The following is a 54,162-nucleotide window of genomic DNA, read 5'->3' on the forward strand; positions in this document are numbered from 1 at the left end:
CCGAAGAAGATCGTGCGCCAGGAAACGCCCAAGGCCCCGCCGCCGCCGCGCCCGGCCTACGTGCCGCCGCCGGCCGTGACACCGCCGGCCACGTCGGCGCCCGCGATCACCGCCGTGCAGAACACCGAGCCCGTGGCGCCGCCGCCGGCCGCACCACCGGCGCCCCCTGCGCCGCCGGCCCCGCCGAAGGCGACCACCACCGACATCGCGGTGGCCTGCCCGCGGCAGGTCAAGCCCGAGATGCCGCGCAAGGCGATGGACGAAGGCATCGGCGGCGTGGTCAAGGCCGAGGTGCGCATCAAGGGCGGCCATGTGCAGGAGGTGCGCTTCCTCTCGGGGCCGCGCGTGTACCACTCGGCCGTGCGCGCCGCGGTGATGCGCTACGAATGCCAGACCACGGGCGATGCCGAGGTGCTGGCGACGCAGGAGTTCGTCTTCCGCATCGAGTAGGGCACCAGGGCCGCCTTCACCGCTTCAAGGCGGGCGACCCATGGCGAGCGCGCGCATCACGGCGGCCGTGCGCGTCTCCACGCCCAGCTTCACGTAGACATGCTCCAGGTGCTTGTGCACGGTGCGGGGGCTGATCGTCAGCAGGGCGGCGATCTCGGCGTCGGTCTTGCCCTGCGAGAGCCAGTGCATGACATCGCCTTCGCGCGGCGTGAGGCCGGCGGGCTGTGCATCCGGCAACGGCGCCGGCGCACGGCAGGCCAGCCGGTACAGGAAGGCCACCGCCATCGCATGCTCCAGCCCCACGCGTCGGCAGTAGTCGGCCTGCTGGGCGGCGCGGCGCAACTCGCGCCGGCCCGGCGCCTTGGCGATGCGGCGGGTGGTGCGCGTGGGATGCGCGTCGGCGCTGCGATGCCGCACGGGCACATGGCCGGACTCCAGTTTGTCCAGCAGGCGAAGTGCGCTCGCCCAATCGTTGCGCGACAGGTGCGTCATGGCATGCCCTTTCACGGTGCATACGCATTGCTGCGTATGGCGCCCGCACGCATCGAGAGACAGGATGCTCGCAGGCCCTTTGCCTCGAATTCAGTATAGGCAGGCAGCGGGCGCGCCAGTCGCTTGTCGACGAAGGGGATACACATGGCCATCGACGAAACACGGCTTAACGCGTTCATGGGTAACTTCGTCCACGACATCGGGGCCGTGATGCATGCGGCCACCATCGTCGTCGGCGACCAGCTCGGCCTGTACAAGGCGCTGGCCGAAGGCCCCGCCACGGCGGAGCAACTCGCCCGCCGCACCGAGACCGACCCGCGCTACCTGCGCGAATGGCTCTCGGCCCAGGCCGCCAGCGGCTACGTCGAGTACGACCCGAAGGGCGAGCTGTTCTCGCTGACGGAGGAACAGGCTTTCGCGCTGGCCGAGGAAGGCAGCCCGGCCTTCGTGCCCGGCGCGTTCCAGATCGCCGTGGCGCAGTTCAAGATCATTCCCAAGATGGTCCAGGCCATGCGCACGGGCCTGGGCATCGGCTGGCACGAGCACGACGTGGCCCTGTTCCATGGCACCGAGCGCTTCTTCCGGCCCGGCTACGCGGCCAACCTGGTGAGCCAGTGGATTCCGGCGCTCGAAGGCATCGAGCCGCTGCTGAAACGCGGCGCGCGCGTGGCGGACGTGGGCTGCGGGCACGGCGCCTCGACGCTGCTGATGGCGCAGGCCTATCCCGAATCCAGCTTCGTCGGCTTCGACTACCACGCACCGTCGATCGAGCGTGCGCGCGAAACCGCGCGCAAGGCCGGCGTCGACGATGAAAAGCGCCTGCGCTTCGAGGTCGCGAGCGCCAAGGATTTCCCCGGCGAAGACTACGACCTGGTCGCCGTCTTCGACTGCCTGCACGACATGGGCGACCCCGTCGGGGCGGCGGCGCACGTGCGGCGCACCCTCAAGCCGCAGGGCACGTGGATGATCGTCGAGCCCTTTGCCAACGACCGGCTGGAAGACAACATCAACCCGGTGGGGCGCGTGTTCTATTCGGCCTCCAGCTTCATCTGCACGCCGGCCTCGCGTTCGCAGGAAGTGGGCCTGTGCCTGGGGGCGCAGGCCGGCGAAGCGCGCCTGCGCGACGTCGTCTCGCAGGGCGGCTTCTCGCACTTCCGCCGCGCCAGCGAGACGCCTTTCAACCTGATCTTCGAAGCACGTCCGTAAGGACAAAGGAGGCGCCATGTCCCGCCAATACATCGACTGCCGCGAGTACCCGAGCACGATGAACTGCAGTGTCGCGCTCTGCGCCGATTCCGAAGGCGAACTGCTCGATGCCGCCGTCCAGCACGCCGTGGCCGTTCACGGCCACACCGACACGCCCGAACTGCGCAAGCAGCTGGCGAGCATGTTCAAGGCCGGCACGCCGCCGGTGGAGCTCGCGAAGACGCCCGCTTGACTGACTGACGGTCCTGCGCGGCCCCGGCCGCCGCGACGAACCTTGATGCAGATCAAACGCTTGCATCGGCCCGGCATTTAGCCTGCCCCGATGCAAGCTTCCGCCGCGCTCGCGCCGTTTCCGTCCGTTCCATCGTCCACGGAGGCTGACGCCCGCGCCGACGCCTGGCAGCTGCTCGACGACCCCGCCGAGTGGGCCGCGTTCGGCCGCCCGCTGGAGGCCGGCACGGGCCGCTGGGAATCGCAGGTGGCGGTCGAGGGCATGCACTGCGCGGGCTGCGCCTTCACCGTCGAAGCCGCGCTGGCGCAGGTGCCCGGCGTGACCGAGGTGCAGGTGAATGCCGCGAGCCGGCGCGCGCGCATCGTGTGGTCGGCTGGGGCCACGCGGCCTTCGCGCTGGTTCGAGGCCAGCGCCCGTGCGGGCTACCCCTTGCTGCCGGCCGGCAGCCGCAGCGCGCGCGAGACGCGCACGCGCGAGCTGCGCATGGCGCTGTGGCGCTGGCTGGTCGCGGGCTTTTGCATGATGCAGGTGATGATGTACGCCTACCCGGCCTACGTCGCGCGCCCCGGCGACATGACGGCCGATGCGGCGCAGCTGCTGCGCTGGGCCTCGTGGGTGCTCAGCCTGCCCGTGGTGCTGTTCTCGTGCGGGCCCTTCTTTCGCAGCGCCTGGCGCGACCTGCGCATCGGCCGCGTGGGCATGGACCTGCCCGTGACCTTCGGCGTGGTCATCACCTTCGTGGTGAGCACCGCCGCCACCTTCGACCCCACGGGGCCGCTGGGGCACGAGGTCTACTTCGACTCGCTGACGATGTTCGTCTTCTTCCTGCTCACCGGCCGCTGGCTCGAGGCGCGGTTGCGCGACCGCACGGCCGGCGCGCTCGAGGCGCTGATGCACCGGCTGCCCGACAGCGTGGAGCGCCGCGGGCCCGATGGCGAATGGACCCGCGTGGCGGTGCGCCGGCTCGCGGCGGGCGACGTGGTGCGCGTGCGGCCCGGCGAGGCCTTTCCGGCCGACGGCACGGTGATCGACGGCGACACCACCGCCGACGAGGCGCTGCTCACCGGCGAGTCGCGCCCCGTGCCGCGCCCCCGCGGCGACCGCGTGCTCGCAGGCAGCCACAACCTCTCGGCCGTGGTGCAGGTGCGCATCGCCTCGGTGGGCGAGGGCACGCGCTTCGCGCAGATCGTGCGGCTCATGGAAAACGCCGCGCTCGACAAGCCGCGCCTGGCCCGGCTGGCCGACCGCGTGGCGCGGCCCTTTCTCATCGCCGTGCTGGCCTGCGCGCTCGGCGCGGGCGCGCTGTGGTGGACGGTCGATCCCGGCAAGGCGCTGATGGTCGCGGTGGCGGTGCTGATCGTCACCTGCCCGTGCGCGTTGTCGCTGGCCACGCCCGCCGCGATGCTCGCGAGCGCGGGCGCGCTGGCGCGCGGCGGCGTGCTCACGTCGAACCTGCAGGCGCTCGAAGCGCTCGCCGGCGTCGACACCGTGGTGTTCGACAAGACCGGCACGCTCACGGGCGACACGCCGCGCCTGGAGCGCGTGTACTGCCGCCAGGGCCTGCGCCCGGGCGACGCGCTGGAGATCGGCGCGGCGCTCGCGGCGCTGTCGCTGCATCCGGCGGCGCGCGCGCTCGTCAACGCCTGGCAGGCGCAGTTCCGCGCGCCGCCGGCCTGGTCGGCGACGCAGCTGCGCGAGACGGTGGGGCAGGGCGTGGCGGCCTCGCTGCACCGGCGCGATGCCGTGGACGACCACGGCGCGCGCCCCGTGCGCCTAGGCTCGGCGGCCTTCTGCGAGGTGCCGCCGCTGCAGGTCGACGCGGCGCAGATCCACCTGAGCGACGACGAGGGCTGGCTCGCCAGCTTCGTGCTCGCCGAGGAGCTGCGCCCCGACGCCATGCAGGCCGTGACGGCGCTGCAGGCGCAGGGCTTGTCGGTGCGCCTGCTCTCGGGCGACCGCGAGAACGCGGCGCGTGCCATCGGCGCGCAGGCCGGCATCGCGGCGGTGCAGGGCGACTGCGCACCCGAAGACAAGCTCGAGGTGCTGTGGCAATTGCAGGCGGCCGGGCGCGAGGTGGCGATGGTCGGCGACGGCCTGAACGACGGCCCCAGCCTGGCGCGCGCCAACGCCTCCTTCGCCTTCGGCCGGGCCGTGCCGCTGTCGCGCGCGCGGGCCGACTTCGTGGTGCTGGGCGATGCGCTGCAGGCCATTCCCGCGGCCGTGGCGCAGGCGCGCCGCACGCTGCGCGTGGTGCGCCAGAACCTGTTCTGGGCCGCGGCCTACAACGCCGTGTGCGTGCCGCTGGCGGTGGCCGGCTGGCTGCCGCCCTGGCTCGCCGGGCTGGGCATGGCCGCGAGTTCGCTGCTGGTGGTGCTCAACGCGGCGCGGCTCGCTGCGCCCGGCAAGACGGTGGTGGCCTGAGATGGACGTGCTGTTCCTGCTCGTGCCGCTGTCGGTGGTGCTTGTCCTGGCGATCCTCGGAGGCCTTTGGTGGGCCATCGAACGCGGCCAGTTCGAGGACATCGAGGTCGAAGGCGACCGCATCCTGAACAACGACTGACACAGCGATTGATGGCTTGATCTGCATCAAGCCTGCCCGGGCGACGCGGGCAGACACTGCCCGCAAATCACATTCACGGGCACCACGATGCAGCAGACCACGCACCCTCCCGCGGCCATCTACGACGACACCGTCGTGCGGCAGTTCGCACTCATGTCGGTGGTCTGGGGGGTGGTCGGCATGCTGGTCGGCGTGATCATCGCCTCGCAGCTGACCTGGCCCGAACTCAACCTCGGCATTCCCTGGCTCAGCTACGGCCGCCTGCGTCCGCTGCACACCAACGCGGTGATCTTCGCCTTCGGCGGCTGCGCGCTCATGGCCACGAGCTTCCACGTCGTGCAGCGCACCTGCCAGGTGCGGCTGTTCGCGCCGGCACTGGCCTCGTTCGTGTTCTGGGGCTGGCAGCTGGTGATCGTCGCCGCCGCCATCAGCCTGCCGCTGGGCTACACCAGCGGCAAGGAATACGCCGAGCTCGAATGGCCCATCGACATCCTGATCGCCGTGGTCTGGGTGGCCTACGCCATCGTGTTCTTCGGCACCATCGGCCTGCGCAAGGTGCGCCACATCTACGTGGCCAACTGGTTCTACGGCGCCTTCATCATCGCGGTGGCGCTGCTGCACATCGTCAACAGCGCGGCCATTCCGGCCGGCTGGATGAAGAGCTACTCGGCCTACGCCGGCGTGCAGGACGCGATGGTGCAGTGGTGGTACGGCCACAACGCCGTGGGCTTCTTCCTCACGGCCGGCTTCCTCGGGATGATGTACTACTACATCCCCAAGCAGGCGGGGCGCCCGGTGTACTCGTACCGGCTGTCGATCGTGCACTTCTGGGCGCTGATCTTCACCTACATGTGGGCCGGCCCGCACCACCTGCACTACACCGCGCTGCCCGACTGGACGCAGTCGCTGGGCATGGTGTTCTCGCTCATCCTTCTGGCGCCCAGCTGGGGCGGCATGATCAACGGCGTGATGACGCTCTCGGGCGCCTGGCACAAGCTGCGCACCGACCCCATCCTGCGCTTCCTGATCGTCGCGCTGTCGTTCTACGGCATGTCGACCTTCGAGGGCCCGCTGATGTCGATCAAGACCGTCAACGCCCTGAGCCACTACACCGACTGGACCGTGGGCCACGTGCACTCCGGCGCGCTGGGCTGGGTGGGCTTCATCACCATGGGGTCGCTGTACTACCTGATCCCGCGCATGTACGGCCGCCTCGCCATGTACAGCGTGCGCGCCATCGACGTGCACTTCTGGATGGCCACCATCGGCATCGTGCTGTACATCGCCGCGATGTGGATCGCCGGCGTGATGCAGGGCCTCATGTGGCGCGAGATCAATGCCGACGGCACGCTGACCTACACCTTCGTCGAAAGCGTGAAGGCCACCTTCCCCTACTACCTGGTGCGCGTGATCGGCGGCGTGCTCTACCTGGGCGGCATGCTGGTCATGGCCTGGAACGTCTGGATGACCGTGATCACCGGGCGCTCGGTGCGCGCCGAGATCCCGGCCGTTGCCGCCGCCCACGCCTGAAGCTCCCGAGGACGCACGATGAACGCACCTGACAACAAGAACTCCGCGCCCGCCGCCACCGGCTTCACGCACGAGAAGGTCGAGACCAACAACCTGCTGATGATCGTGCTGATCCTGCTGGTGGTGGCCATCGGCGGCCTCGTGGAGATCGTGCCGCTGTTCTTCCAGAAGTCGACCACCGAGGCCGTGGAGGGCGTGAAGCCGCTCACGCCGCTGCAACTGGCCGGCCGTGACGTCTACCTGCGCGAGGGTTGCTACAACTGCCACTCGCAGATGATCCGCCCCTTCCGCTCGGAGACGCTGCGCTACGGCCACTACTCGGTGGCCGGCGAGTTCGTGTACGACCACCCCTTCCAGTGGGGCAGCAAGCGCACCGGCCCCGACCTGCACCGCGTGGGCGGCAAGTACAGCGACGAGTGGCACCGCATCCACCTGAACAACCCGCGCGACCTCGTGCCCGAGTCGAACATGCCGGCCTACCCGTGGCTGGAGAAGGGGCTGGTCGACGCCGGCAGCATCGCCACCCGCATGCGCGCGCTGCGCACGGTGGGCGTGCCCTACACCGACGAAGAGATTGCCAAGGCCGCCGACGAGGTCGCCGGCAAGACCGACATGGACGCCACCGTGGCCTACCTGCAGTCGCTGGGCCTGGCGCTCAAGTAAGAAGAAAGAACAGGCAACGCCCCATGACCGACATCACCACCCTGCGCATCGCCGCCACCATCGCCTGCTTCGTCGTCTTCATCGGCATCGTGGCCTGGGCCTGTTCGCGCCGCAACACGCAGCGCTTCGCCGAAGCGGCCCGGTTGCCGTTCGAGCAGGACTGAAGGGAGCCCCACGATGAGCGATTTCATCAACAACTTCTGGTCCAGCTACGTGGCCGTGGCCTCGCTGCTGAGCATCCTGGGCTGCGTGCTGCTCCTGTGGCTCACGGCGCGCAAGCGCGTGCCCTCCGACGCCGACAACACCACCGGCCATGTGTGGGACGAAGACCTGCGTGAAGCCAACAACCCGCTGCCGCTGTGGTGGGTGGGCCTGTTCGTGCTGACCATCGTCTTCTCGCTCGGCTACCTGGCCGTGTTCCCGGGCCTGGGCAGCTTTCGCGGCACGAACGACTGGAGCTCGCGCGCCGAGTACCAGCAGGACATAGCCAAGGCCACGCAGGCGCTGGAACCGGTGTATGCGCGCTACGCGCCCATGCCCCTGGAAGAGGTCGCGCACGACCCGCAGGCCCGCGCCATCGGCGAGCGCCTGTTCATGAACAACTGCGCGCAGTGCCACGGCTCCGACGCGCGCGGCAGCAAGGGCTTTCCGAACCTCACCGATGCCGACTGGCTGCACGGCGGCACGCCCGACAAGATCGTCGAATCGATCACCAAGGGCCGCATCGGCGTGATGCCGCCGGCCGCCGCGATGGTCGGTACGCCCGACGACGTGAAGAACGTCGCCCACTACGTGCTGAGCCTGTCGGGCGAGCCGCACGACTCGCTGCGCGCGGGCCTGGGCAAGCCCAAGTTCGCCGCCTGCGCGGCCTGCCACGGCATCGGCGGCGTGGGCAACCCGGCGCTGGGCGCCCCGCGCCTGAACGACCGCATCTGGCTGCACGGCTACGGCGAGGCCGCCATCGTGCAGATCATCAACGAGGGCAAGCACAGCGCCATGCCCGCGCAGGAAGGCCGCCTGACCGAGGCGCAGATCAAGCTGCTGGCCTCCTACGTGTGGGGCATGTCCAACCCTGCGACCGGGACCCCATGACGCGAAAGACGGTCATTCCGATCGCGAGCGCGCCGCCCGCCGCCGCACCGGAGGTCGGCCTGTACGAGGCGACGAAGAAGATCTACCCGCGCAGCGTGCAGGGCCTGTTCGCGCGCTGGCGCTGGGCCATGGTCTTTCTCACCCAGCTGGTGTTCTACGGCATGCCCTGGGTGGAATGGGGCGAGCGGCAGATGGTGCTGTTCGACCTGGCCGCGCGGCGCTTCTACATCTTCGGCCTGGTGCTGTACCCGCAGGACCTGATCTACCTGTCGGGCCTGCTGGTGATCAGCGCGCTCTCCCTGTTCCTCTTCACGGCCGTGGCCGGGCGCCTGTGGTGCGGCTACGCCTGCCCGCAGACCGTCTACACCGAGATGTTCCTGTGGGTGGAGCAGCGCATCGAAGGCAACCGCAGCGCGCGCATCCGGCTCGATGCCGGCGCGTTCTCGCTCGAGAAGCTGGTGAAGAAGGCCTTCAAGCACCTCGTCTGGATCGGCATCGCGCTGTGGACGGGCTTCACCTTCGTGGGCTACTTCACGCCCATCCGCGAGCTGGGCATGGCCTTCCTGCAGACGCAGATGGGTTCGTGGGAAGTGTTCTGGGTGTTCTTCTACGGCTTTGCCACGTACGGCAACGCCGGCTTCATGCGCGAGCAGGTGTGCAAGTACATGTGTCCCTACGCGCGCTTCCAGAGCGCGATGTTCGACCGCGACACGCTCATCGTCAGCTACGACCCGCGGCGCGGCGAGCCGCGCGCGCCGCGCCGCAAGAACGTCGACCCGCGCAGCGCCGCCTTGGGCGACTGCATCGACTGCAGCCTGTGCGTGCAGGTCTGCCCCACCGGCATCGACATCCGCCAGGGCCTGCAGTACGAGTGCATCGGCTGCGGCCTGTGCGTGGACGCCTGCGACAGCGTGATGGACAAGATGGGCTACGCGCCGCGCCTCATCCGCTACGACACGCAGAACGGCATGGAGGCCGGCTGGTCGCGCCGCCAGCTGTGGCGCCGTGTGCTGCGCCCGCGCGTGCTGGTCTACACCGCGCTGCTCGCGCTGCTGGTGGCGGGCCTGCTCGCCAGCCTGGTTGTGCGCACGCCGCTGAAGGTCGACGTGGTGCGCGACCGCGCCTCGCTGGCGCGCATCGTCGAGGGCGGGCGGCTGGAGAACGTCTACCGGCTGCAGATCATGAATGCGACCGAGCGCACGCAGCACTACCGCATCGCCGCGCGCGGCATCGACGGGTTGAGCGTGGCCTCGCCCGACGAGGCCATCGAGGTCGAACCCGCGCAGGCGCGCTGGGTGGCGGTGCGGCTGCAGGTGCCTTATGGCGCCGCGCCGGCCGGTTCGCACACGGTGCACTTCGACATCCGGCAGGCGGATGGCGCGGCGCAGGTTTCCGAAAAAGCGGTCTTCCTGGTGCCGCGCTGAAAGGTCTTCCCATGAACGATGCCCTGCCGATGAACGCGCCCGCGACCTCCGGCCCCTGGTGGCGCTACCCACTGGTCTGGCTGGTGATCGCGGGGCCCGCCGCCGTGGTGCTGGCGAGCATCGCGACCGTGTGGCTGGCACTGCGCACGCCCGAGGTGCTGGTGTCGGAGGACTACTACCGCGAAGGCATCGAGATCAACCGCACGCTGGCCGACAAGAAGCGCATGCCGGCGCAGGCCGGGCGCAACCACGCGGCGACGCCCGAGGACGATGTGCCGGTGCCCAAGAGGGCGGCCCCATGAGTGCCATGCGCCGTATCGCCGGCATCCTGTGGCCGTCGTTCCTCGTGGCCTGCGGCATGGAGGTGCTGGTGTTCGCGATGATCGACCCGATCCATTCGTACTGCGGCGCCGACGCGCTGCGCATGTCGCGCCAGGGCATCTACACCGTGTCCTTCTTCGTGTTCTGGCTGATGGCGGCGGCCTCGAGCGCGTGCACCACCCTGCTGGCGCTGCCGTCCGAGAAAGAGACTGCGTCATGAGCCTGCCCCTGGCCTGCGTTCCCGAGACCCCGTCCGTGCTGCCCGTCGAGCTGCTGCGCCGCTTCGACGTGCCCGGCCCGCGCTACACCTCGTACCCCACGGCCGACCGCTTCGTCGAGACCTTCGGCGCCGACGACTACACGCAGGCGCTGCACCTGCGGCGCGATGCGGACACGGCCGGCGAGCCGTTGTCGTTGTACGTGCACATCCCGTTCTGCGAATCGCTGTGCTACTACTGCGCCTGCAACAAGGTCGTGACGAAGCACCGCGAGCGCGGGCGGCAGTACCTCGACTACCTGGCACGCGAAGTGGCGCTGCAGGTCGCGCAGCTCGGGCCCGGTGCGCCGGTCGGCCAGCTGCACCTGGGCGGCGGCACGCCGACCTTTCTCGACGACGAAGAGCTGGGCGAACTGGTGGCCCTGCTGCGCCGCGCGTTCGCCTTCGTGCCGGGCGGCGAGCAGTCGATCGAGATCGATCCGCGCACGGTCGACGCGAAGCGCCTCGCGGCGCTGGCCGCGCTTGGGTTCAACCGCCTGAGCTTCGGCGTGCAGGACTTCGACCCCGCCGTGCAAGAGGCCGTGCACCGCATCCAGCCGGCGGCGCAGGTCTTCGCGCTCATGGATGCGGCGCGCGCGCTGGGTTTCAAATCGATCAACGTCGACCTGATCTACGGCCTGCCGCGCCAGAACGACGCTTCGTTCGAGCGCACGCTCGCGCAGATCCGCGAGCTGCGGCCCGACCGCATCGCGCTGTATGCCTACGCCCACCTGCCGGAGCGCTTCAAGCCGCAGCGGCGCATTGCGGCCGACGAGCTGCCCGACGCGCCCACGCGCGTGCGCATGCTGGGGCGCGCGATTGCGGCGCTCACCGAGGCCGGCTACGTGTACATCGGCATGGACCACTTCGCGCTGCCCGACGACCCGCTGGCCGTGGCCAAACGCGAAGGCCGGCTGCACCGCGACTTCCAGGGCTACAGCACGCAGCCCGACGGCGACCTCGTCGCGCTCGGCGTGTCGGCCATCGGCCGCGTGGGCGCGACCTACAGCCAGAACGCGAAGACGCTGGAGGACTACTACGCGCTGCTCGACCAGGGCCGCCTGCCCGTGGTCAAGGGGCTCGCGCTGTCGGACGACGACCTGCTGCGCCGCGAGGTCATCATGGCGCTGATGTGCCGCGGCCGCGTGGACTTCGACGCCGTCGAGGCCGCGCACGGCATCGCCTTCGCGGACTACTTCGCCCCCGAGCGCGCCGCGCTGGCGCCGATGGCCGAGCAGGGGCTGGTGCGGCTGTCGCCGCGCGCCATCGAGGTCACCGAGGCCGGCTGGTTCCTCGTGCGTGCGGTGGCGATGGTGTTCGACCGCTACTGCGCTGCGACGCGCACGCGCTTTTCGCGCGTGGTTTGATTCGATGGACTCACCCGCACTCGCCGGCGCCGCGCTGCTGATGGGCCTCGCCGGCGGGCCGCACTGTGTGGCGATGTGCGGTGCGGTGTCGTCCGCGGTGATCCGCATCGTGCCGGTGGGCGGGCCCGCGCAGGCGGTGCATCCCGTCGCACCGGTCGCCTTCCATCTCGGCCGCATGGCGAGCTACGCCGCCGCCGGCGCCATCGCCGCTGCGAGCCTGCACGGCCTGGGCGCAGCGAGCGCGCAGGTCGCGGCCTGGCGGCCGCTGTGGGTGATGCTGCATGTGTTCGTGCTCGCCTGGGGCGTGGTGCTCGCCGTCGCGGGCCGCCAGCCGCTGTGGGCGCAGCGCGCCGGGCGCGCGCTCGAAGCGCGCCTGCGGCCCATGGCCGGCGGCTCGCTGCTGGGCGTGCTCGCCACCGGCACGCTGTGGGTCGCGATGCCCTGCGGCCTGCTCTATTCGGCGCTCATGCTGGCCGCGCTGGGCAATGGTCCGCTCCAAGGTGCATCGACGATGGCGCTGTTCGCGCTCGGCAGCAGCGTGTCGCTGCTCGCCGCGCCGTGGCTGTGGCAGCGCTTGCGCGGGTGGGGCGACAGCGGCACGCGCCAGGCCTGGGGCGCGCGGCTGGCGGGGGTGTTGCTGGCAGCGGTGGCGTTGCAGGCGCTGTGGATGGACCTGAGCCACCGCATCGCCGACTGGTGCGGCTGAGGCGCTAATTCCTCAGGCGATGCTCTCGATCAGCAACGCCTGCAGCACGAACCGCCGGTTGTCCGCCGCCGCCGTGCGCTCGCCGAGCAGGTCCGCGAGCGCGGCCGTGGGGTGGCTGTCGGCCGCCGCACCGTCGTGCACCGGAATGCCCGCGTGCTGGCCGATCTGGCGCACCAGCGCGGCATCGATGCCCTCGCAGGCGACGGCGTCGTAGAGCCGCCCGAGCATGCGCGCCGTGTGCTGCAGCTCCTGCACCGGCGTGTCGGTCGAGAGGCTGGAGCGCATGGTCGCGACCTGCGCGCCCAGTTCCTCGGCGGCCTGGCGCAGCAGGGCGAGCGCGGCGCTGTCGCCGGTCTCGCTGAGCAGGCCGAGGTTCTTGCCGCGCAGCAGCCGCGGCGGCGCGGCGCCGTCGAGCGCGGCGCGCTGGAGCAGCCGGGCGCGGCCCAGCAGGCTGGCCTCTCTCTGGGGCGACAGCGCGGCGGTGGAAGGGTGCATGGCAAGGTTCGACATGTGTCTCGCGGAGGCTAGCCGTCGATGCCGCGCCGGCCTTGACCCACATCAAGGACCGCCCCGCTGTTACACGCCGGACACAGAGCATTCACCCGACGTTACGCACCGATGCGGGCCGTTGTCACTGCGGGGCCTCGCGCTTCCTAGCATCGAGACATCGCCTGATCGCAGGCAACGCCACACAAGACAGACAGAACGCCGAGGAATCCCCATGCTCACGAGTGCCCGCCCCAACCCCATCCTCCCGCTTCGGCCGCTGCCGGCAGCGGTGCACAAGGAAGACGCGGGCCGCCGCACGGCCGAGCGCCTGCGCCTGCTGGCCGAGCAGCTGCAACCGCAGCGCCGCATGGTGCACACGGGCGACGTGATCTACCAGGCCGGCGAACGCTTCGGCAACCTCTACATCCTGAACTCGGGCTTCTTCAAGATTGTGAATCTCTCGGCCGACGGCCGCGAGCAGGTGGTGGGCCTGAAGTTCCGCGGCGACTGGCTGGGCTTCGACGGCATCGCGGGCCAGCGCTACGTGTGCGACGCCGTGGCCATGGACACCGGCGAGGTCTGGGTCGTGCCCTACGAATCGCTGCTGGCCGCCTGCGCCACGCACCCCGCGCTGCTGCAGATGCTGCATGCCGCGATGAGCCGCGAGATCGCGCACGACCGCGATTCGCTGATGTCGGTGTGCACCTTGCCGGCCGACGCGCGCGTGGCCGACTTCCTGCGCTACTGGGCCGAGTCGCTGGCCGACCGCGGCATGCGCACCGACGAGATCACGCTGCGCATGACGCGCGCCGAGATCGGCAACTACCTGGGCATGACGCTCGAAAGCGTGAGCCGCGCACTCTCGCGGCTGGCGCGCGACAAGGTCATCGGCTTTGCCACCAAGGGCCGGCGCGAGGTGCAGATTCCTGACGTGGGCGCGCTCTCGGCCTTCGTGCAGCGCTGCCTGGCGCCGGCGCCCGCGATGCTTCAGTAAGAAGCGACGTCGTTCACTCGCGCGCAGCCAACAGCGCCCGCGCCATCGCGCGCGCGAGTTCGCTGCGCGAGTAGGGCTTACGCAGCAGCTCCCAGCCCGGCGGCGCTTCGCGGTCGGCGTCGAGCAGCTCGGCCGAGAACCCCGACATCAGCAGCACCGCCAGCCGCGGTTGGCGTTGCACCGCCTCGGCGGCCAGCCGCGTGCCGCGCATGCCGGGGCCGAGCGCGATGTCGCTCAGCAGCAGGTCGAAGGGCGTGGCCTCCGCAGCCATCGCGGGCAAGGCTTGCTCCGCATTGGCGGCGGTCGCGACCTCGCAGCCCAGCGTGGTCAGGAAGGTGTGGACCACCTGGCGCACCTCGGCGTCGTCTTCGACCAGCATCACGCGCAGGCCCGGGGCCAGCGTGGCTTCGGCTTCAACTTCTATCGGGTCTTCATCGGCAGGTGCTGCAGCGCTCGCCACCTCGGCCTCGACCTGCGGCAGGTAGAGCGTGACGGTGGTGCCGGCGTTGAGCTTGCTGTCGATGGCGATGGCGCCGCGCGACTGCTTCACGAAGCCGTACACCGTGCTCAGGCCCAGGCCGGTGCCGCGCCCGGCTTCCTTGGTGGTGAAGAAGGGCTCGAAGAGGTGCTCCATGACCGCGTCGGTCATGCCGGTGCCGCTGTCGGCGATGGAGAGCGCGACAAAACGGCGGCCAGCGTCGGCATCGCTCAGTTCCTGGCGCACGGTGGCGGGCAGGGCGTCGCAGGCCTCGGCGCGAAAGTGCAGGCGCCCGCCCTCGGGCATGGCGTCGCGCGCGTTGATGGCGATGTTCAGCAGCGCCGATTCGAGCTGGCCCGGGTCGGCGCGCACGGCGGGGCAGGGGTCGTCGGCGTCGATCTCGATCTGGATGCGCTGGTCGAGCGTGCGGCGCAGCATGTCGGTGAGCGAGTGCAGCATCTGCCGCACGTCGACCGCGTCGGGCTGCAGCATCTGGCGCCGCGAGAAGGCCAGCAGCTTGCCCGTGAGTTCGGCGCCGCGCCGGCTGGCGCGCGCGGCGGCGGCCACGAGTTGCTGCGCGTAGCCGTCGGCCGCGAGCTGCGGCAGCTCTTCGAGCACCTGCAGGTTGCCCTGGATGATGGTGAGCAGGTTGTTGAAGTCGTGCGCGATGCCGCCGGTGAGCTGGCCCACGCTCTCCAGGCGCTGGGCGTGGTTCAGCGCCTCTTCGGTCTGCACGCGCTGCAGGCTGGTGGCCAGCAGGCTCGCCACCGATTCGAGAAAGCGGATCTCTTCGTCGCCGAAGCGCCGCGCGGCGGTGGCGCGCACCGACAGCATGCCGGTCACGCGGCCCCGATCGGACAACGGCACGGCCAGCGCGCTGACCAGCCCGGCCTCGAGGTAGGCGGGCGGCACGGTGAAGCGGCGCTCTTCGCGGTAGTCCGTGACCACGACCGGACAGCCTTGCGAGAGCACGTAGCCGGGCTGCGTGTCGGGCCGGTTGGCGATGCGCAGGCCGACGCTCTCGTCGGCGACCAGGCCCACGCCGCTGGCCAGGCGGAACTCGCGCTGGGTGCCGTCGAGCAGCCACACCATGGCCACCTCGACCTGCAGCGCGGTCGCGACGATGTCGGGCACCTGCGCCAGCACCACCTGCAGGTCGCGCGTGTCGACCGCCAGCCGGCCCAGCTGTGCCAGGTGTTCGCTGTAGCGCGCGCGCTGCAGCGCCTGCTTCACGCGCGGGTAGGCGCCGATGTCGCGGATCGCGGCCACCACGAAGGGCAGGCCCTGGTTCTGCAGCGGGCTCAGCGCGATCTCGACCATCACCTCGCTGCCGTCCTTGCGCTTGGCGACGAGCTCCATGTCGGTGCCCATCGGGCGCGGGCGCGGCGCGCGGCCGTAAGCCTCGCGGAATGCGGCGTGGCGCGGGCGGATGCTGTCGGGCACCAGCGCTTCCACGCTCAGGCCCACGAGTTCGTCGGCCGCGTAGCCGAGCATGGCGGCGGCCGAGGGGTTGGCCAGCACGATGCGGCCCGACTGGTCCACCACCAGCAGCGAATCGGGATACGCGGCGAACAGCGAGCGGAACACGCTGCCTTCCTCGACGCCCGAGGGCAGGCCGGGAATCGAGGGTGCGTTGGCGTCAGCCATGGGTGACCGGCGGCACTAGGATGTAGCCCGCGCCGCGCACCGACTTGATGAGCTGCGGATCGTCGGCGTTGGCCTCGATCTTCTTGCGCAGCCGGCCGACCTGCACGTCGATCGTGCGGTCGAAGGGCGCGGCCTCACGCCCGCGCGTCTGCTCGAGCAGGAAGTCGCGCGAGAGCACGCGGCCCGGGTGCCGCGCGAAGGCGCACAGCAGGTCGAACTCGCCGGTGGTCAGCGCCACGGCCTCGCCCTGCGCGTTGCTGAGGCTGCGCGCGGCGGTGTCCAGACGCCAGCCGGCGAAGCGCAGGCGCTCGGGCGGCGTGGGCGCGGCGGCGGCCGCCGACGTGTCGGGCGTCAGGCGCCGCAGCACGGCCTTGACGCGCGCCGCCAGCTCGCGCAGGTCGAAGGGCTTGGTCACGTAGTCGTCGGCGCCCACTTCGAGGCCCACCACCTTGTCCACCGGGTCGCCGCGGCCGGTGACGATCACGAGGCCGCAGCGCCAGTTCTCGCGCATGTGGCGGGCGATGGAAAAACCGTCTTCGCCGGGCAGGCCGAGGTCCAGCAGCACGAGGTCGGCCGGGTCGGCGGCCATGAGCGAGCGCAGCGCCGCGCCGTCGTGGATCTGGGTGACGCGGTAGCCGTGGCCCTGGAGGTAGTTGGCCAGCAGCAGCGTGATGTCGACCTCGTCGTCGAGCACCGCGATGTGGGGGGCAGAAGTCATGCGGGGGCTGGGAGAAAAAACGCCGGCGCCACGGGGAAGGGCGCAGGGAGCCGGGAAGCGTAGCACGCAAGGCGCCGCTCTGGCAGCCGCAGCACCCGCCGTTGATCTGGCGCAAGGCATGCGGGCGGGGCGCTTCCGAGAATCGCGCCCGTTGTCCACAGGGTCCAGAAGGTACGAACGAATGGCATCTTTTCTTTTCTCGGGCGCGCTCGACCTCCCGTGGTGGGGCGTGCTGCTGGCCGCGCTGGCGCTGACGCACGTCACCATCGCCTCGGTCACCATCTTCCTGCACCGCCACCAGGCGCACCGCGCGCTCGACCTGCATCCCATCGCCAGCCACTTCTTCCGCTTCTGGCTCTGGATGACCACGGGCATGGTCACCAAGCAGTGGGCCGCGGTGCACCGCAAGCACCACGCCAAGTGCGACACGCCCGACGACCCGCACAGCCCGCAGGTGGTGGGCCTGAAGCGCGTGCTGTGGGGCGGCGTGCTGCTGTACGTGGCCGAGGCGCGCAACCCCGAGACGCTGAGCCGCTACGGCCACGGTACGCCCGACGACTGGCTCGAGCGCCGGCTGTACACGCGCTACCAGACGCTGGGCATCACCTGCATGGGCCTGATCGACATGGCGCTGTTCGGCGTGCTGCCGGGCGCGCTGGTGTTGCTCGTGCAGATCGCCTGGATTCCGTTCTGGGCCGCCGGCGTGGTCAACGGCATCGGCCACTTCTGGGGCTACCGCAACTGGCCCGCGGCGGACGCGAGCACGAACATCTTTCCCATCGGCCTTTTGATCGGCGGCGAGGAGCTGCACAACAACCACCACGCGTTCCCGACCTCGGCCAAGCTGTCGAACAAGTGGTTCGAGTTCGACATCGGATGGGTCTACATCCGCGCGCTGCAGGCGCTGGGGCTGGCAAAGGTGAAGCACCTGGCGCCGAAACCGCGCCTCACCACGCCGCGCGCCACCGTCGACCTGCTCACGGTGCAGGCGGTGATCCGGCACCACTACGACGTGCTGTCGAACTACTCGCGCTCGCTGAAGCAGGCCTGCACCGAAGAGCTGGCGCGGGTGCATGCGCTCGCACCGAACAAGGCACGCGCGTTGCGCGCCGCGCGGCCCTGGCTCGGCAAGGAAGAGAAGGCCCTCGACGCCACGCGCCATGCACAGCTCACGCAAGCGCTGGTGGCTTCGCAGGCGCTGGAAACGATGTACGCGATGCGGCGCGAGCTGACCGCGCTGTGGAGCCGATCGGGCGCCACGGGCGAACAGCTCGTGAAGCGGCTGCAGGACTGGTGCGAGCGCGCCGAAGCCAGCGGCATCGCGCCGCTGGCGGCCTTTGCGGTGCGGCTGCGTTCCTACGCCTGAGGACGGCCTTCGCGGGTGCCGTCAGGCCGGCCCGACCTGCACCGCCACCTCGAGCGGCACGGCCCGGCGCAGCGCACTGCCCACCGGGGAGTGGGCCTCGGCCCAGTGCACCAGGTCGCGCAACGCCTGCTCCGGCACGCCGTCCGCGGCGATCCGCACCGCGACGTGCATGCGGCTGGGGCCGGCGGGCACGGAGGCCGGCTCGCCGAGCAGGCCGCGGCTGTCCGACTGGCTGCCGACGACCACTTCGAGGGTCGTCAACGCGATGCCGAGCTGCGCCGCCCGCATGGCGATCACGGTCGTTTCGCAACTGGCCAGGGCGGCGCGCATGAACCAGCCGGGCGATGGCGCTTCAGCCTTGCCTCCGATGGCCTTGGGCATGTCGGTCGCGATGGATTCCCCCGTGGGCCCGGTCACGCGAAAGTGCAGGCCCGACACCAGCGTGGCCGTGGCCGGCTTGTCCTGGGTCAGGGCGTCCTGGGGATGCGTCGCGAAATGGCTCGCGAGGGTGTCCATGGACTGCCGGATGTGCTGGGGTGAGCTCATGGCGCTGCTCCTTGAAACGGGGAACGGGCGGGCGGCTCTTGCGCGAAAGAAGCCGCGAGCGGAGCAGGCCATTCTGGGCGCGGTGCCGGGCCCCGTCAAACCGGCGGCGGGCGGGCGGCCTACTGGTTCGCGACCAGCCCGTCCGGCAGGCTGAAGCGCTCGGACTCCACCTTGGCCGCGGCTTCGGGCGCGCGGATCAGCAGCACCGGCACGGGCGCCACCCGCAGGATGTGTTCCGCGCTGCTGCCCATGGCCCAGCGGCTCAGGCCGCGCCGCCCGTGCGTGCCGAGCACGATCAGGTCGGCCTTCGAATCGACGGCTTCGGTCACCACCTGGTCGTGGACCGCGCCGGCCTTGAAGCCGTCGCGCAGCACGACCTCGGCCTCGACGCCCGCGCCCAGCGCCTGGGCGCGCGCCTTCTCGAGCAGCGTCACGGCGTTGGCGCGCAGCGCCCCGAGCCAGTCGCCCGAATGGCCGACGTAGACGTCCATGCCGAGCGCGAACGAGAGCTCGTCCAGGATGTGGACGATGCGCAGGCGGCCACCGGTGAGCTTTGCCAGGCGGATGGCTTCGGCCAGGCCTTCGGCGGAGGTGGAACTGCCGTCGACGGGAACCAGGATGCGTTGGTACATGGTGTGGAACCTCCAGGGTGCGTTGAAGAAAAAGACAGGAGATGCCATGCCAGTCTGTGCCTGGCTGCATGCACGGGCCTTGATCTGGAACAAGCCCGGGCCGCCTTGGGCTTGCGACCCTTGGGGCCTTCGAAAGAAGGAGACCCCGCCATGACCCATGCCGCCGTCCGGATCATTCGCCAGGAGCACGCCGCGCTGGCGGCCATGCTGCGTTCCATCGTGATGCTGCTCGACCAGCACCGCCGCAAGGGCACGATGCCCGACTTCGCGACGCTGCGCGCCATGCTGTTCTACGTGGACGAGTTTCCCGAGAAGCGCCACCACCCGAAAGAGACCGAGCTGCTCTTTCCCCGGCTGCGCGCCTGCACGCCGATCTCGCGCGACCTGATGGACAAGCTCGACAACGACCATGCCTGGGGCGAGCGCAAGATCCGCCACGTCGAGCACGCGCTGCTCGCCTTCGAGATGCTCGGCGAGCCGCGCCGCCTGGCTTTCGAGCAGGCGATGAACGAGTACGTGAGCTTCTACCTGGAGCACATGGCGCACGAGGAACGCGAGATCCTGCCGCTGGCCGAGCGCGTGCTCAGCGCCGACGACTGGCGCGAGCTCGACGCGGCCTTCGGCGAGAACCGCGACCTGTTCTCCAACCACCCCGCGCCCGACGAGGTGTATGCGTCGCTCTTCACGCGCATCGTCAACGCGGTGCCCGCGCCGATCGGGTTGGGGCCGGCGCTGTAACGACGGCTCGCGTCCGGATCGCTTAGGCTCGGCCTGAACTCATTCAGGACCCACGAGACCGCGAGATGGACATCGATCAGATCAAGGGAAGGCTGGACTTCCTTCGCGAGGCCGAGCGCCTCAAGAGCGTGCTGCGCAGCGCGCACACCGCCTCGGGCCGCACCGAGAGCACGGCCGAGCACAGCTGGCGCCTGTGCCTCATGGCCATGGCCTTCGAGGACGAGCTGGCCGACCTGGACCTGCTCAAGGTGCTGAAGATGTGCGTGGTGCACGACCTGGGCGAGGCGATCCATGGCGACATTCCCGCCATCGTGCAAGGCGCGCATCCCGACAAGAGCGCGCAGGAGCGCGAAGACCTGCAGGTGCTCACGCGCACGCTCGACGCGCCGCTGCGCGCGGGCATCCTGGCGCTGTGGGACGAGTACGAAAAGGCCGAGACGCCCGAAGCGCAGGCGGTCAAGGCGCTCGACAAGCTCGAGACCCTGCTGCAGCATAACCAGGGCGCGAACCCGCCGGACTTCGACTACGAATTCAACCTCGGCTACGGCCAGAAGCACACTGGCAGCCGGCCGCTGTTTCGTGCCATGCGGGCGCTGGTGGATGCCGACACGCAGAAGAAGGTGGAGGCTGCGCGACGGGCGGAGTCGGGGCCGGTGGTTCGCCCCGAGCAACCGGGCGACGAGGCCGCGATCCGGCAACTGACGGTGGCGGCGTTTGCCGAGGCACCGCATGCCGACGGCACCGAACACCTCATCGTCGACGCCTTGCGCGCGGCCGGGCAGCTCACGCTGTCGCTCGTGGTCGAGGAAGGCGGCGAGATCGTCGGCCATGTCGCGCTGTCGCCCGTGGCGATCTCGGACGGCACGGCTGGCTGGCATGGCCTGGGCCCGATCTCGGTGGCGCCTGCGCGCCAGGGGCAGGGCATCGGCCGGCTGCTGATGGACGCGGCGCTGGCGGGCCTGCGCGACGCCGGCGCGCAAGGCTGCGTGCTGCTGGGCGACCCGGCCTTCTATGGCCGCTTCGGCTTCGTCGCGCGGCCCGGGCTGGTGTTGCCGGGCGTGCCGCCGGAGTACTTTCAGGCCGTGTCGTTCCACGGCGCGTGGCCGGTTGGCGAGGTGCGGTACCACGCGGCGTTCGGCGTCGGTGCCTGACGCACGGACCGGGGGCGCAAGGCGTTCATAATCGCCCCCGTCATGCCTGCCCGTCACCTGCCTTCGGACACTGCCCATGCGCCGCGCGTGAAGCGCGCGCAGACCTCGGTGTCCGCGCGTTCCGCGACCCCCGAACCACCCCGCCGCCGCATCCATGACGGTGGTGCGTCCCGCAGCCTTGCGGGCTTCACCGCGATGGAAAGCACCGCACCGGCCCGCGCGCCGTCTGCGGCGCGACCGCGCAACTGGCGCACGACCCTGCTGGGTGTGGCGCTTGGGTTGGTCATTGCGATGCTGTTGCTCATGAAGTGGCTGCTCGACTACCAGGTCGATGCCGCGCAGGCGCGCCACGCGCAGGAAGCCCAGGCGCGCACGCAGGCCGCGCGCTGCTTCGGCCGCGATGCCGGGCCGTCGTGCCCGCCGGCCGGTCGCACGGTCGTCGAGACCGTCGAGTCCGCAGCGACGAGATAACCCCGCGCACCGCGTGCGCGGGGCCTCGTTCGTTCAGTTCAGCGCAGCACCAGCACCGGAATGTGCGAGTGCGTCAGCACGTGCAGCGTCTCGCTGCCCAGCAGCAGCCGGGCGAGGCTGCGGCGCCCGTGCGAGGCCATCACGATCAGGTCGCAGTCCTGGTTCTTGGCGGCGTGGATGATGGCTTCGGCCACCTGGTTCGACTTCATGACCACCGCGTCGGCGCGGCGCACGCCCTTGGCCAGGGCGGTGTCGCGCACCGCATCGGCCACGCGCTGGGCCGCCTGCTCGACGTGTTTCTGGTTGGCCTCGAAATCCGTCTGGTTCAGCAGCATCGAGCCTTCGAAGTAGCCATAGGGCTGGATGTGCGCGACGTTGACGCTCACCAGCTCGGCGCCGGTCAGCAACGCGAGATCGATGGCCGCGGCCACCGCCTTGTCCGACAGCGAAGAGCCGTCGGTTGCGACGAGAACACGCTTGTACATGGCAGGCTCCTTGGCCCCCGGCACCGCGGGTGCCCTCACTGCCCAGTCTAGGTCGCGCGGCCCGGTCTTTCAAGGCGCGGCGCAGCGGCCGCGCCGATCGCCGTCAGCTGCTCGTGCTGTGACGCCGGCCCAGTGCGAACACCGAGTTCGGCGCGTCGACCACGAAGGGCTTGCGCACCGGCGAGCCGACGACGGCCGTGGTGCGGCGCGCGGCCGCGCTGGTGGCGGGCTGCACGCCCTTGGCCTTCTGTTCGTCGACCAGGCTCTGCAGCGAGATCGAGCGCAGGAACTCGACGGCGCGCAGGTTCACGGAGGCCCACAGGTCGTCGATCTCGCAGCGGCCCGGTTCGTCGGCCGAGCCGGCGGCGCGCGGGCGGATCTTGCTGGCGCCCAGGTCTTCGATGGTGAGCACGATGTCGGCCACCGTGATCTCCGTGGCTTTGCGGCTGAGCGAGTAGCCGCCGCCGGGGCCGCGGGTGGATTCGACCAGCCCGTTGCGGCGCAGCTTGGCGAACAGCAGTTCCAGGTACGAGAGCGAGACCTGCTGGCGCAGGCTGATCGAGGCCAGCGTGACGGGGCCCGAGCGGCCGTGCAGGGCGATGTCGATCATCGCGGTGACCGCGAAGCGGCCCTTGGTGGTGAGGCGCATGGTGTTTCCTTCCTTGCTTGTCGTTCTGTGTGCGCTTACTCGTCGCGGCCGCCGGCGATGCCCAGCAGGGCCAGCAGCGACTGGAACACGTTGTAGAGGCTCAGGTACACGCCCAGCGTGGCCGAGATGTAGTTGGTTTCCAGGCCATCCTTCACGCGCTTCAGGTCATGCAGGATGAAGGCCGAGAAGATGCCGATGGCGGCGACCGACAGCGTCATCATCAGCGCGCTCGACTGGATGAAGACGTTGGCGATGCCCACCACGAGCAGGCCGATGGCGCCCACGAAGAGCCATTTGCCCATGGCCGAGATGTCGCGCTTGATGACCGTCGAGAGCATGGCCATGCCCAGGAAGATGCCGCCGGTGCCGGCGAAGGCGGTCATGACCAGGCTGGCGCCGTTGGACAGGCCGAGCACGCTGCCGACCAGGCGCGACAGCATCAGGCCCATGAAGAAGGTGAAGGCCAGCAGCACGGGCACGCCGGCGGCGGAGTTCTTGGTCTTCTCGATGGCGTACATGAAGCCGAAGGCGCCGCCGAGGAACACCATGAGGCCGATGCCCGGCGACATGGCGCGCGTGAGGCCGGTGGCCACGCCGAGCCAGGCGCCCAGCACGGTGGGCACCATCGACAGCGCGAGCAGCCAGTAGGTGTTGCGCAGAACGCGGTTGCGTTCTTGGACCGAGGCCAACGGTGCGCCGAAGCTGGAGGGGTAGGCCGATTGGCTGGAGTTCATCAAAAAATCCTGAAAAAGAGAGAGGGCCGGACGGGTCGCATGACACGTGCGGCGGGGCCGTCAGACGGCTGAAAAAGAAGGGGCACGTGCGTCGCGTGAAACAGGCGACGGGCCGGATGGGTGAGCGCAAACGCCCAGACCGGATCGGTCCTCAGGCGTTCGCTCGCCGCCGCGCGGCCTCAGGCGGCGAGGAGGGCGTGGGGCCGGGGTGGCCGCTTGGGCCGGTCGAGCAGCGGCGAGAGCACCGAGGTGGAGCCCAGCCGCGGCGGTTGCGCGGAGAGCACCAGCAGGTTGCGTGCGTGGGGACGCGCATCGACCAGTTCGGCGTGCTCGGAGCCCGCTTCGTCCATGGCGGACGGGTCTTCGGACGATGTCTTGCCGATGTCCTTGTCGCCGCCATCGGCCAGCGAGGCGGCGAGCGTCGCGACGGTCTGGCGTTCGCCGGACGACGACGTCACATGGTGGCCGCCGACCAGCCCGTGCGCGAGCACGGCGAAGCCGTAGCAGGACAGCATGAAAGCGAGGACGGTAGCGGCAAACCAGCGGGACATGTAGGGGTATTTTACCCGCCGCCACGGATCGGCTCCGGCGGGCGCGAATTCATCCGACCACGGCGCACGGGTGTTGCCATCGTCCATCGGGTGGAACGCTGCAGGCAAATTTCGCCGACTACCGGACTTTCGGGTGCGCTTTTACGCTGACGGACATGCATCGGGGGCCATTTTTCCCCGGCATTCAACCTCGCAAAGGAAGCCTCTCATGTCCAAGCCTTACACCCGTCTCGACAAGAACGATGTCGCCGTGCTGCTGGTCGACCACCAGACCGGCCTGCTCTCGCTGGTGCGCGACATCGACCCCGACAAGTTCAAGAACAACGTGCTGGCCCTGGCCGACATCGCCAGCTACTTCAAGCTGCCCACGGTGCTGACCACCAGCTTCGAGAACGGCCCCAACGGCCCGCTGGTGCCCGAGCTGAAGGCCCAGTTTCCCGACGCGCCCTACATCCCGCGCCCCGGCCAGATCAACGCCTGGGACAACGAGGACTTCGTCAAGGCCGTGAAGGCCACGGGCAAGAAGCAACTGCTGATCGCTGGCGTGGTCACCGAGGTCTGCGTGGCCTTCCCGGCGCTGTCGGCGCTGGCCGAGGGCTTCGACGTGTTCGTCGTCACCGATGCGTCGGGCACCTTCAACGACGTGACGCGCCAGGCCGCGTGGGACCGCATGTCGGCCGCCGGCGCGCAGCTCATGTCGTGGTTCGGCGTGGCCTGCGAGCTGCACCGCGACTGGCGCAACGACATCGAGGGCCTGGGGACGCTGTTCTCCAACCACATCCCCGACTACCGCAACCTGATCACCAGCTACACGCAGCTGACCCAAGGAAAGTGAGCACGCCATGACCACACCGAACAACGTTGCCAACTTCAATGGCGCCAAGCCCGTCATCGACCCGGATGACGCCGTGATGCTGCTCATCGACCACCAGAGCGGCCTGTTCCAGACCGTGAAGGACATGCCGATGACCGAGCTGCGCTCCAACGTCACCACGCTGGCCAAGGTCGCGACGCTGGCGAAGATCCCGGTCATCACCACCGCCTCGGTGCCGCAGGGCCCGAACGGCCCGCTGATTCCCGAAGTGCACAAGTACGCGCCGCATGCGCAGTACGTGGCGCGCAAGGGCGAGATCAACGCCTGGGACAACCCCGAGTTCGTGGCCGCCGTGAAGGCGACCGGGCGCGGCACGCTGATCATCGCCGGCACCATCACCAGCGTGTGCATGGCCTTCCCGAGCATCGCGGCGGTGCACGAGGGCTACCGCGTGTTCGCGGTGATCGACGCCTCGGGCACCTACTCGAAGATGGCGCAGGAGATCACGCTGGCGCGCGTGGTGCAGGCCGGCGTGGTGCCGATCGACACCGCGGGCGTGTGCTCCGAAGTGCAGAAGACCTGGCACCGCGACGATGCCGCGCAATGGGCCGAGGCCTACAGCGCCGTGTTCCCGCCCTACCAGCTGCTGATCGAGAGCTACATGAAGGCGCAGGAGGTCGTGACGAACAGCGAGCAGCTGGATTCGCAGCGCGCCTGATCTTCCGGGTGCGACACTGACGAACGCCGCGCCGCACGCCCTTCGCGTGCGGCGCGGCTTTCCTTCTTCTTTCAACGCACGGCAAGGAGCCCCGCATGGACAGTCCCCGCATCCTGATCATTCCCGGCAGCGCCCGCGACGGCTCGCTCAACCGCCGGTTGGCGGCCGTGGCCGCGGCCACCGCGCGCGCGGCGGGCCTGCAGGTGACGGAGATGGACCTGCGCGCGCTGGCGCTGCCCGTGTACGACGGCGACCTCGAGGCCGCCTCGGGCGTGCCGGCCGGCGCGCACGAACTGCGCAGCGCCATCGCGGCGAGCGACGGCGTGCTGATCGTCACGCCCGAATACAACGGTTTTCCGACGCCGCTGGTCATCAACGCCTTCAGCTGGCTCTCGCGCATTCCGCCGGGCGAGGGCCATGCGGGCGGGCTGGCCGCCACGGCCAACAAACCGGCCGCGCTGCTGTCGGCCTCGCCCGGGCCGCTGGGCGCGCTGCGCTCGATGAACTTCCTGCGCCAGTACCTGCAGATGGCCTTCGCCATGCTGGTGGCGCCGCAGCAGTTCGCGCTCGGGCGCGCGAACGAGGCCTTCGAGGCCGACGGCACGCTGAAGGACGCGCGCGCCGCGCAGTCGGTGCAGAAGGTGGTGGCGGCGCTGGCCGCGCTCGCGACCGCGTTGCCCACGCCACGTTGACCTGCCCAGGGCGGCGTTCGTGCTGTCGCGCGAACGACCGTCCCGATCCGCATCGCGACGTATCTTCGACCGCACATTGGAAGAAGGACGAGACGACATGCAATTCGAATTCACGCCCCGGGTGCTCGCGCTGCGCGCCGAGCTGCTCAAGTTCATGGACAAGCACGTCTACCCGAACGAGAAGCGACGCGAGGAAGAGCTGGCCGCCAACGCCCGCGCCGGCCGCCCCTACGCCGAGCTGCCGATGATGGCCGGCCTCAAGGCCAAGGCGCGCGAGCGCGGCCTGTGGAACCTGTTCCTGCCCGAGTCGGAGCACGGCCCGGGCCTGAGCAATGTCGAGTACGCGCCGCTGTGCGAGATCATGGGGCGCCGCTACTGGAGCGCCGAAATCTTCAACTGCTCCGCACCCGACACCGGCAACATGGAAGTGCTGGCGCGCTACGGCACCAAGGCGCAGCAGGAGCGCTGGCTCACGCCGCTGCTCGCCGGCGAGATCCGCTCGTCGTTCGCCATGACCGAGCCCGAGGTGGCCTCCAGCGACGCCACCAACATCCGCTGCAGCATCCGCCGCGAGGGCGACGAGTACGTCATCAACGGGCGCAAGTGGTACATCACCGGCGCCATGAACGAGCGCTGCGAGATCTTCGTGCTGATGGGCAAGACCGACCCCGACAACGCCGACCGCCACAAGCAGCAGTCGATGGTGCTCGTGCCCAAGAACACACCGGGCATCACCATCGTGCGCGACATGCAGCTGCTGGGCATGTACGACCCGCCCTTCGGCCACCCCGAGATCGTGTTCGACAACGTGCGCGTGCCGGTCGAGAACATCCTGCTGGGCGAGGGCCGCGGCTTCGAGATCGCGCAGGGCCGCCTCGGCCCCGGACGCATCCACCACTGCATGCGCGCCATCGGCATGGCCGAGGCCGCGCTGGAGATGATGTGCCAGCGCCTGGTGTCGCGCGTGGCCTTCCACAAGCCACTGTCGGAGCAGGGCGTGTGGCGCGAGCGCATTGCCGAGTCGCGCATGCTCATCGAGCAGTCGCGCTGGATGGTGCTGAATGCGGCCTACCGCATGGACACCGTCGGCAACAAGGTGGCGGCCAAGGAGATCGCCATGATCAAGGTGCTCACGCCGAACAACTGCGTGAAGGTGATCGACTGGGCCATGCAGGCCTTCGGCGCGATGGGCCTGAGCCAGGACACGCTGCTCACGCACTTCTACGCCTACGAGCGCCACCTGCGCGTGGCCGATGGCCCCGACGAGGTGCACCGCAACGCGATCGCGAAGCAGGAGCTGGCGGCGTACCAGTAACGGCAGTGCCGCCGCCACCGTGAGCGTATGGGCGTCAGTCCACGCGCTTCGCGCGCTCCAGCATCGCGTGCAGCAAGACGTTGCAGCCGGCCGTCAGGTGGTCGGGCTGCGCGTCCTCGATCTCGTTGTGGCTGATGCCGTCCTTGCAGGGCACGAAGATCATGCCGGCCGGTGCGAGCCGCGCGGCATAGATCGCGTCGTGGCCCGCGCCCGAGACCACGTCCATGGTCGAATAGCCGAGCCGTTCGGTCGCGCGGCGCACCGCATCCACGCAATCGGGGTGAAACGGGCAGGGCGGAAAGTACGACACGCGCTCGATCGTCACGTCCAACCCGGTCTCGCGTCCCGTGCGTTCGACGAAGGCGAGGATCTCGCCGTGCATGCGGTCGAGCAATTCGCCGCTCACGTTGCGCAGGTCGACCGAGAACTTCACCTCGCCCGGAATCACGTTGCGACTGTTCGGGTGCACCTGCACCATGCCGACCGTGCCGCGCCCGTAGGGCGGGTAGCGCAGCCCGATGGCCACCACCTCCTGCATGATCCGCGTCGCCACCTGCAGCGCGTCGCGACGCAGGTGCATCGGCGTGGGGCCCGCATGCGCCTCCATGCCGGTGACGACGCAGTCGTACCACGAGAGGCCGAGCACCGCCGGCACCACGCCGATGACCTTGTCCGCATCCTCCAGCACCGGCCCCTGCTCGATGTGCGCCTCGAAGTAGGCGCCGATGGGGTGGTCGCCCGGTGTCTGGTCGCCGATGTAGCCGATGCGTTCCAGCTCCTCTTGCACCGTCTTGCCTTCGGTGTCCTTGGCCGCATAGGCGTGTTCCAGGCTGAAGGCGCCGCAGAACACGCCCGAGCCCATCATCACCGGCACGAAGCGCGAGCCTTCCTCGTTGGTCCAGAACGCGACTTCGATGGGCGCCTCGGTGCGAATGCCCTGGTCGTTCAGCGTGCGCACCACTTCCAGTGCCGACAGCACGCCGTAGTTGCCGTCGAACTTGCCGCCGGTGGGCTGCGTGTCGATGTGGCTGCCCGACACGATGGGCGGCAGCGCGGGGTTGCTGCCTTCGCGGCGCATGAAGACGTTGCCGATCTTGTCGACGGTGATGCTCAGGCCGGCTTCCTTGCCCCACGAGACCACGAGGTCGCGGCCTTCTTTGTCGAGGTCGGTCAGCGCCAGGCGCTTGACGCCGCCCTTGGGCGTGGCGCCGATGCGTGCCAGTTCCATCAGCGAGTTCCACAGGCGCTCGCCGTTGATCGTCAGCACCTGCGTGTCCACTGCTGCATTCATGTATGACTCCTTGGGGGTTCAGCGCGCCACGGCCGTGGGCGCGTGCTGCTGCTTGAAGCGTTCGAGAGCGGTGAACATCGGCGCGAAGGGCGGGCGCTTGAGGTAGCGGCCGGTGCCGGGCTCGGCGCGCAGGTCGCCGTCGCGCCAGACCCAGCGGCCGGCGCTCACCGTGTGCCTGGGCACACCCGTCACTTCGCGGCCTTCGAAGATGTTGAAGTCGCTCTTCGAATGCTGCGTCTTCACCGACAGCGTCTTGGTCGCCTTCGGGTCCCAGACCACGATGTCGGCGTCGGCACCGGGCTGGATCACGCCCTTGCGCGGGTACAGGTTGAACAGCTGCGCCGCGTTGGTCGAGGTGACGCGCACGAACTCCGACGGCGTGAGCCGGCCCGCGTTGACGCCGGCATCCCACAGCACGGCCATGCGCTCTTCGACGCCGCCGCAGCCGTTGGGAATCTTCGTGAAGTCGTCGCGGCCGGCCGCCTTCTGCTCGGCGCAGAAGGTGCAATGGTCGGTGGCCGTGGTGTGCAGGTTGCCGCCCTGCAGACCGCGCCACAGCATGGCCTGGTTCTCGCGCGAGCGGAAGGGCGGGCTCATCACGTGGGCGGCAGCGCGCGCGAAGTCGGGGTCGCGGTAGGCGCTCTCGTCGACCACGAGGTGGCCGGCCAGCACTTCGCCATACACGCGCTGGCCGCGTGCGCGGGCGCGGGTGATGGCGTCGAGCGCTTCACCGCACGACACGTGCACCACGTAGATCGGCACGCCCAGCACGTCGGCGATGGCGATGGCGCGGTTGGCCGCCTCGGCCTCGACCATCGGCGGGCGCGACAGCGGATGGCCTTCGGGGCCGCGGATGCCCTGCGCCAGCAGTTGCTGCTGCAGCATCGCGACCAGCTCGCCGTTTTCCGCATGCACCGTCGGCATGGCGCCGAGTTCCAGCGAGCGCTGGAAGCTCTTCACCAGGATTTCGTCGTCGGCCATGATCGCGTTCTTGTAGGCCATGAAGTGCTTGAAGCTGTTCACGCCATGCTCGTGCACCAGCGTGCCCATGTCCTTGTGCACGCTGTCGTTCCACCAGGTCACGGCCACGTGAAAGCTGTAGTCGCCGGCCGATTTCTCGGCCCAGCCGCGCCACATGCGAAAGGCGTCCATCAGCGACTGCTGCGGGTCGGGAATCACGAAGTCGATGATGCTGGTGGTGCCACCGGCCAGGCCCGCCGCCGTGCCGCTGAAGAAGTCGTCGGCCGCCACGGTGCCCATGAAGGGCAGCTGCATGTGGGTGTGCGGGTCGATGCCGCCGGGCATGACGTAGGCGCCGCCGGCGTCGACGACTTCGGCGCCCGCCGGCACCTGCAGGTCGGTGCCGACCTGGAGGATCTTGTCCCCCTGGCAGAGCACGTCGGCACGGTGCTCGGCATCGGCGTTGACCACCGTGCCACCGCGAATGAGAACGGTCATGGCGTGGGTTCCTTTTCTTTCTTGCTTCAGCTGGGGTTCTTGAGGGGTGGGGCCAGGCCCTGAAGCTGCGGCGCGCGCGCCTTCATCAGCCCCATGTAGACCACGGCCGACAGCACCACGCCGACGAACCAGGCGTAGGTGTAGACCGTCTTGAAGAACTCGGGCATCGTCGGCACGACCGACGGAAAGGCCGCGTTCAGAAAGCCCGGGATGTTGGGCAGCACGCCGACGACGAAGGCGATGACGGCCGCCATGTTCCAGCCATTGCCGTAGCTGTACGCGCCGTTCTCGCGGTAGAGCGCATCGACGTCCAGCTCCTTGCGGCGGATGAGGTAGTAGTCGGCAATCAGGATGCCGGCCACCGGCCCCAGCAGCGCCGAGTAGCCGATGAGCCAGGTGAAGATGTAGCCCTGCGTGGTCTCCAACACCTTCCACGGCATCATCACGATGGCGATGCCGGCCGTGATGTAGCCGCCCGTGCGGTACGAGATCTTCTTCGGGTTGAGGGCAGAGAAGTCGTAGGCCGGGCCCACGAGGTTGGCCGCCAGGTTCACGCTCACGGTGTCGATCAGCAGGATGATGAGCGCGAGCAGCACCGCGGCGCCGGTCATGCGGCTGGCCAGGTCCACCGGGTCCCACAGCGCCTTGCCGTAGATGACCACCGTGGCCGAGGTGACCATCACGGCCATCATCGCGAGCAGGCCCATGGGTGCGGGCAGGCCGATCACCTGGCCCACCACCTGGTCGCGCTGCGAGCGCGAGAAGCGCGTGAAGTCGGGGATGTTCAGCGCCAGCGTGGCCCAGAAGCCGACCATGGCCGTGAGCGACGGCCAGAACACGGCCCAGAACATGCCGGCCTTCTTGCCGCCGGCCTCGAACTGCGAAGGCTGGTCGAAGATCGGGCCCAGGCCGCCCGCGCGCTGCACGGCCCAGTAGAGCAGGGCGATGCATACGATGATCTTCAGCGGGGCGGTGTAGGTTTCGAGCCGGCGGATCGACTCGATGCCGTGCACCACGAAGTACAGCTGGATGGCCCAGAAGATCAGGAAGCACACCAGCTGCGCGCCGTTGATGCCGAGCATCGGCAGCTTGTCGCCGCCCAGCGGCTGGCCCATGAGCACGCCGACCAGCGTGTAGATCATCTGGCCGCCGAACCAGGTCTGGATGCCGTACCAGCCGCAGGCCACGATGGCGCGCAGCAAGGCGGGGAGCCGCGCCCCGCGCGTGCCGAACGAGGCGCGCGCCATCACCGCATACGGAATGCCGTACTTCGCGCCCGCGTGGCCGATGAGCAGCATCGGCACCAGCACGATGGCGTTGCCGAGGAATACGGTCAGCACCGCCTGCCCCCACGACATGCCGCCTTCGATGAGGCTGGCCGCCAGCATGTAGGCGGGGATGCACATCACCATGCCCACCCAGAGTGCGGCGAAGTGGTACCAGCGCCACGTTCGCTGCGCCAGCGTGGTGGGCGCCAGGTCCTCGTTCCAGAGGTTTGCGGCGGGTGCGCCGCCGTGCTGTGGGGTCGTCATGTGGGTTTTCTCCTGCACGTGTGTCGTGCGTCTGGCCGTGTGGTCGTTCCCCTCCCGCCGCCGCCCGGTCTGCGCCGGGCTTGGTCATTCATTTGCTCACTCACTCACTCGCTTGTTCGATATCCCGTTCAGGCGGGGCTGCCGGTGCGCATCGGGTTGTTGGGGTGCGTGGTCCAGTTGGCGTAGTGGCCGACCACCGGGTGGCCGGTGCGCGCGTCCGTCTCACCGGCCTTCAGCGTGCGCATCGACAGCGCGCCGGGCACCGGGCAGATCGACACGCACAGGTTGCAGCCGACGCACTCTTCTTCCTTCACTTCGAAGAAGCGCATGCCGTCTTTCGTGGCGCTGATGGCCTGGTGCGAGGTGTCTTCGCACACCACGTGGCAACGGCCGCACTGGATGCACAGGTCCTGGTGAATCACCGCCTTGTCGACGTGGTTCAGGTTCAGCTGCTGCCAGTCGGTGATGCTGCCGACCGCACGGCCGCGCATCTGCTCGAGGTTGGCGTAGCCCTTCTGGTCCATGAAGTTCGACAGGCCGTCGCACAGGTCCTGCACGATCTTGAAGCCGTAGACCATGGCAGCAGTGCACACCTGCACCGAGCCGCTGCCCAGCGCGATGAACTCGGCCGCATCGCGCCAGGTCGAGACGCCGCCGATGCCCGAGATGGGCAGGCCGGCGGTCTGCGGGTCGCGCGCGATCTCGGCCACCATGTGCAGCGCGATCGGCTTGGCGCCGGGGCCGCAGTAGCCGCCGTGCGAGCCCTTGCCGTCGGTGTGCGGGAACATCGCCATCGCGTCCAGGTCGACGCCCATGATCGAGTTGATGGTGTTGATGAGGCTCACCGCATCGGCGCCGCCCTTCTTGGCCGCACGTGCAGCGGGCCGGATGTCGGCCACGTTGGGCGTGAGCTTCACGATCACCGGCAGCTTCGAGTAGTGTTTGCACCACTCGGCCACCATCTGGATGTACTCGGGCACCTGGCCCACGGCCGCGCCCATGCCGCGCTCGCTCATGCCGTGCGGGCAGCCGAAGTTCAGCTCGATCCCGTCGCAGCCGGTGTCCTCGACCATGGGCAGGATGTTCTTCCAGGACTCTTCGGTGCACGGCACCATGATCGACGCCACCAGCGCGCGGTCGGGCCAGTTGCGCTTCACGCGCGTCATCTCTTCGAGGTTGGTGCGCAGCGGCCGGTCGGAAATCAGCTCGATGTTGTTGAAGCCCGTCACGCGGCGGTCGGCCGCATAGGACACGGCATAGCGCGGGCCGTGCACGTTGACCACGTTCGGGTCTTCGCCCACGGTCTTCCAGACCACGCCGCCCCAGCCGGCCTCGAAGGCGCGGACCACGTTGATCTCCTTGTCGGTCGGCGGTGCCGAGGCCAGCCAGAAGGGGTTGGGGCTGCGGATGCCCACGAAGTCGATGCTCAGGTCTGCCATGTGAATTGCTCCTGTCGCGGCAAGGCGCGCACGGATGGAATGAGAGGAAAGGAGGATCGGTGCGGTCGCGTCAGGCCGCGCGCAGGTGGCGGTCGATGGACAGCGCGGCCTGCTTGCCGTCTTCCACCGCCTCGACCGTGAGGTCGCGCCCGCCGAAGCGCGCGTCGCCGCCGGCCCAGACCTTCGGGAGCGAGCTGCGGCATTCCGCATCGGTACTGATGCGCCCGCCCTGCAGCTGCACGCCGCTGTCTTCCAGCGCGGTCGCGACAAAGCTCTGGCCGATGGCGCACAGCACCATGTCGGCCTGCAGCGCGAGGGCTTCACCCGTTTCGGCCAGCTTGCCGTCGACCAGCGCGGTGCGCGCGAAGTCGATGCCGCGCAGCACGCCGCCCTTGGCGCGCAAGGCCTTGGGCGCGGCCCAGTGGATGATGCGCACGCCGTTCTCCTTGGCCCAGCTCTGCTCGTCGACCGAGGCGCCCATGGCTTCCGCGCCGCGCCGGTAGACGATGCTCACGTCTTCCGCGCCGAGCTTGCGCGACTGCACGGCCGCGTCCACCGCGGTCATGCCGCCGCCGATCACCACCACGTGGCGGCCGATGGCCACGTCGGCCGGCGACGCGGCCTGACGCAGCTCGGCAATGAAGTCCACTGCATCGCGCACGCCGGTCTGCTCGCCCAGGCCCAGCGTGTTCACGCCGGCCAGGCCCAGGCCCAGGAACACCGCGTCGTAGTCGGCGGCGAGCGCATCCAGGTGCAGCTCGCGGCCCAGTGCCTGGTTGTTGCGCACCTCGATGCCGCCGACCGACAGCAGCCACTCGATCTCGCGTTGCGCGAAGTCGTTCACCGTCTTGTAGCTGGCGAGGCCGTATTCGTTCAGGCCGCCGAGCTTGGGGCGCGCGTCGAACAGCGTCACCTGGTGGCCCAGCACCGCGAGGCGGTGCGCGCAGGCCAGGCCGGCCGGGCCCGCGCCGACGACGGCAATGCGCTTGCCCGTGTCGGCCGCGCGCACGAACAGCGGCGCGCCGGGCGCGTCGAAGAAGGCATCGGTCGCATGGCGCTGCAGCAGGCCGATCTCCACCGGCTTGCTCTCGTTGCTGTTGCGCACGCAGGCCTGCTCGCACAGCACCTCGGTCGGGCACACGCGGGCGCACATGCCGCCCAGCGGGTTCTCTTCGAGGATGGTGCGCGCGGCGCCGCGCAGGTTGCCGTCGGCAATGCGGCGGATGAAGGTCGGGATGTCGATGCCCGTGGGGCAGGCCGTCTGGCAGGGCGCGTCGAAGCAGTAGTAGCAGCGCTCGGCCTCGATGTTGGCCTGCACCACGTTCAGCGGCGGGTGGGCGTCGCAGAAGTTCTTGGCGTACTGCGCGGGGTCGAGACGGCCGGCGCGCACATCGGAGGCAATGTGCGCGCTGGGCGCGACGGGATTCATCGTGCTGCTCATGGGCTTTCAAGCTCCAGGTCGTGGTGGGGTAACCGTGTGCGACATGAGAGATCGAGCCCTCATGAAGTTTGACCAAGTGGTCGAATGTCGCGATGATTCAGCAAACGAGGGGTGCCGCCCATACACAGTTGGCGCGGCGCACGAGAAAGTGTTTGCCGCTGCCGACCATGCTGTTTGGTGCACTCCCCAGCACAGTTGCCCAGGGCAAACCCTGTCCAGACAGGCCGCATGCGTTTCTCAAGGAGACCCGGTGATGCAGAGTTCAAGCAACGCGTCGGCGCTGCGCCAGCCGGCGCCCGCCGGTGCCGGTTGGATGCAGGGCCTGATGGGCGACATGGACGAAGCCGCGCCCGGCCTCGGGCTGGCGCAGCGCCTCGTGGTGGGCGTCGAATTGCGCGTCATTGACGGGCGCCTGGCGCCAGGCACCAAGATGCCTTCGGTGCGCGCGCTGGCCGGCAAGCTGGGCATCAGCACCTTCACCGTCACCGAGTCGTACAGCGCCTTGCGCGCGCGCTCGGTGCTGGCCTCGCGGCCGGGCAGCGGCTACTACGTGCTGCACCGGCCTTCGCGCGTGGCAACCGACGACGCCGATGCGGCGCCGCGCATGACCGACACCGCCACGGCCCACGACCGCCCGCCACCCCCCGAATACCGGGGCGACGACCTGGTGCGCGAAGCCATGCGCCGCGTGGCCCGCTCGGCCCCCGAATGGGACAGCGGCACGCGACATGGTTTCGGCCTGCCGCGCCTGCGCGAACTGATCGCCGCGCGCCATCGCGTCGAATTGCCCGCACTGGGCCCGCAGCAGGTCATGACGGCAGCGGGCAGCCTCGGCGCCACGATGTGCCTGCTGCAGGCCTGGACCGAGCCCGGCGACGCGGTGCTGGTCGAGTCGCCCGCACCGCGCCAGCTGCGCAGCCTGATCCGCACGCTGGGCCGTCGCATGCTCGAAGTGCCACGGCGCGGCGGCTGCCTCGACATCGCCGCGCTCGACGGCCATGCCGTGCTGTTGCCTGCGGCAAGCCGCCAGCGCCTGCTGTTCCTGTCGACGGCAGTTTCCAATCCCCTGGGCGTGTGCATGAGCCCGCAGGGCGCGCACCAGGCGCTGCAGGCGGCCGAGCGGCACGACCTGCGCGTGATCGAGCTCGACACCTGGCGCGGGCTCTCGCCGCTGCAGGCGCCCAGCCTTGCCGCGATGGACGGGCTGCAGCGCGTGGCGCAGGTCGGTGGCGTGTCGACCACGCTCTCGGCCAAGCTGCGGCTTGCACATGTGCTGCTGCCGCAGCATTGGGTCGACGATGCGGCCTTGCGCTGCCTGCACACCACGCTCGGGCCGAGCGAGTTCGAGGAGCGCGTCGCCTGCGAGGTGCTGGCCGATGCCGGCTATCCGCGCTTCCTGCAGAAGCTCAACACCGCGCTGAAGATCGCCGGCGAGCGCACGCTGTCGTTGCTGACAGGCGCGGGCCTGCAGGCGCTGTGCGTGCCCGATGGCGGTCCCTTTCTCTGCGCAGGCTGGCCGCCCGGCTGCGAGCCTCGTCCATCGAGCGATGCGGTGCTGCAGGAGGCGCGCAAGCAGGGCCTGCCGCTCGCGGCCGCGACCGATTTCGGCGACATGCCGCAGCCCTTTGCCTGGTATCGCTTCAACGTCGCGCACTGCGGCGACGAGCGACTGGTGCGCTTCCTGGCGCGGATGAAGAACCCATGAGCGCTGCGCCACCCCTGCGAACTGCGGCGCGTCCTCCCGCCGTGAAGCGCCAGGCCCGCCGCCAGAACCTCGAGAGCGCCATCCTCGCGGTGGCGCAGGAGCGATTCGCGCTGCACGGCTACGGCGGCGTGTCGGTCGACGACATCGCGGCCGACGCGGGCATCTCCAAGCAGAGCCTGCTGTACTACTTCCCCTCGAAGAAGGCGCTGTACAGCCGCGTGTTCAACGACGTGCTCGATTCGTGGCTGTCGAACCTCAACAGCCTGGCCGACGCCGACCTCGACCCGCATGCCGCGCTGGAGCGCTACGTCACGCAGAAGCTGCAGTTCTCGTACGACCACCCTTCGGGCTCGCGGCTGTTCGCGCAGGAAATCATTTCGCAGGCGCCGCAATGCGCCGACGACATCGAGGCCAAGCTGGTACCGGCCTTCCGCGCCGAAGCGGCCGTGCTGAACCGCTGGATGGCGAACGGCGACGTGGCGCCGCTGCCCGTGCCGCACCTGCTGTTCACGCTGTGGGCCATGACGCAGACCTACGCCGACTTCGCCTGGCAGATGCGCATGCTGCTCGGCAAGCAGGCGCTGGAGCCGGCGGATTTCGACCTGGCCCGCGAGACCATTCTGCGGATGCTCGAAGGCGCGCTGGGGCTGAAGCGGCCCGCCACCTCGGCGGTGGTGACGAGCGGGCACGCTGCGCTGCCTCCCGTGGAAAAAGCCGGGAAGGAGCGGGCCTAGTCGCGCGTCTCGAGCACCATCGACACCTCGACCACGCCGCCGCGAGGCAGCGACGCGACGCCCACGGTGGTGCGAACCGGCAGTGGGGCATCGGGGAAGATCCGTTGAAGCGCCGCCGAGGCCGCGTCCATCACCTGGGCGTGGTCCTTGAAGTCGCCGTAAGCCTGGAGGTAGCCGTTCAGTGCCACGACGCGAACGACGCGCGAGAGGCTGCCGAGCTCGTCCTGTGCCGCGCGCAGCAGGGCGCTGACAGCAGCCACTGCGGCTCGCTGGCCGCGCGGCACATCGTCGGGGCCGTCGAGCCGGCCTGTGATCACCTGGCCGTTCTCGCGCGCCACCACGCCGCTCGAATGCAGCAGGTTTCCCACTTGCGCGAATGTGGCGTAAGTACCCGATGGCTTGGCCCGCACCACTTCAGGTGGGCACAGCTGGTCGAGCAAGAAATCTTCGGGTTGCGCATCGCAGGCCTCGCCGCCGACCCAGCACCCTTCCTGCGTGTTCGCATCCCATGGCAATCCCACGTGGATCGCGGAGGGCGAACCCATTGCTTCTCCCTGCCGCACGGTTACTGAAAGCGCCTCGTGGCCGACCAGCCCAAGGTGGCGCAGGCCCCAGGCCAGCGCGGCGGCGGCGATGCCCGTGGCGGCGTCTTCCGGGTAGCCGGAAGATTTGGGAAATTGCCGTGCGCTGACCGTGTCGGTCTCGTCCCGTGACATCGCATAGGGATACAGCCCGGTGGACCCGAGGCGTTCGCACAGCGATTCGACCCGCGCGAAGTCCACGCGCAATGCGTGCAACTGCGCGGTGTCGGCCAGGCGAACCAGCGTCTTGACCCGGCTGGTGGCGGCGTTGAGTACCGGCCCCACGATCTGTCCGACTTCGATGCCAAGGCATTGCGCGATGTCTTCGACCAGCTGCCGCTGCGTCACCTCTTCCACCGTGGCGCGCGGCTGGCTGATCTGCACCGTGCCATCGACGCGCCGGCCCGTCACGGTGCCACTGAGCGTTTCGATCGCGACGGGCGCACCGTCCCATTCGCCGCGCCGGTGCAGCAGCCACAGCGCGCCGACCGTGGCGTGGCCGCACATTTCCATCTCGTGCTTGGGCACGAAGTAACGCATGCGCAGCCGGTGCGCCGGTGTGGTCGGCTTCAGCACGAAGACGGACTCATGGCCGCTGAGCCGGGTGTGCTCCTGCATCTGTGCGGTGGAGAGCGCGTCGGCATCGAGCCAGACGGGCGCGGGGTTGCCGCCGACGGATGGATCGGGGCCGACGAACACGCGGATGTTCCGGCAACCGGGCGCAGAAAAAATCGCAGCCATCGTCAATCAGCCCTCGCGTTGACCGAGCGCGCGATGCCGCCCCAGAGCTTGATGTCGCCGCGGATCTGTTCCTCGAACACCTCGGGCCGCACGCTCCACGGCGTCACGCCCTTGGCCAGCATGTCGGTGCGCAGGGCCGGGTCTTTCATCGCGGTGTCGAGCGCGGCACGCAGGCGCTGCACCACCGGCTGCGGCGTGGCGGCCGGCGCCATCAGGCCGTACCAGAGCTGCGGCTTGAAGTCCTTGATGCCGGCCGCCTCGAAGGTCGGCAGGTCGGAAAAACCCGCCGACGGTTCACTGATGGCCAGCGCCCGCATGCGGCCGCCGCGCACCTGCGCCAGCAACGCGGGCGGGTTGTCGAACAGCGCCTGGATCTGGCCTGCCATCAGGTCGGCCTGCGCGGGTGCGGCACCGCGGTAGGGCACATGCGTCATCTCGATGCCGGTGCGCTGCTTGAAGAGTTCGCCCGCCAGGTGGCTCAGGCTGCCGTTGCCGATGCTGCCGTAGTTGAGCGCCTGCGGGTTGGCCTTGGCGTAGCCGACGAAGTCCTTCACCGTGCGCGCCGCCAGCGCGGGCGTGACCACCAGCACGAAAGGCGTGGTGCCGATGGTGCCGATCGGCACCAGGTCCTTGAGGGGGTCGTACGGGAGCTTGGGGTACACCGCATCGGCCGAGGCGATGGTGGTCGTGGTACTGGCCACCAGCGTGTAGCCGTCGGGGTTCGCCTTCGCGCCGAAGCCCGTGCCCACGGTGCCGCCCGCGCCCGAGCGGTTGTCGATGATCACCGACACACCGAGCGCAGCCTGCAGCCGCAGCTGCACCGAACGGAAGATCACGTCCGTTCCGCCGCCGGCGGGGAAGGGTACGATGATGGTGATCGGCTTCACCGGGTAGGCCGGATCGGAGGCCGGCCACGAGGCGGTCGGCCCGTACAGGGCACCGGCGGCGGCCAGGCCCAGGAGCGCGCGGCGCAGAGGTTGAGTAGTCATGGGGTCTTCTTGCAGGAGTGGTCCTTCCGATTCTGTGGAGCGCGCGCCAACGCGTGCGCCCGATTGCGACATGCGCGGCTTCGAATGCGACAAGGAACGGCCATGCCACTGACTTCCAGCCACCCGCCGCCCCGCCAATCGCTGTTCGTCGAACGGCTGTCTCACCAGGCGACGATGGTCGCCAACACCCGCGACCACTACGCCACCGACGCGCACGTGCACGATTGCGACATGCTGTTCGTGCCCATCGCAGGCCGCTTCAGCGTGGGCGATGCGCAGGGCGAGGCGCAGCGCCTCGGGCCCGGCCACTTCGTCTGGTTCGCGGCGGGCAGCGCGCATTCGACGACCACGCTCACCGCGGGCCAGAGCCATGTCGCGGTCTACGTCGATCCGGCGCTGTGGGCCACGGCCTTGCAGGCGCAGGGCGTCGTGCGGCCCCCGCAAGGCATGCGCGCGGGCAGCACCGCGCTGGGCGCCCTGTCGCAGCGGATGTTCGAATCGACCCGCGCGGGCGACAGCGAGAACTACGTGCTGTGCGGCGCGCTCGTGATGGAGGCCGCGCGCCTGAGCGCCAACCCGTTGTCGGAGGGCGACGCTTCGCCGGCGTTGTGGGTGGCCGAGCTGCTGGCCGAAACGATGCTGCGCGATCTGGCGCAGCCCCTGTCGCTCGACGCCTTCGCCCAGCAGCACCGGCTGTCGCGCCGGCAGGTGGAGCGGATCTTTCGCGCGAAGCACGGCATCTCGCCGCTGGAGTTCCTGCAGCGCCAGCGCATCGAACGGGCCGTGTACCTGTTGCAGACCACGCGGGACTCGGTGCTGTCCATCGCGCTGCAGGTCGGCTGGGAGTCGGCGTCCTATCTTTCCCGGATGCTGGAGAAGACCTGGGCGAAGACGGCGACGCAAATTCGCGCGGCAGCCCCTCGACAGAACTAGCCTGGCCGCTCAGGCCGGCGGCGGCGCTTCCCACGCAAAGCCGACGCCATACACCGACCGTATCCAGTCGTGCGCGGGCGTCACCGCGCCGAGCTTGCGGCGCAGGTTCTTCACGTGGCTGTCGATGGCGCGCTCGGTCACGTCCACCGTGTCGTCGTAGGCCAGCTCCAGCAGTCGGGCGCGCGAGAAGATGCGGCCCGGGTGCCGCGACAGCACCTGCAGCAGCCCGAACTCGCGCCGCGTGAGGTTCAGCGGCGTGCCGTCGAGCGAGGCGCGCCAGTGCACGTCGTCGAGCACGAGGCCCGATGCGTCGCCCGGCGCGGCCTGCGCCGCCACGGCCGGCGACGGCGCGGTGCGGCGCAGCACGGCGCGCACGCGTGCTACCAGCTCGCGCGGCGAGAAGGGCTTGCACACGTAGTCGTCGGCGCCCAGCTCCAGGCCGAGCAGGCGGTCGACCTCCTCGATGCGCGCGGTGAGCATGATGATCGGATGCGCCGTGTGCTCCCGCGCGCGGCGCAGCACCTCGATGCCATCGAGGCGCGGCAGCATGATGTCGAGCAGCGTCAGGTCGGGCGGTGCGGCGACGATGCGCTCGAGCGCGCTCTGCCCGTCGGCAAAGTGCTCGGTGTCGTAGCCGGCGTGGCGCAGGTAGTCCTGCACCACCGAGGCGATGTCGAGTTCGTCCTCGACGATCACGATGCGTGTCATGCGGAAGCCGCCAGCGGAAGGGTGATCGTCATGCGCAGGCCGCCCAGCGGCGAAGGCGCCGCCTCGATGCTGCCGCCGTGCGCCTCGAGGGTCGCGCGGCAGATCGACAGGCCCAGGCCCGAGCCGCCCAGCGCGCGGCTGCGCGAGGTCTCGCCGCGGAACAGGCGGTCGAAGAGGCGCGGAATCTCTTCCTCGGGCACGCCGGGCGCGCTGTCGTCGAACACCAGCGTGAGGCAATTGCCGGTCCATGCGCCTTCGACGCTCACGCCGATGCGCAGCTGGCCGCCGGCATCGGTGTAGGCCAGCGTGTTCTCCAGCAGGTTCATGAAGACCTGGTGCAGCCGGTGCGCGTCGCCGTCGATCACCGGCTGGGCCGAGGCGGCGATGCGGTCGAGGGCGTCGCGGTCGAGCGCGATGCCGCGCTGCGCGAAGCGGTCGCGCGTGTGGTCGAGCGCCTCCTTCAGCCGCGACAGCGGGTACACCGGCGCCTTCAGCAGGTCGCTCTGGGGCTCGCGCATGCTGCTGCGCAGGTCGTCGACCAGCTGGCCGAGGCGGATCACCTGCCGGTGCATGCGCAGCGCGGTGCGTTCGTCGAAGCTGCGCACGCCGTCCTGCAGCGCTTCGATCTCCGCGCGCATGGCCGCCAGCGGCGTGCGCAGCTCGTGCGCCGCGTCGGCCAGCCAGGCGCGGCGCAAGGCCTCGGCCGTGTCCAGGCGTTGCGCCATGTCGTTGAAGGTCTTGCCCAGCAGCGCGAGCTCGTCCGAGCCGTGGACCGCGACGCGCGTCGAGAGCCGCCCGCGCGCCACGTCCTGTGCGGCCTGCGTGAGCGCGTCGATCGGCTGGAACCAGCGGCGCGCCAGCAGCCACGACAGCACGAGTGCGAAGGCCAGGCCGCACAGCCCGGTGAGCGCGATCACGCCGGACTGCCGCGCGAGAAAGGCGCGGTCGGCCTCGCTCTCCAGGCCCTGCATCGGCGCGAGCGCGAGGTAGCCGACGACGGTGCGCCCGTGGCGGATCGGCCGGCGCGCGGCGTTCTCCGGGTCGATGGTCGCGCCGACCACGAGCGCGCCGTGGGCATCGAGCACGGCGAGGCGGCGGAAGATCGAGTCGGGCGGGCCGGCCAGGCCGGGGAAGAAGCCTGGGGGCGGCATCAGGAAGCGCCGGGGCAGCAGGTCGAGCTGCGGCGGCGGGGACGAGGCGGTGGGCGAGAGCCCGCTGGACGGTTCTGCCTGCGGCGCGCCGTCGCCCTGTGTGCCGGGCGCACGGCGCTCGTACCAGGGCGGCAGCCGCCGGTCGTCGGGCGCGGCGGCGCCGTCGATCACCATGGCCGACTGGCCCAGCTGCAGGCGGTGCCAGGCGTCGTCGTTGTCGCGCAGTTTCTTCCAGTCGCCGTTGGCGGTGTAGTGCTTCAGCAGGAGCTGCGAGAGCCAGTCCATGCGGCGGATCTCGATCTCGGCCACGTAGGCGCCCAGGCCCCGCTGCAGTGCGACGATCGAAAAGCCCACGAAGCTCAGCAGCAGCACGATCAGCAGGGCGGCCAGGGCCAGGAAGATCTTGCGGGAGAGGGTCAGGCGCGGCATGGGCTCGGCGGCGGGGGCATGGCCGCATTCTGCGGCATGCGTTTCGGGGGCGGGGATGGCATGGGCAAGCCGCGGATCATGGCACCCGATTGGGGAGGAATCTGGGAGACGCGTCCTTGCGTGCCTCTCCCACATTTCTCCCGATTCGGATCGCACGATACCCGGCATGACACCGGACACGCACCGCGCCCCTCCCACCTCCGCCTTCCGCGCACTGGCCGCCGCCGCGCTCGCCTGGGCCCCGCCGGGGCACGCCGCGCCGCCGTCCACGCCCCCGGGCGACACCGACATCGACCTGCTGCTGTTCCTGCTGGCGGCGCTGTTCTGGGGCGTCGCGCATGTGTGGACGCTGCTCGTGGTCTGGGCCGAGGCGCGGGCCTCGGGCGCGCAAGCGCCTGCCAGAAAGCAGGAGGCTGCTCATGGCCGGTGAAGCGATCGGGCGCCGGGGCCTGCTGGCCGCGATGGGTACGGCCGGCCTGGCCGCGTCTGCACCCGTGGCCGCCGCGGCGCAGAAGCTCCCGCTGACCGCCCAGACCACCGAGGGCCCGTACTACCTGGACCTCGCGAACTTCCGCACCGACCTGACCGACGGCCGCGAGGGCGTGCCGCTCGATGTGCGCCTGCGCGTGCTCGATGCCGCCGGGCGCCCGCTGCGCGGCCTGCGCACCGACCTGTGGCACTGCGATGCGCAGGGCAACTACTCGGGCTTCGGCGGGCAGGGCGACGACCGCACGCGCGGCTTCGAGGGCCAGGCCTTCCTGCGCGGCAGCCAGCGCACCGACCGCGACGGCCAGGCCGTGTTCGCCACGCTATACCCGGGCTGGTACGCGGGGCGCACCACGCACATCCACGTCAAGGTGCACCACCGCGAGCGCGCCGTGCTCACGACGCAGTTCTTCTTGCCCGATGCGCTCAGCGAGTTCCTCTACACGCAGGTCTCCAGCTACCAGCGCGCGCGGCTGCGCGACACGCTCAACAGCGCCGACGGCATCGCGCTGCGGGCCGGCGACACGGTGCTGGGCGCGGTGCGCGAGGAGGGCCGGCGCTATGTCGCGCTGCTCACGCTGGTGGTCGACCCCGCCGCGCGCCCGGTGACCGAGCGCCCGCCGCAGCCCCGCACAGGGCCGGCACCAGTGGGCGGCGTGCGGCCGATGCGGCCGCGCACGCCCGAGGGCCTCGCCCGCATCCGCGCGCTGGTGCCGCCGCGCACGGAAGGCTGAGCGGTGTTGCGCATGCCGCTCCCGTTCGTTGCGCCCGCCGATGGGCGGGTCACGCCGCGCGCGCTGGCCCACGCCTGCGCGGGCGGCCTGGCCTTGTGCAGCCTGGCGCTGGGCATCGGCGTCGCGGCACGCGGCGCCTGCGCGGAGGCACGGCAGGCGGCCGTGCGCCACGCTAGCCTGTTGACGCTGGCGCCGATCATGCAAAGGGCCAGCGAAGGCCGCGGGCCGCGCGGCCACGGCGCATGCAAGGCCGGGCCGGCCCTCAGTCCGGCCGCTGCGCGAAGCTGAACCCCACGCCGTAGACCGAACGGATCCAGCCGTGCGAGGGCGACACGGCCGCGAGCTTGCGCCGCAGGTTCTTGATGTGCCCGTCCACCGCGCGCTCGTTCACGTCGAGCGCCTCGGGAAACGCCGCTTCGAGCAGCCTGGCGCGCGTGAACACACGCCCCGGTTCGCGCGACAGCGCACGCAGCAACAGCAGCTCGCGGCGCGTGAGCGCCAGGGCCCGGCCCTCCAGCCAGGCATGGCCCAGCGCGCTGTCGAAGGCCACGGCCGGCGAGGCCATGCCCACGTCCGGGTCGAGCGGCGCACGCCGGCGCAGCACCGTGTGCACGCGCGCCACCACCTCGCGCGGCGAGAAGGGCTTGCAGACATAGTCGTCGGCGCCCAGGTCGAAGCCGCGCAGCCGGTCGGCCTCGTGCGCGCGCGCCGTCAGCACGATGATCGGGTGGTCGCTGCGCGCGCGCACCTGCGCGATCACCTGCAGCCCGTCGATGCGCGGCAGCACCACGTCGAGCAGCGTGAGCGCCGGCGGCGCGTGCAGGATGCGCTCGAGCGCGGCGGCGCCATCGCCCAACTGCTCCACCTCGTGGCCCGCGCGTTGCAGCGGGCCCAGCAGCAGCGACGCGATCTCGCGTCCGTCTTCCACCAGCAGGATGCGGCTCATGGCGCGTGCGGGCCGGTTCAGAAGGACGTGCCGATCTGGAACTGGAAGCGCTGCGTGCGGTCGGCCGCGATGCCGTTGGCCGTGTCCTCCTTCTGGTAGACGATCGGCACCGCGTACGCCAGGCGCAGCGGCCCCAGCGGCGAGATCCAGCTGATGCCCAGGCCGGCCGAGGCGCGCAGGCGGTTCTGCGCCTTCCACTGCGCGTCGGTCATGCTGGCCGTGCGTTCGGCGAACACGTTGCCCGCGTCGAAGAAGGTGTAAAGCCGCAGCGACTTGTCGTTGCCCGCGCCGGGGAAGGGCGTGGTCAGCTCCATGTTGAAGATCGCCTTGCGCGTGCCGCCCAGCGAACCACCGGTGACTGCGTCGGTCGGGCCCAGCGAGTTCTGCTCGAAGCCGCGGATCGAGCCCAGCCCACCCGCATAGAAGTTCTTGAAGATCGGGAAGCTGCTGCCGCCCAGCGCCTTCGCATAGCCGAGCTGGCCGTTGAAGGCCAGCGTGTACTGCCTGGACAGCGGCACGTACTGCTGGTACTGGTAGTTGGTTTTCAGGTAGCGCAGTTCGCTGCCCACGCCCAGCTCGAGGTTGGCGCTTTGCAGGCGCCCGCGCGTGGGCACCAGCGCGCTGTCGCGGTCGTCGCGCGACCAGCCCACGGTGGCCGGGATGCCCACCACGTTCCTGCCCGCGCACACCACGCTCGGCGCGGTGCCGGTGCACTGGAAGTAGTCGAGGTAGGCCTGCGGCGTGGCCGTGTAGACATACGAGCCGTTGACCAGCGTGTACGAACCGTTGGTGCCCGGCGTGAACGAATAACGTTCGACGCCGATGCCCAGGTACACCGTGTCCAGCTCGTTCACCGGCAGCCCGAAGCGCACCGAGCCGCCGTCGCTCGCGAGCTTGTAGTTGCCGTCGGCCTCGTAGTAGGGCCGCGTGGTGGTGTGGAACAGGTTGAAGGTGCGCGAGATGCCGTCCTTCGTGAAGTACGGGTCGGTGGCCGTGAGCGACACCGAGCGGTTGTACGAGCTGGTGTTGACCTGCAGCCCCAGGTAGTTGCCCGAGCCGAACACGTTCTCCTGCGTGATGCCGAAGCTCAGCGAGATCTTGTCGGTCGACGAGTAGCCCGCGCCGAGTTGCAGCGAGCCCGTGGGCTTCTCGGCCACGGTGACGTTCAGGTCGACCTGGTCGTTGCTGCCGGGCACTTCGGCGGTCTCGACGTTCACCTCGGTGAAGAAGCCCAGGCGGTCGACGCGGTCGCGCGAGAGCCTGATCTTCGTGCCGTCGTACCAGGCGCCTTCGTACTGGCGGAACTCGCGCCGGATCACCTCGTCGCGCGTGCGCGCATTGCCACCGATGTTCAGCCGCCGCACATAGGCGCGCCGCCCGGGCTCGGCGTTCAGCACCATCACGACGCGGCGTTGGGCCCGGTCGATCTCGGGCTCCGCCTTCACGCGCGCAAAGGCATAACCGAAGGTGCCGAAGTGGTCGGCAAAGGCCTTGGCGGTGGCCGCCACGTCTTCGCCGTTGTAGGGCGCGCCGGGGCGCACGGTGACGAGCGACTTGAACTCGTCCTCGCGCCCCAGGTAGTTGCCCGCCAGCTTCACGCCCGCCACGGCGAACTTCTCGCCCTCGCTGATGTTCACCGTGAGCTCCAGCGTCTGCCGGTCGGGCGAGATCGCGACCTGCGTCGACTCGATGCGGAACTCGAGGTACCCGCGCGTCAGATAGAACGCGCGCAGCGTTTCCAGGTCGGCGTCGAACTTGCTGCGCGCGTACTGGTTCGACTTCGTGTACCACGCCAGCCAGCCGCCGTTGTCCTGGTCGAACAGGTTGAGCAACGTGCGTTCGTCGAAGGCTTGCTGCCCGACCACGCGCACCCGCGTGATGCGCGCCGGCTCGCCCTCGGTCACGCTGAACGTGAGGTTGACGCGGTTGCGCTCCAGTGGCGTCACGGTGGTGACCACCTGTGCGTTGTAGAGGCTGCGGCCGATGTACTGGCGCTTGAGCTCCTGCTCCGCGCGGTCGGCTAGCGCCTTGTCGTACGGCCGGCCTTCGGCCAGCCCGATGTCGCGCAGCGCCTTCTGCAGCGCTGCCTTGTCGAACTCCTTGGTGCCCGCGAAGTCGACATCGGCCACGGTGGGGCGCTCTTCGACGATGACCACGAGCACATGGCCGTTGACGTCGATGCGCACGTCCTTGAACAGCCCGAGGTCGAACAGCGCGCGAATGGCTGCGCTGCCGCGGTCGTCGCTGTACGTGTCGCCGGCCTTGAGGCCGAGGGTCGCGAACACCGTGCCCGCTTCGACGCGCTGCAGGCCTTCGAGGCGGATGTCCTGCACGGTGAACGGGTCGGCGGCCTGCGCCGGGCAGGCCGCCATCGCGAGGCACAGCGCGGCAAGGGCCGCGAGGGACTTGGGAGGAATCTTCATCACCGCATGGTCTTCACCAATGTCGGAGGAATGTGGGACGCCCTCCCGCGCGCAGGGCCGGTTGGTGAGCAGTCGTTACTGCAACCCCATCGCGTTCACCGCCGGCCACGCCACCGCAGGCCGTTCGATGCGTTCGCGGCAGTTCTGCGCATGCGTTTCGAGCGACAGGTCGCCCTGGATCTCCAGCAGCCGCTGCACCGTGCGATCGACCGCCTGCGCGTCCAGCAGCGGGTACGTGCGCGCCGTGCGCCCGTTGTTGCGCACCAGGCGCGCGATGTACGGCAGGTCCTGCTGCGTGATCACCGCAGCCGGCATCACGCCCTCCAGCTCCACGCCTTCGCACGGCAGCAGCACGAAGTACTGCAGCCGCAGGTCGTCCGGCAGCAGACTGCGCAGCTGCGTCGTCTTGCGCCCGCCCTGCCAGGCCGGGTCTTTCACTTCACGCGCCCGCGTGCAGCCATGCAACCGCAGGAACCAGCGTGGCGGCGCCTCGTCGGACTTCTTGCGGTAGACGAACGCATTGCGCCAGGCCTTGATCTCGAACAGGTACACCCCCGTCTCGCACACGATCACCGCGTCGATGCGCGCCGTGGGCACCACGCAACCGGAGGGCATCGGGATGATGAGGTTGCGAAGAATGCGCAGGTGCGAAAACGCCGGACTGAACGCCGTGGCGAGCTGCTGCACCCCGAGCGACGCGGCGACCGCGCTTTGCGGCAGAACAATGGTCATATCGAACTCCTTCGAAGCCCCGAGCATTGCCGGCCTTTTAGGAGATTTCTGGTACGAGGCCATAGCCAAAACCACCCCACCGTCCCCAGGCCGAGCGAAGCAAAGGCCTGTGAGGTTCCCCACCCCTTCTGTATGCGCCGAGGAGCGCAGCGTTTCGCGGATCAGGGCTCGCCCTTGTTTGAGCGAAGCGAGTTTGGGCGAGACCCCGCGAAACGTGAGCACCGCAGGTTGCCCGTAGCGAAGCGGAGGGACGCAGACAGCAGGGTCGCCTTTCTTTGCTTACTTTCTTTGGCGAAGCAAAGAAAGTGAGTCGCCCGCCGGGGCGAGACCCGGCCTCAGCCCCCCAAACGACTAACCCTCAATCTTCCCCAACCGAGACTCCCGCAGCCGGCTAGGCGCCAACGCCCCCGCCGACTCCAGAATCGGATAAGCAATAGAACAGATATGCGAATTGATCCGCTTCAAATCACTGATCAGATCAATGTGCAGAGAACTCGTCTCGATGCTCAAAGTAGTCCGATCCGACAACCGATCCAGATGGGTTGTTGCATAGGCCCGCTCCAGATCCCGAAACCGCGCCTTCTCTTCCAGCAGCTTCTGTGCGTCGCGAACATTGCCGTTCAAGAACACGCTCATGCTCAACCGCAGATTGGCAACCAGCCGCTGGTGCAACTCGACGATCTCCGCCATCCCCGCTTCCGAGAAGTTGCGCTGCGGCTTGATCTTCTTATCCTCGATATCGATGATCACCCGCTCGATGATGTCCCCGATCTGCTCCATGTTGATCGTGAAGCTGATGATGTCCGTCCACCGCCGGCTTTCCTCTTCGCCCAGCGCCTCGCGCGAGATGCGCGTCATGTAGTACTTGATCGCCGAGTACAGCTCGTCCACCGTGTCATCGAGTTGCCGCAGCTCCTGCGCCAGCCGCAGGTCGTTGTTGCGGATCACATCGAGCGTGCCGATGAGCATGGTCTCCACGATGTCCGCCTGGTGCAGCGCCTCGCGCGCCGCGTTCGAAATGGCGAGCGAAGGCGTCGACAGCGCCGAAGGATCGAGGTGGTGCGGCCGGCTTGTGCCCACGGGCTGCGGCGGCACGGGCAGCATGCGCGTCACCAGCTTGGCGACCCATTGCGTGAGACCGATGAAACCGACGCTGATCACGATGTTGAACGCCAGGTGGAACAGCACCACGCCGTGCGTCTGGTTCGGCAGCTGGGGCTGCACGTAGCGCACCCACAGCCCCACGAACGGCGTGACCAGCGCCACGCCCAGCGCCTTGAACAGCAGGTTGCCCACCGTCACCTGCCGCACCGACACGGCCGAGCGCGCCGTGGTCAGCACCGCCAGCAGGCCGCTGCCGAGGTTGGCACCGAGCACCAGGCCCAGGGCCACGTCGAGCGGCACCACGTTCGAGCTCGCCATGGCCGCCACCAGCAGCACCACCGCCAGGCTCGAGTACGCCACGATGGCGAGTGCGGCACCGAGCGTGATCTCCAGCAGCACATCGCTGGTGATGGACGCCAGCAGCGCCCGCACGGCCGGCGACGAGAACAGCGGCTCGGTGGCCGCGACCACCAGCTGCAGCGCCAGCAGCATCAGCCCCAGCCCGATCAGCACCCGCCCCACGCGGCCCGCCACGGTGGCCGAGCGCGTGATGAACAGCACCACCCCCACGAAGATGAACATCGGCGAGAGCCACGAGAGGTCGGCCGAGAACAGCACCGAGATCAGCGCCGTGCCCACGTCGGCGCCCCGCATCACCGCCAGCGCCGCCGGCAGCGTGACCAGGCCCTGCCCCACGAACGAGGAGGTCATGAGCGAGGTGGCCGTGCTCGACTGCACGAGCGCCGTGACGCCGATGCCCGAGAGCGCGGCCGTGAAGCGGTTGCGCATGCTCTGCACGAGGATCTTGCGCAGGTTGGCGCCGAAGACGCGCAGCACGCCGGTGCGCACGAGGTGCGTGCCCCACACCAGCAGGGCGACGGCCGCAAGCAGATTCAGAAGGTGCTTCATGGAAGGCGGGGTCTGACCTTTCTCTTGTTTTCGTTTTGATTCGTTTCAGCCCCATTTTCCACAAGTAGACGCTTCAGTCGATCAGGGCTCCGTTGTCGTGGAAAGGATAAGGCCCTTCGAAGCTTCCGGAGGCCGCCAGGTGGGTGACGAGCCGGCGCCCGGCCGACGACCAGGCATGCACCCGGAACGAGGGCGGCTCCAGCGTCCAGGCCGAGGCGGCGTCGGGCGCCAGGTCGAGGCAGACCTGGTGGGCCTGCGCCGGCGAGGTCGAGGCGATGGTGCCGCCGAAGCGCACGTCGATGGCGCGGTGCAGGTGGCCGCAGATCACGCGCTCGACGTTCGTGTAGCGGCGCAGCAGGGCCTCGAGCGCGTCGGCGCCTTCGAGCAGGCCGATCTCGTCCATGTGGCCGATCAGCGTCTCGAAGGGTGGGTGGTGCATGGCGACCACCACGGGCTCGTGGCGACAGGCGTCGAGCTGGGCTTCGAGCCAGGCCAGGCGTTTGTCGCACAGCGTGCCGTGGCTGGCGCCGGGCACGCAGGTGTCGAGCGTGAGCAGCCGCAGCGCGCCGACGCGCACTGAGTACTGCACGAAGCCGTGCGTGTCGGCGCCCGTGCCCAGGTAGGCGTGGCCCGGAAAGCTGCGGCGCAGCTGGTCGCGGTCGTCGTGGTTGCCGGGCAGCAGGTAGACGGGTATCGTCAGCGGCGCGAGCAGGGCGGCCAGGTGCTCGTACTCGGCGGCGCGGCCGAAGTCGGTCAGGTCGCCGGTGATCACCACCGCGTCGGGCGGCTGGCGCAGCGCGAGCACCGACTGCACGGCGCGCGCGAGGTACGGCGCCGTGTCGATGCGGCCATAGGCCAGCCGGCCGGGCTCGCGGATGTGCAGGTCGGTCAGCTGGACCAGGAAGGTGTTGGGATTCGTTGTCGTGGTCATGCGCGGGTTTCCTGCGAGGTCATCAGGCGGTCGGCCGGGATGCGCAGGCCCACCGCGTCGCCCGGTCCGAAGGGGTTGTCGCGGCCCACGTCGGCCACCAGCACGGGCTGGTCCTGCAGGCGCAGGTGCAGCTGCACGCGGTCGCCGAGGAAGGTGCGGCGTTCGACCGTGGCGCGGCCCCAGCCGGGCGCCTCGCCGGGCGGGGGCGCGCCGACCTCGATGTCTTCGGGCCGCACCAGCAGCGTCGCATGCTGCTGCCAGGGCGCGGGGCAGGGCAGCGACGACCCTCCGAGTCGGACAACGCCCTGCGCGATGGCGTCGGGCGCGCGCTCCAGCCGGTTGACCCGGCCCAGGAACTCGGCCACGAAGGGGTGCGCGGGCGCGCGGTACAGGTCTTCGCCGCGCCCGACCTGCACGATGCGCCCGGCGCGCATCACCGCGAGCCGGTCGGCGATGGCCAGCGCCTCCTGCTGGTCGTGCGTGACGTGGATGGCCGTGATGTGCAGGCGGCGCAGCAGCTCGGCGAGTTCGTCGCGCAGCGATTCCTTGAGCTTGGCGTCGAGCGCGGCCAGCGGCTCGTCGAGCAGCAGCACGCGCGGGCGCACGGCCACGGCGCGCGCCAGGGCCACGCGCTGGCGCTGGCCGCCCGAGAGTTCGGCGGGGCGCTTGTTCTCCAGGCCGCCCAGGCGCACGAGGTCGACCAGTTCGCCCACGGCGCGTTTCTCTTCCTCGGGCGACACGCCGCGGATGCGCAGGCCATAGCCGATGTTGGCCGCCACCGTCATCTGCGGAAAGAGCGCGTAGCTCTGGAACACCATGCCCACGCCGCGGTGCTCGACCGGGCGCTGCGTGACGTCCTGGTCGCCGAAGACGATGCGGCTGCCGTCGTCGGGCGCTTCGAGTCCCGCGATGAGCCGCAGCAGCGTGGTCTTGCCGCAGCCCGAGGGGCCGAGCAGCGCGAGCACTTCGCCGGCCTCGACCTTGAGGTTGGTGGGCTGCAGGCCGCGCGTGCCGTCGGCGTACGTCTTCGCGCAGTTCGAGATGTCGACGGGGATGCGTTCAAGTTCCATGGCGTTTCTGCATCAGGTTGGCAAGGTACTGCAGGCCCCACAGCACGGGAAGGATCACTGCGAAAAAGACCAGCGTGTAGGCCGATCCGATCTCGATGCGCATCGAGGCGTAGCTGTCGGCCAGGCCCACGGGCAGCGTGCGTGTGAGCGGTGTGTGCAGCATCCAGGTGAGGTTGAACTCGCCCACCGACAGCGTGAACACCATCAGGCTGCCGGCCACGATGGCGGGGAACACGGCCGGCACCAGGATGCCCATGAAGCGCTGGCGGAAGTTCGCGCCCAGCGAGCGCGCAGCTTCCTCGAGCGCGAGCAGGTCGTCGCGCTGGAAGGCCGAGCTCACGGTGCGCACCATGAAGGGCAGCGTGAAGACGATGTGGCCCACGAGGATGAAGGCGAAGCTCTGGCGGAAGGCCGTGAGCTGGCCGTAGGCGAGGATGAGCGCGAGCGCCGTCGCCAGGCCCGGCACCGCGACGGGCAAGGTCAGCAGCTCCTCGAAGATGCGCGCCGCGCGCGAGCGGCTGCGCGCCAGCGTGTAGGCGCAGGGCACGCCGATCAGCACGGTGCACACGACGCAGGCCACGGCCAGCGCGAGCGACCAGCCGACGGTGCCGCCGTAGTTCTCCCACACCTCGCCGAGCCAGCGCAGCGTGAGGCCGCTCTTGAGGCCCGCGCTGTAGTTGTTGACGAGGCCGGCCATCACCGACAGCAGCATCGGCGCGATCATGAAGAGGCTCACGATCACCGTGATGGCGAGCAGGAACGGGGCGCGGGGTTGCGAAGGGGTCTTCATCATCGGGCGACCGGGTTGGCGCCGAAGCGGCGCGCCACGAAGAGCACCAGCCAGGTCACGACGCCCAGCGAGATCGACAGCGACGCGGCGAGCGCGAAGTTGGCGTAGTTGGTGAACTCGTTGTAGATGGTGATGGGGATCACCTCGAACTTGCTGGCCAGCGTGAAGGCCGTGCCGAAGGCGCCCATCGAGGTGGCGAACAAAATGGCGCCGCAGGCCAGCGTGGTGGGCGCCAGCTCGGGCATCCACACGTCGCGCGCCACGCGCAGCTTCGAGGCGCCGAGCGAACGCGCCGCTTCTTCGAGCTGCGTGTTCATCGACTCGGCCGCCGCGGCGTAGGTGGCGATGGCGCGCGGCAGCGAGAAATACAGGTACGCCAGGAAGAGGCCGAGCAGGCCGTAGGCGAAGGTGATGCGCTCGCCGACCAGCGCGTCGCTCAGGTCGGCCACCACGCCCTGGCGCCCGCCCAGCAGGATCACGAAGAAGCCGATGATCACGCCCGGGAACGACAGCGGCAGCGTGAGCAGCGACAGCAGCATGCGCTTGCCCGGGAAGGCATGGCGCGCGAGGTAGATGCCCACCGCCGCGCCCAGCACCAGCGTGGCCAGCGTCACCGCCACCGACAGCGCGACGGTGTTGACCATGCTTTGCAGGTAGCGCGCATCGGTCAGCACCGCGAAGTAGGTGGCGGCGCCCTTGTCGGCCGGCAGCGCGAGCAGGCGCACCACCGGCAGCAGCCAGAAGGCCGCGAAGAAGACGGCCGCCGGCGCGACGCAGGCCAGCAATCGCCAGCGCGGGTTCCAGGCGTTGGAGGAGGTGGTGGTGCTGCGTGTCATCGCGCGCGGCGCCGGGTCAGCGCACTTCCTTCAGGTACTGGTCGGAGAAGCCACGCTGCGCGTCGGCCATGCGGGCGTAGTCGACGGTCTTGGCACGTGCGTAGTCGCTGGCGGGCAGGAACTGCGCCTCGATCTCCTTGGGCATGGCGCTCGCGCGCACCGGGCGCAGGTAGGCCTTGGCCCAGATCGCCTGGCCTTCGTCGGACAGCGTGAAGTCGAGCACCTTCTTGGCGTCGGCCGCGTGCGGCGCCTTGGCGACCAGGCTCATCACGTAGGGCACGGCCAGCGTGCCTTCGCTCGGGATGACGAAGGCGACGTTGGCCTTGTCCTTGTACTTGGCGCGGTAGGCGTTGAAGTCGTAGTCGAGCAGGATCGCGATCTCGCCCGACAGCACGCGCGCGTACGAGGTCTGCTTGGGCACGATGGGCTCGTTCTTCTGCAGTGCCTTGAAGTAGTCGATGGCCGGCTTGAAGTTGTCGAGCGTGCCGCCGCGCGCCTGGTTCACGGCCACGGCGCCCACGTAGCCCACGAAGGCCGAGGCGGGGTCGAGGTAGCCGATGAGGCCCTTGTACTCGGGCTTGA

57 protein-coding genes and 1 pseudogene (1 of these 58 only partly in view) are annotated in these 54,162 nt (G+C 69.7%); 30 read left to right on the forward strand and 28 right to left on the reverse strand.

Annotated features, from left to right (window positions below):
* Positions 1-450, forward strand: a 450-nt coding sequence (locus AC07YS_RS16105) for an energy transducer TonB (protein WP_495273719.1), incomplete at its 5' end; no start/stop codon positions are given.
* A 24-nt stretch (positions 451-474) separates the two neighbouring features.
* Here the strand turns inward: AC07YS_RS16105 and AC07YS_RS16110 are convergent.
* Positions 475-942, reverse strand: coding sequence for a helix-turn-helix transcriptional regulator (locus AC07YS_RS16110; RefSeq protein ID WP_390349460.1), 468 nt, complete (start codon positions 940-942; stop codon positions 475-477).
* 144 nt (positions 943-1,086) lie between these two features.
* Between AC07YS_RS16110 and AC07YS_RS16115 the strand changes: the two genes are divergently transcribed.
* From AC07YS_RS16115 to AC07YS_RS16175, 13 genes are all read left to right on the forward strand, one after another.
* Positions 1,087-2,148 carry a class I SAM-dependent methyltransferase gene (locus AC07YS_RS16115; RefSeq protein WP_159273068.1) on the forward strand — a complete coding sequence of 354 codons (1,062 nt, stop codon included), beginning with the start codon at positions 1,087-1,089 and terminating at the stop codon, positions 2,146-2,148.
* A gap of 16 nt (positions 2,149-2,164) precedes the next feature.
* Positions 2,165-2,380, forward strand: a complete 216-nt coding sequence (locus AC07YS_RS16120) for a DUF1059 domain-containing protein (protein ID WP_070062088.1) — start codon at positions 2,165-2,167, stop codon at positions 2,378-2,380.
* Between the two features lie 90 nt (positions 2,381-2,470).
* Complete coding sequence (locus AC07YS_RS16125) at positions 2,471-4,801, forward strand: heavy metal translocating P-type ATPase (protein ID WP_495270036.1); 2,331 nt, start codon at positions 2,471-2,473, stop codon at positions 4,799-4,801.
* Between the two features lies 1 nt (position 4,802).
* The gene (ccoS, locus tag AC07YS_RS16130) at positions 4,803-4,940 is read left to right on the forward strand and encodes a cbb3-type cytochrome oxidase assembly protein CcoS (protein WP_062481719.1); all 138 of its coding nucleotides are present in this window, start codon (positions 4,803-4,805) and stop codon (positions 4,938-4,940) included.
* An 87-nt stretch (positions 4,941-5,027) separates the two neighbouring features.
* A complete protein-coding gene (gene ccoN / locus AC07YS_RS16135; RefSeq protein WP_139702545.1) occupies positions 5,028-6,470 on the forward strand; it encodes a cytochrome-c oxidase, cbb3-type subunit I in 1,443 nt (480 codons plus the stop codon).
* Positions 6,471-6,488: 18 nt separating this feature from the next.
* Positions 6,489-7,133, forward strand: coding sequence for a cytochrome-c oxidase, cbb3-type subunit II (gene ccoO, locus AC07YS_RS16140; RefSeq protein ID WP_070062091.1), 645 nt, complete (start codon positions 6,489-6,491; stop codon positions 7,131-7,133).
* 23 nt (positions 7,134-7,156) lie between these two features.
* Complete coding sequence (locus AC07YS_RS16145) at positions 7,157-7,297, forward strand: cbb3-type cytochrome oxidase subunit 3 (protein ID WP_062481697.1); 141 nt, start codon at positions 7,157-7,159, stop codon at positions 7,295-7,297.
* A 13-nt stretch (positions 7,298-7,310) separates the two neighbouring features.
* Positions 7,311-8,225: a cytochrome-c oxidase, cbb3-type subunit III gene (gene ccoP / locus AC07YS_RS16150; protein WP_495270035.1), complete on the forward strand. Its 915-nt coding sequence runs from the start codon at positions 7,311-7,313 to the stop codon at positions 8,223-8,225.
* Positions 8,222-9,649, forward strand: coding sequence for a cytochrome c oxidase accessory protein CcoG (ccoG, locus tag AC07YS_RS16155; protein WP_495273894.1), 1,428 nt, complete (start codon positions 8,222-8,224; stop codon positions 9,647-9,649). The genes ccoP and ccoG overlap by 4 nt, the downstream gene beginning before the upstream one ends.
* 11 nt (positions 9,650-9,660) lie before the next feature.
* On the forward strand, positions 9,661-9,951 hold the full coding sequence (locus AC07YS_RS16160; RefSeq protein ID WP_159273073.1) for a FixH family protein: 291 nt from the start codon (positions 9,661-9,663) through the stop codon (positions 9,949-9,951).
* Positions 9,948-10,190, forward strand: a complete 243-nt coding sequence (locus AC07YS_RS16165; protein ID WP_062481687.1) for a hypothetical protein — start codon at positions 9,948-9,950, stop codon at positions 10,188-10,190. The genes AC07YS_RS16160 and AC07YS_RS16165 overlap by 4 nt, the downstream gene beginning before the upstream one ends.
* The gene (gene hemN / locus AC07YS_RS16170) at positions 10,187-11,593 is read left to right on the forward strand and encodes an oxygen-independent coproporphyrinogen III oxidase (RefSeq protein WP_495270033.1); all 1,407 of its coding nucleotides are present in this window, start codon (positions 10,187-10,189) and stop codon (positions 11,591-11,593) included. Before AC07YS_RS16165 ends, hemN begins: the two co-directional genes overlap by 4 nt.
* 4 nt (positions 11,594-11,597) lie before the next feature.
* Positions 11,598-12,299 carry a sulfite exporter TauE/SafE family protein gene (locus tag AC07YS_RS16175; protein ID WP_487849099.1) on the forward strand — a complete coding sequence of 234 codons (702 nt, stop codon included), beginning with the start codon at positions 11,598-11,600 and terminating at the stop codon, positions 12,297-12,299.
* 12 nt (positions 12,300-12,311) lie between these two features.
* On the opposite strand, the gene AC07YS_RS16180 is transcribed toward AC07YS_RS16175, so the two are convergent.
* Positions 12,312-12,794, reverse strand: a complete 483-nt coding sequence (locus AC07YS_RS16180) for a Rossmann-fold NAD(P)-binding domain-containing protein (RefSeq protein ID WP_495270032.1) — start codon at positions 12,792-12,794, stop codon at positions 12,312-12,314.
* Between the two features lie 226 nt (positions 12,795-13,020).
* On the opposite strand from AC07YS_RS16180, the gene AC07YS_RS16185 reads away from it, so the two are divergent.
* Positions 13,021-13,782 (forward strand): Crp/Fnr family transcriptional regulator, encoded by a 762-nt coding sequence (locus AC07YS_RS16185; protein ID WP_369629916.1) that lies wholly within the window; start codon positions 13,021-13,023, stop codon positions 13,780-13,782.
* 13 nt (positions 13,783-13,795) lie between these two features.
* Here AC07YS_RS16185 and AC07YS_RS16190 read toward each other — a convergent pair whose 3' ends face one another.
* Both AC07YS_RS16190 and AC07YS_RS16195 read right to left on the reverse strand, forming a co-directional pair.
* Positions 13,796-15,907 carry a PAS domain S-box protein gene (locus AC07YS_RS16190; RefSeq protein ID WP_495267652.1) on the reverse strand — a complete coding sequence of 704 codons (2,112 nt, stop codon included), beginning with the start codon at positions 15,905-15,907 and terminating at the stop codon, positions 13,796-13,798.
* Positions 15,900-16,625 (reverse strand): winged helix-turn-helix domain-containing protein, encoded by a 726-nt coding sequence (locus tag AC07YS_RS16195; protein ID WP_159273078.1) that lies wholly within the window; start codon positions 16,623-16,625, stop codon positions 15,900-15,902. Before AC07YS_RS16195 ends, AC07YS_RS16190 begins: the two co-directional genes overlap by 8 nt.
* A gap of 181 nt (positions 16,626-16,806) precedes the next feature.
* Between AC07YS_RS16195 and AC07YS_RS16200 the strand changes: the two genes are divergently transcribed.
* Positions 16,807-17,991, forward strand: coding sequence for a DesA family fatty acid desaturase (locus tag AC07YS_RS16200; RefSeq protein ID WP_307587115.1), 1,185 nt, complete (start codon positions 16,807-16,809; stop codon positions 17,989-17,991).
* A gap of 21 nt (positions 17,992-18,012) precedes the next feature.
* On the opposite strand, the gene AC07YS_RS16205 is transcribed toward AC07YS_RS16200, so the two are convergent.
* Together AC07YS_RS16205 and AC07YS_RS16210 are read right to left on the reverse strand one after the other, a co-directional pair.
* Positions 18,013-18,537 (reverse strand): OsmC family protein, encoded by a 525-nt coding sequence (locus tag AC07YS_RS16205; protein WP_157755171.1) that lies wholly within the window; start codon positions 18,535-18,537, stop codon positions 18,013-18,015.
* A gap of 119 nt (positions 18,538-18,656) precedes the next feature.
* A complete protein-coding gene (locus tag AC07YS_RS16210) occupies positions 18,657-19,169 on the reverse strand; it encodes a universal stress protein (protein ID WP_495267651.1) in 513 nt (170 codons plus the stop codon).
* 150 nt (positions 19,170-19,319) lie between these two features.
* Between AC07YS_RS16210 and AC07YS_RS16215 the strand changes: the two genes are divergently transcribed.
* The 4 genes and pseudogenes from AC07YS_RS16215 (at position 19,320) to AC07YS_RS16230 (ending at position 21,529) form a co-directional block, all read left to right on the forward strand.
* The gene (locus AC07YS_RS16215; RefSeq protein ID WP_159273080.1) at positions 19,320-19,907 is read left to right on the forward strand and encodes a hemerythrin domain-containing protein; all 588 of its coding nucleotides are present in this window, start codon (positions 19,320-19,322) and stop codon (positions 19,905-19,907) included.
* A 65-nt stretch (positions 19,908-19,972) separates the two neighbouring features.
* Positions 19,973-20,536: pseudogene (locus tag AC07YS_RS16220) on the forward strand (HD domain-containing protein); the annotation flags it as partial.
* Positions 20,537-20,560: 24 nt separating this feature from the next.
* The gene (locus AC07YS_RS16225) at positions 20,561-21,058 is read left to right on the forward strand and encodes a GNAT family N-acetyltransferase (RefSeq protein ID WP_495267658.1); all 498 of its coding nucleotides are present in this window, start codon (positions 20,561-20,563) and stop codon (positions 21,056-21,058) included.
* Between the two features lie 42 nt (positions 21,059-21,100).
* Positions 21,101-21,529 carry a hypothetical protein gene (locus AC07YS_RS16230; protein ID WP_495267650.1) on the forward strand — a complete coding sequence of 143 codons (429 nt, stop codon included), beginning with the start codon at positions 21,101-21,103 and terminating at the stop codon, positions 21,527-21,529.
* A gap of 38 nt (positions 21,530-21,567) precedes the next feature.
* On the opposite strand, the gene AC07YS_RS16235 is transcribed toward AC07YS_RS16230, so the two are convergent.
* The 4 genes from AC07YS_RS16235 to AC07YS_RS16250 all read right to left on the reverse strand — a co-directional run bounded on the left by AC07YS_RS16235 (position 21,568) and on the right by AC07YS_RS16250 (position 23,948).
* On the reverse strand, positions 21,568-22,014 hold the full coding sequence (locus AC07YS_RS16235; protein WP_062479963.1) for a universal stress protein: 447 nt from the start codon (positions 22,012-22,014) through the stop codon (positions 21,568-21,570).
* A 103-nt stretch (positions 22,015-22,117) separates the two neighbouring features.
* Positions 22,118-22,663 (reverse strand): Rrf2 family transcriptional regulator, encoded by a 546-nt coding sequence (locus tag AC07YS_RS16240; RefSeq protein ID WP_307694935.1) that lies wholly within the window; start codon positions 22,661-22,663, stop codon positions 22,118-22,120.
* A 35-nt stretch (positions 22,664-22,698) separates the two neighbouring features.
* The gene (locus AC07YS_RS16245) at positions 22,699-23,397 is read right to left on the reverse strand and encodes a Bax inhibitor-1/YccA family protein (protein ID WP_492731215.1); all 699 of its coding nucleotides are present in this window, start codon (positions 23,395-23,397) and stop codon (positions 22,699-22,701) included.
* Positions 23,398-23,576: 179 nt separating this feature from the next.
* Positions 23,577-23,948, reverse strand: coding sequence for a hypothetical protein (locus AC07YS_RS16250; RefSeq protein ID WP_447787689.1), 372 nt, complete (start codon positions 23,946-23,948; stop codon positions 23,577-23,579).
* Between the two features lie 208 nt (positions 23,949-24,156).
* On the opposite strand from AC07YS_RS16250, the gene ycaC reads away from it, so the two are divergent.
* The 4 genes from ycaC (at position 24,157) to AC07YS_RS16270 (ending at position 27,487) form a co-directional block, all read left to right on the forward strand.
* Entirely contained in the window at positions 24,157-24,783 is a 627-nt protein-coding gene (gene ycaC, locus AC07YS_RS16255) for an isochorismate family cysteine hydrolase YcaC (protein WP_062479957.1), read from the forward strand.
* A 7-nt stretch (positions 24,784-24,790) separates the two neighbouring features.
* Positions 24,791-25,480 (forward strand): isochorismatase family protein, encoded by a 690-nt coding sequence (locus tag AC07YS_RS16260; RefSeq protein ID WP_495267649.1) that lies wholly within the window; start codon positions 24,791-24,793, stop codon positions 25,478-25,480.
* A gap of 95 nt (positions 25,481-25,575) precedes the next feature.
* Complete coding sequence (locus AC07YS_RS16265; protein WP_095746578.1) at positions 25,576-26,172, forward strand: NADPH-dependent FMN reductase; 597 nt, start codon at positions 25,576-25,578, stop codon at positions 26,170-26,172.
* A 97-nt stretch (positions 26,173-26,269) separates the two neighbouring features.
* On the forward strand, positions 26,270-27,487 hold the full coding sequence (locus AC07YS_RS16270; protein WP_495267648.1) for an acyl-CoA dehydrogenase family protein: 1,218 nt from the start codon (positions 26,270-26,272) through the stop codon (positions 27,485-27,487).
* A gap of 34 nt (positions 27,488-27,521) precedes the next feature.
* Here AC07YS_RS16270 and AC07YS_RS16275 read toward each other — a convergent pair whose 3' ends face one another.
* The 5 genes from AC07YS_RS16275 to AC07YS_RS16295 all read right to left on the reverse strand — a co-directional run bounded on the left by AC07YS_RS16275 (position 27,522) and on the right by AC07YS_RS16295 (position 34,648).
* Positions 27,522-28,778, reverse strand: a complete 1,257-nt coding sequence (locus AC07YS_RS16275; protein WP_495267647.1) for a Zn-dependent hydrolase — start codon at positions 28,776-28,778, stop codon at positions 27,522-27,524.
* An 18-nt stretch (positions 28,779-28,796) separates the two neighbouring features.
* Positions 28,797-30,236 carry a dihydropyrimidinase gene (gene hydA, locus AC07YS_RS16280; RefSeq protein ID WP_095948742.1) on the reverse strand — a complete coding sequence of 480 codons (1,440 nt, stop codon included), beginning with the start codon at positions 30,234-30,236 and terminating at the stop codon, positions 28,797-28,799.
* 26 nt (positions 30,237-30,262) lie between these two features.
* Positions 30,263-31,768, reverse strand: a complete 1,506-nt coding sequence (locus tag AC07YS_RS16285; protein ID WP_495267646.1) for an NCS1 family nucleobase:cation symporter-1 — start codon at positions 31,766-31,768, stop codon at positions 30,263-30,265.
* A 128-nt stretch (positions 31,769-31,896) separates the two neighbouring features.
* Complete coding sequence (gene preA, locus AC07YS_RS16290; protein ID WP_495267645.1) at positions 31,897-33,207, reverse strand: NAD-dependent dihydropyrimidine dehydrogenase subunit PreA; 1,311 nt, start codon at positions 33,205-33,207, stop codon at positions 31,897-31,899.
* A gap of 70 nt (positions 33,208-33,277) precedes the next feature.
* Positions 33,278-34,648, reverse strand: coding sequence for an NAD(P)-dependent oxidoreductase (locus AC07YS_RS16295; RefSeq protein WP_495267644.1), 1,371 nt, complete (start codon positions 34,646-34,648; stop codon positions 33,278-33,280).
* 253 nt (positions 34,649-34,901) lie between these two features.
* Here AC07YS_RS16295 and AC07YS_RS16300 point away from each other — a divergent pair, with 253 nt between their 5' ends.
* Together AC07YS_RS16300 and AC07YS_RS16305 are read left to right on the forward strand one after the other, a co-directional pair.
* Positions 34,902-36,353 (forward strand): aminotransferase-like domain-containing protein, encoded by a 1,452-nt coding sequence (locus AC07YS_RS16300; RefSeq protein WP_495267643.1) that lies wholly within the window; start codon positions 34,902-34,904, stop codon positions 36,351-36,353.
* Entirely contained in the window at positions 36,350-37,087 is a 738-nt protein-coding gene (locus tag AC07YS_RS16305; RefSeq protein ID WP_139702566.1) for a TetR family transcriptional regulator C-terminal domain-containing protein, read from the forward strand. The genes AC07YS_RS16300 and AC07YS_RS16305 overlap by 4 nt, the downstream gene beginning before the upstream one ends.
* On the opposite strand, the gene AC07YS_RS16310 is transcribed toward AC07YS_RS16305, so the two are convergent.
* Positions 37,084-38,409, reverse strand: a complete 1,326-nt coding sequence (locus AC07YS_RS16310; protein ID WP_495267642.1) for a PhzF family phenazine biosynthesis isomerase — start codon at positions 38,407-38,409, stop codon at positions 37,084-37,086. The two genes, AC07YS_RS16305 and AC07YS_RS16310, sit on opposite strands and share 4 nt — an antisense overlap.
* Positions 38,410-38,411: 2 nt before the next feature.
* Entirely contained in the window at positions 38,412-39,398 is a 987-nt protein-coding gene (locus AC07YS_RS16315) for a Bug family tripartite tricarboxylate transporter substrate binding protein (RefSeq protein ID WP_495267641.1), read from the reverse strand.
* Between the two features lie 102 nt (positions 39,399-39,500).
* On the opposite strand from AC07YS_RS16315, the gene AC07YS_RS16320 reads away from it, so the two are divergent.
* Entirely contained in the window at positions 39,501-40,331 is an 831-nt protein-coding gene (locus AC07YS_RS16320) for an AraC family transcriptional regulator (protein ID WP_159273091.1), read from the forward strand.
* A gap of 9 nt (positions 40,332-40,340) precedes the next feature.
* On the opposite strand, the gene AC07YS_RS16325 is transcribed toward AC07YS_RS16320, so the two are convergent.
* Positions 40,341-41,039, reverse strand: a complete 699-nt coding sequence (locus tag AC07YS_RS16325; protein ID WP_495267640.1) for a response regulator — start codon at positions 41,037-41,039, stop codon at positions 40,341-40,343.
* Complete coding sequence (locus AC07YS_RS16330) at positions 41,036-42,619, reverse strand: ATP-binding protein (protein ID WP_495267657.1); 1,584 nt, start codon at positions 42,617-42,619, stop codon at positions 41,036-41,038. Before AC07YS_RS16330 ends, AC07YS_RS16325 begins: the two co-directional genes overlap by 4 nt.
* A gap of 166 nt (positions 42,620-42,785) precedes the next feature.
* Between AC07YS_RS16330 and AC07YS_RS16335 the strand changes: the two genes are divergently transcribed.
* The 3 genes from AC07YS_RS16335 to AC07YS_RS16345 are packed head-to-tail and all read left to right on the forward strand — an operon-like array spanning position 42,786 to position 44,127.
* Positions 42,786-43,049, forward strand: a complete 264-nt coding sequence (locus AC07YS_RS16335) for a hypothetical protein (RefSeq protein WP_495267639.1) — start codon at positions 42,786-42,788, stop codon at positions 43,047-43,049.
* Positions 43,039-43,839 (forward strand): dioxygenase family protein, encoded by an 801-nt coding sequence (locus tag AC07YS_RS16340; protein WP_495267638.1) that lies wholly within the window; start codon positions 43,039-43,041, stop codon positions 43,837-43,839. The genes AC07YS_RS16335 and AC07YS_RS16340 overlap by 11 nt, the downstream gene beginning before the upstream one ends.
* Before the next feature lie 12 nt (positions 43,840-43,851).
* Positions 43,852-44,127, forward strand: a complete 276-nt coding sequence (locus AC07YS_RS16345) for a hypothetical protein (RefSeq protein ID WP_495267637.1) — start codon at positions 43,852-43,854, stop codon at positions 44,125-44,127.
* On the opposite strand, the gene AC07YS_RS16350 is transcribed toward AC07YS_RS16345, so the two are convergent.
* The 9 genes from AC07YS_RS16350 to AC07YS_RS16390 all read right to left on the reverse strand — a co-directional run.
* Positions 44,102-44,785: a response regulator gene (locus tag AC07YS_RS16350; protein ID WP_495267636.1), complete on the reverse strand. Its 684-nt coding sequence runs from the start codon at positions 44,783-44,785 to the stop codon at positions 44,102-44,104. The genes AC07YS_RS16345 and AC07YS_RS16350 overlap by 26 nt on opposite strands.
* A gap of 17 nt (positions 44,786-44,802) precedes the next feature.
* Positions 44,803-47,208: an outer membrane protein assembly factor BamA gene (gene bamA, locus AC07YS_RS16355; RefSeq protein WP_495267635.1), complete on the reverse strand. Its 2,406-nt coding sequence runs from the start codon at positions 47,206-47,208 to the stop codon at positions 44,803-44,805.
* A 75-nt stretch (positions 47,209-47,283) separates the two neighbouring features.
* The gene (locus AC07YS_RS16360) at positions 47,284-47,940 is read right to left on the reverse strand and encodes a nuclease-related domain-containing protein (protein WP_492731252.1); all 657 of its coding nucleotides are present in this window, start codon (positions 47,938-47,940) and stop codon (positions 47,284-47,286) included.
* Between the two features lie 351 nt (positions 47,941-48,291).
* Positions 48,292-49,953, reverse strand: coding sequence for a Na/Pi cotransporter family protein (locus tag AC07YS_RS16365; RefSeq protein WP_062480901.1), 1,662 nt, complete (start codon positions 49,951-49,953; stop codon positions 48,292-48,294).
* A gap of 73 nt (positions 49,954-50,026) precedes the next feature.
* On the reverse strand, positions 50,027-50,884 hold the full coding sequence (locus tag AC07YS_RS16370; RefSeq protein WP_495269270.1) for a phosphodiesterase: 858 nt from the start codon (positions 50,882-50,884) through the stop codon (positions 50,027-50,029).
* Positions 50,881-51,954, reverse strand: a complete 1,074-nt coding sequence (locus AC07YS_RS16375) for an ABC transporter ATP-binding protein (protein ID WP_139703304.1) — start codon at positions 51,952-51,954, stop codon at positions 50,881-50,883. The genes AC07YS_RS16370 and AC07YS_RS16375 overlap by 4 nt, the downstream gene beginning before the upstream one ends.
* Positions 51,944-52,744, reverse strand: coding sequence for an ABC transporter permease (locus AC07YS_RS16380; RefSeq protein ID WP_062480906.1), 801 nt, complete (start codon positions 52,742-52,744; stop codon positions 51,944-51,946). Before AC07YS_RS16380 ends, AC07YS_RS16375 begins: the two co-directional genes overlap by 11 nt.
* The gene (locus AC07YS_RS16385) at positions 52,744-53,580 is read right to left on the reverse strand and encodes an ABC transporter permease (RefSeq protein WP_062480908.1); all 837 of its coding nucleotides are present in this window, start codon (positions 53,578-53,580) and stop codon (positions 52,744-52,746) included. The genes AC07YS_RS16380 and AC07YS_RS16385 overlap by 1 nt, the downstream gene beginning before the upstream one ends.
* A gap of 16 nt (positions 53,581-53,596) precedes the next feature.
* A protein-coding gene (locus AC07YS_RS16390) for an ABC transporter substrate-binding protein (RefSeq protein ID WP_062480910.1) crosses the window boundary here: on the reverse strand, positions 53,597-54,162 show its 3' portion. Its footprint extends 448 nt past the window's final position; the window shows 566 of its 1,014 coding nt (coding positions 449-1,014); its start codon lies off the right edge, out of view — the gene reads right to left on this strand; it ends in the stop codon at positions 53,597-53,599.

This window comes from Variovorax sp. GW458-11-26-14-LB1 (genome assembly GCF_059423965.1).

Coding starts and splice junctions, on each gene's coding strand:
- AC07YS_RS16145 (WP_062481697.1), top strand. CDS start 7,157: ATGACCGACATCACCACCCTGCGCATCGCCGCCACCATCGCCTGCTTC.
- AC07YS_RS16360 (WP_492731252.1), bottom strand. CDS start 47,940: ATGACCATTGTTCTGCCGCAAAGCGCGGTCGCCGCGTCGCTCGGGGTG.
- AC07YS_RS16195 (WP_159273078.1), bottom strand. CDS start 16,625: ATGACTTCTGCCCCCCACATCGCGGTGCTCGACGACGAGGTCGACATC.
- hydA (WP_095948742.1), bottom strand. CDS start 30,236: ATGACCGTTCTCATTCGCGGTGGCACGGTGGTCAACGCCGATGCCGAG.
- AC07YS_RS16260 (WP_495267649.1), top strand. CDS start 24,791: ATGACCACACCGAACAACGTTGCCAACTTCAATGGCGCCAAGCCCGTC.
- AC07YS_RS16300 (WP_495267643.1), top strand. CDS start 34,902: ATGCAGAGTTCAAGCAACGCGTCGGCGCTGCGCCAGCCGGCGCCCGCC.
- ccoP (WP_495270035.1), top strand. CDS start 7,311: ATGAGCGATTTCATCAACAACTTCTGGTCCAGCTACGTGGCCGTGGCC.
- AC07YS_RS16235 (WP_062479963.1), bottom strand. CDS start 22,014: ATGTACAAGCGTGTTCTCGTCGCAACCGACGGCTCTTCGCTGTCGGAC.
- AC07YS_RS16350 (WP_495267636.1), bottom strand. CDS start 44,785: ATGAGCCGCATCCTGCTGGTGGAAGACGGACGCGAGATCGCGTCGCTG.
- AC07YS_RS16200 (WP_307587115.1), top strand. CDS start 16,807: ATGGCATCTTTTCTTTTCTCGGGCGCGCTCGACCTCCCGTGGTGGGGC.
- AC07YS_RS16340 (WP_495267638.1), top strand. CDS start 43,039: ATGGCCGGTGAAGCGATCGGGCGCCGGGGCCTGCTGGCCGCGATGGGT.
- AC07YS_RS16295 (WP_495267644.1), bottom strand. CDS start 34,648: ATGAGCAGCACGATGAATCCCGTCGCGCCCAGCGCGCACATTGCCTCC.
- AC07YS_RS16230 (WP_495267650.1), top strand. CDS start 21,101: ATGCCTGCCCGTCACCTGCCTTCGGACACTGCCCATGCGCCGCGCGTG.
- AC07YS_RS16325 (WP_495267640.1), bottom strand. CDS start 41,039: ATGACACGCATCGTGATCGTCGAGGACGAACTCGACATCGCCTCGGTG.
- AC07YS_RS16270 (WP_495267648.1), top strand. CDS start 26,270: ATGCAATTCGAATTCACGCCCCGGGTGCTCGCGCTGCGCGCCGAGCTG.
- AC07YS_RS16265 (WP_095746578.1), top strand. CDS start 25,576: ATGGACAGTCCCCGCATCCTGATCATTCCCGGCAGCGCCCGCGACGGC.
- AC07YS_RS16335 (WP_495267639.1), top strand. CDS start 42,786: ATGACACCGGACACGCACCGCGCCCCTCCCACCTCCGCCTTCCGCGCA.
- AC07YS_RS16175 (WP_487849099.1), top strand. CDS start 11,598: ATGGACTCACCCGCACTCGCCGGCGCCGCGCTGCTGATGGGCCTCGCC.
- AC07YS_RS16310 (WP_495267642.1), bottom strand. CDS start 38,409: ATGGCTGCGATTTTTTCTGCGCCCGGTTGCCGGAACATCCGCGTGTTC.
- AC07YS_RS16165 (WP_062481687.1), top strand. CDS start 9,948: ATGAGTGCCATGCGCCGTATCGCCGGCATCCTGTGGCCGTCGTTCCTC.
- AC07YS_RS16250 (WP_447787689.1), bottom strand. CDS start 23,948: ATGTCCCGCTGGTTTGCCGCTACCGTCCTCGCTTTCATGCTGTCCTGC.
- AC07YS_RS16160 (WP_159273073.1), top strand. CDS start 9,661: ATGAACGATGCCCTGCCGATGAACGCGCCCGCGACCTCCGGCCCCTGG.
- AC07YS_RS16320 (WP_159273091.1), top strand. CDS start 39,501: ATGCCACTGACTTCCAGCCACCCGCCGCCCCGCCAATCGCTGTTCGTC.
- AC07YS_RS16205 (WP_157755171.1), bottom strand. CDS start 18,537: ATGAGCTCACCCCAGCACATCCGGCAGTCCATGGACACCCTCGCGAGC.
- AC07YS_RS16240 (WP_307694935.1), bottom strand. CDS start 22,663: ATGCGCCTCACCACCAAGGGCCGCTTCGCGGTCACCGCGATGATCGAC.
- hemN (WP_495270033.1), top strand. CDS start 10,187: ATGAGCCTGCCCCTGGCCTGCGTTCCCGAGACCCCGTCCGTGCTGCCC.
- AC07YS_RS16365 (WP_062480901.1), bottom strand. CDS start 49,953: ATGAAGCACCTTCTGAATCTGCTTGCGGCCGTCGCCCTGCTGGTGTGG.
- ccoO (WP_070062091.1), top strand. CDS start 6,489: ATGAACGCACCTGACAACAAGAACTCCGCGCCCGCCGCCACCGGCTTC.
- AC07YS_RS16275 (WP_495267647.1), bottom strand. CDS start 28,778: ATGAATGCAGCAGTGGACACGCAGGTGCTGACGATCAACGGCGAGCGC.
- AC07YS_RS16180 (WP_495270032.1), bottom strand. CDS start 12,794: ATGCACCCTTCCACCGCCGCGCTGTCGCCCCAGAGAGAGGCCAGCCTG.
- AC07YS_RS16125 (WP_495270036.1), top strand. CDS start 2,471: ATGCAAGCTTCCGCCGCGCTCGCGCCGTTTCCGTCCGTTCCATCGTCC.
- AC07YS_RS16305 (WP_139702566.1), top strand. CDS start 36,350: ATGAGCGCTGCGCCACCCCTGCGAACTGCGGCGCGTCCTCCCGCCGTG.
- AC07YS_RS16245 (WP_492731215.1), bottom strand. CDS start 23,397: ATGAACTCCAGCCAATCGGCCTACCCCTCCAGCTTCGGCGCACCGTTG.
- AC07YS_RS16285 (WP_495267646.1), bottom strand. CDS start 31,768: ATGACGACCCCACAGCACGGCGGCGCACCCGCCGCAAACCTCTGGAAC.
- AC07YS_RS16190 (WP_495267652.1), bottom strand. CDS start 15,907: ATGGCTGACGCCAACGCACCCTCGATTCCCGGCCTGCCCTCGGGCGTC.
- AC07YS_RS16370 (WP_495269270.1), bottom strand. CDS start 50,884: ATGACCACGACAACGAATCCCAACACCTTCCTGGTCCAGCTGACCGAC.
- preA (WP_495267645.1), bottom strand. CDS start 33,207: ATGGCAGACCTGAGCATCGACTTCGTGGGCATCCGCAGCCCCAACCCC.
- ccoS (WP_062481719.1), top strand. CDS start 4,803: ATGGACGTGCTGTTCCTGCTCGTGCCGCTGTCGGTGGTGCTTGTCCTG.
- AC07YS_RS16210 (WP_495267651.1), bottom strand. CDS start 19,169: ATGTACCAACGCATCCTGGTTCCCGTCGACGGCAGTTCCACCTCCGCC.
- AC07YS_RS16345 (WP_495267637.1), top strand. CDS start 43,852: ATGCCGCTCCCGTTCGTTGCGCCCGCCGATGGGCGGGTCACGCCGCGC.
- AC07YS_RS16110 (WP_390349460.1), bottom strand. CDS start 942: ATGACGCACCTGTCGCGCAACGATTGGGCGAGCGCACTTCGCCTGCTG.
- ycaC (WP_062479957.1), top strand. CDS start 24,157: ATGTCCAAGCCTTACACCCGTCTCGACAAGAACGATGTCGCCGTGCTG.
- AC07YS_RS16315 (WP_495267641.1), bottom strand. CDS start 39,398: ATGACTACTCAACCTCTGCGCCGCGCGCTCCTGGGCCTGGCCGCCGCC.
- bamA (WP_495267635.1), bottom strand. CDS start 47,208: ATGAAGATTCCTCCCAAGTCCCTCGCGGCCCTTGCCGCGCTGTGCCTC.
- AC07YS_RS16385 (WP_062480908.1), bottom strand. CDS start 53,580: ATGACACGCAGCACCACCACCTCCTCCAACGCCTGGAACCCGCGCTGG.
- AC07YS_RS16115 (WP_159273068.1), top strand. CDS start 1,087: ATGGCCATCGACGAAACACGGCTTAACGCGTTCATGGGTAACTTCGTC.
- AC07YS_RS16330 (WP_495267657.1), bottom strand. CDS start 42,619: ATGCCGCGCCTGACCCTCTCCCGCAAGATCTTCCTGGCCCTGGCCGCC.
- AC07YS_RS16215 (WP_159273080.1), top strand. CDS start 19,320: ATGACCCATGCCGCCGTCCGGATCATTCGCCAGGAGCACGCCGCGCTG.
- AC07YS_RS16380 (WP_062480906.1), bottom strand. CDS start 52,744: ATGAAGACCCCTTCGCAACCCCGCGCCCCGTTCCTGCTCGCCATCACG.
- ccoG (WP_495273894.1), top strand. CDS start 8,222: ATGACGCGAAAGACGGTCATTCCGATCGCGAGCGCGCCGCCCGCCGCC.
- AC07YS_RS16375 (WP_139703304.1), bottom strand. CDS start 51,954: ATGGAACTTGAACGCATCCCCGTCGACATCTCGAACTGCGCGAAGACG.
- AC07YS_RS16120 (WP_070062088.1), top strand. CDS start 2,165: ATGTCCCGCCAATACATCGACTGCCGCGAGTACCCGAGCACGATGAAC.
- ccoN (WP_139702545.1), top strand. CDS start 5,028: ATGCAGCAGACCACGCACCCTCCCGCGGCCATCTACGACGACACCGTC.
- AC07YS_RS16185 (WP_369629916.1), top strand. CDS start 13,021: ATGCTCACGAGTGCCCGCCCCAACCCCATCCTCCCGCTTCGGCCGCTG.